The 56,570-nt window shown below is 65.8% G+C and carries 51 protein-coding genes and 1 pseudogene (2 of these 52 only partly in view); 32 read left to right on the forward strand and 20 right to left on the reverse strand.

Annotated features, from left to right (window positions below; all coding sequences use genetic code 11):
- Positions 1 to 952, reverse strand: the 5' portion of a protein-coding gene (locus tag F6X42_RS20355; RefSeq protein ID WP_187635936.1) for a sensor histidine kinase. It extends 587 nt beyond the left edge of the window; the window shows 952 of its 1,539 coding nt (coding positions 1–952); the start codon lies at positions 950 to 952; the stop codon falls past the left edge of the window.
- Positions 953 to 961: 9 nt separating this feature from the next.
- Complete coding sequence (locus F6X42_RS20360) at positions 962 to 1,759, reverse strand: response regulator transcription factor (protein WP_187635937.1); 798 nt, start codon at positions 1,757 to 1,759, stop codon at positions 962 to 964.
- Positions 1,760 to 2,013: 254 nt separating this feature from the next.
- Between F6X42_RS20360 and recA the strand changes: the two genes are divergently transcribed.
- The 8 genes from recA (at position 2,014) to F6X42_RS20400 (ending at position 10,485) form a co-directional block, all read left to right on the forward strand.
- The gene (recA, locus tag F6X42_RS20365) at positions 2,014 to 3,090 is read left to right on the forward strand and encodes a recombinase RecA (protein ID WP_018421721.1); all 1,077 of its coding nucleotides are present in this window, start codon (positions 2,014 to 2,016) and stop codon (positions 3,088 to 3,090) included.
- 7 nt (positions 3,091 to 3,097) lie between these two features.
- The gene (recX, locus tag F6X42_RS20370) at positions 3,098 to 3,868 is read left to right on the forward strand and encodes a recombination regulator RecX (protein ID WP_187635938.1); all 771 of its coding nucleotides are present in this window, start codon (positions 3,098 to 3,100) and stop codon (positions 3,866 to 3,868) included.
- Positions 3,869 to 3,998: 130 nt separating this feature from the next.
- Positions 3,999 to 4,673, forward strand: coding sequence for a DUF2889 domain-containing protein (locus F6X42_RS20375; RefSeq protein ID WP_187635939.1), 675 nt, complete (start codon positions 3,999 to 4,001; stop codon positions 4,671 to 4,673).
- 55 nt (positions 4,674 to 4,728) lie between these two features.
- On the forward strand, positions 4,729 to 5,898 hold the full coding sequence (gene sucC, locus F6X42_RS20380) for an ADP-forming succinate--CoA ligase subunit beta (RefSeq protein ID WP_013090442.1): 1,170 nt from the start codon (positions 4,729 to 4,731) through the stop codon (positions 5,896 to 5,898).
- A 130-nt stretch (positions 5,899 to 6,028) separates the two neighbouring features.
- The gene (gene sucD, locus F6X42_RS20385) at positions 6,029 to 6,910 is read left to right on the forward strand and encodes a succinate--CoA ligase subunit alpha (protein ID WP_187635940.1); all 882 of its coding nucleotides are present in this window, start codon (positions 6,029 to 6,031) and stop codon (positions 6,908 to 6,910) included.
- A gap of 167 nt (positions 6,911 to 7,077) precedes the next feature.
- Positions 7,078 to 7,782, forward strand: coding sequence for a TerC family protein (locus F6X42_RS20390; protein ID WP_187635941.1), 705 nt, complete (start codon positions 7,078 to 7,080; stop codon positions 7,780 to 7,782).
- Positions 7,783 to 7,931: 149 nt separating this feature from the next.
- Positions 7,932 to 8,540, forward strand: coding sequence for a pilin (locus F6X42_RS20395; RefSeq protein WP_187635942.1), 609 nt, complete (start codon positions 7,932 to 7,934; stop codon positions 8,538 to 8,540).
- A gap of 160 nt (positions 8,541 to 8,700) precedes the next feature.
- Positions 8,701 to 10,485, forward strand: a complete 1,785-nt coding sequence (locus F6X42_RS20400) for a PglL family O-oligosaccharyltransferase (RefSeq protein WP_187635943.1) — start codon at positions 8,701 to 8,703, stop codon at positions 10,483 to 10,485.
- 53 nt (positions 10,486 to 10,538) lie between these two features.
- Here the strand turns inward: F6X42_RS20400 and F6X42_RS20405 are convergent, their stop codons facing one another.
- Positions 10,539 to 10,889 (reverse strand): nucleotide pyrophosphohydrolase, encoded by a 351-nt coding sequence (locus F6X42_RS20405; protein WP_187635944.1) that lies wholly within the window; start codon positions 10,887 to 10,889, stop codon positions 10,539 to 10,541.
- Positions 10,890 to 10,920: 31 nt separating this feature from the next.
- Entirely contained in the window at positions 10,921 to 11,400 is a 480-nt protein-coding gene (gene moaC, locus F6X42_RS20410; RefSeq protein WP_187635945.1) for a cyclic pyranopterin monophosphate synthase MoaC, read from the reverse strand.
- A 187-nt stretch (positions 11,401 to 11,587) separates the two neighbouring features.
- On the opposite strand from moaC, the gene F6X42_RS20415 reads away from it, so the two are divergent.
- Positions 11,588 to 13,333, forward strand: coding sequence for a M48 family metalloprotease (locus tag F6X42_RS20415; protein WP_187635946.1), 1,746 nt, complete (start codon positions 11,588 to 11,590; stop codon positions 13,331 to 13,333).
- 19 nt (positions 13,334 to 13,352) lie between these two features.
- Here the strand turns inward: F6X42_RS20415 and F6X42_RS20420 are convergent, their stop codons facing one another.
- From F6X42_RS20420 to F6X42_RS20445, 6 genes are all read right to left on the reverse strand, one after another.
- On the reverse strand, positions 13,353 to 13,928 hold the full coding sequence (locus F6X42_RS20420; RefSeq protein ID WP_187635947.1) for a DUF2946 family protein: 576 nt from the start codon (positions 13,926 to 13,928) through the stop codon (positions 13,353 to 13,355).
- Positions 13,921 to 14,973, reverse strand: a complete 1,053-nt coding sequence (locus tag F6X42_RS20425) for a YheT family hydrolase (RefSeq protein ID WP_187635948.1) — start codon at positions 14,971 to 14,973, stop codon at positions 13,921 to 13,923. Before F6X42_RS20425 ends, F6X42_RS20420 begins: the two co-directional genes overlap by 8 nt.
- Positions 14,974 to 15,033: 60 nt before the next feature.
- A complete protein-coding gene (locus F6X42_RS20430) occupies positions 15,034 to 15,480 on the reverse strand; it encodes a nuclear transport factor 2 family protein (RefSeq protein ID WP_187635949.1) in 447 nt (148 codons plus the stop codon).
- A 167-nt stretch (positions 15,481 to 15,647) separates the two neighbouring features.
- Positions 15,648 to 16,673: a lipopolysaccharide heptosyltransferase II gene (waaF, locus tag F6X42_RS20435; RefSeq protein ID WP_187635950.1), complete on the reverse strand. Its 1,026-nt coding sequence runs from the start codon at positions 16,671 to 16,673 to the stop codon at positions 15,648 to 15,650.
- Between the two features lie 264 nt (positions 16,674 to 16,937).
- Entirely contained in the window at positions 16,938 to 17,132 is a 195-nt protein-coding gene (locus tag F6X42_RS20440; RefSeq protein ID WP_008920434.1) for a zinc-finger domain-containing protein, read from the reverse strand.
- 74 nt (positions 17,133 to 17,206) lie between these two features.
- Positions 17,207 to 18,130, reverse strand: coding sequence for a branched-chain amino acid transaminase (locus tag F6X42_RS20445; RefSeq protein WP_187635951.1), 924 nt, complete (start codon positions 18,128 to 18,130; stop codon positions 17,207 to 17,209).
- A 227-nt stretch (positions 18,131 to 18,357) separates the two neighbouring features.
- Between F6X42_RS20445 and F6X42_RS20450 the strand changes: the two genes are divergently transcribed.
- The 9 genes from F6X42_RS20450 to F6X42_RS20490 all read left to right on the forward strand — a co-directional run bounded on the left by F6X42_RS20450 (position 18,358) and on the right by F6X42_RS20490 (position 28,019).
- The gene (locus F6X42_RS20450) at positions 18,358 to 19,113 is read left to right on the forward strand and encodes an AzlC family ABC transporter permease (RefSeq protein ID WP_187635996.1); all 756 of its coding nucleotides are present in this window, start codon (positions 18,358 to 18,360) and stop codon (positions 19,111 to 19,113) included.
- Positions 19,110 to 19,433, forward strand: a complete 324-nt coding sequence (locus F6X42_RS20455) for a branched-chain amino acid transport AzlD family protein (protein ID WP_187635952.1) — start codon at positions 19,110 to 19,112, stop codon at positions 19,431 to 19,433. Before F6X42_RS20450 ends, F6X42_RS20455 begins: the two co-directional genes overlap by 4 nt.
- Before the next feature lie 278 nt (positions 19,434 to 19,711).
- Positions 19,712 to 20,905, forward strand: coding sequence for a phosphoglycerate kinase (locus tag F6X42_RS20460; protein WP_187635953.1), 1,194 nt, complete (start codon positions 19,712 to 19,714; stop codon positions 20,903 to 20,905).
- 460 nt (positions 20,906 to 21,365) lie between these two features.
- Positions 21,366 to 22,802, forward strand: a complete 1,437-nt coding sequence (gene pyk, locus F6X42_RS20465; RefSeq protein ID WP_187635954.1) for a pyruvate kinase — start codon at positions 21,366 to 21,368, stop codon at positions 22,800 to 22,802.
- A gap of 189 nt (positions 22,803 to 22,991) precedes the next feature.
- Positions 22,992 to 24,056 (forward strand): class II fructose-bisphosphate aldolase, encoded by a 1,065-nt coding sequence (fba, locus tag F6X42_RS20470; RefSeq protein WP_187635955.1) that lies wholly within the window; start codon positions 22,992 to 22,994, stop codon positions 24,054 to 24,056.
- A 135-nt stretch (positions 24,057 to 24,191) separates the two neighbouring features.
- Positions 24,192 to 25,082, forward strand: a complete 891-nt coding sequence (locus tag F6X42_RS20475; RefSeq protein ID WP_187635956.1) for a phosphoribosylaminoimidazolesuccinocarboxamide synthase — start codon at positions 24,192 to 24,194, stop codon at positions 25,080 to 25,082.
- Between the two features lie 57 nt (positions 25,083 to 25,139).
- The gene (purE, locus tag F6X42_RS20480) at positions 25,140 to 25,658 is read left to right on the forward strand and encodes a 5-(carboxyamino)imidazole ribonucleotide mutase (protein ID WP_187635957.1); all 519 of its coding nucleotides are present in this window, start codon (positions 25,140 to 25,142) and stop codon (positions 25,656 to 25,658) included.
- 104 nt (positions 25,659 to 25,762) lie between these two features.
- Positions 25,763 to 26,959 (forward strand): 5-(carboxyamino)imidazole ribonucleotide synthase, encoded by a 1,197-nt coding sequence (locus F6X42_RS20485; protein WP_187635958.1) that lies wholly within the window; start codon positions 25,763 to 25,765, stop codon positions 26,957 to 26,959.
- 10 nt (positions 26,960 to 26,969) lie between these two features.
- Positions 26,970 to 28,019: an L-threonylcarbamoyladenylate synthase gene (locus tag F6X42_RS20490; RefSeq protein ID WP_187635959.1), complete on the forward strand. Its 1,050-nt coding sequence runs from the start codon at positions 26,970 to 26,972 to the stop codon at positions 28,017 to 28,019.
- Between the two features lie 105 nt (positions 28,020 to 28,124).
- On the opposite strand, the gene F6X42_RS20495 is transcribed toward F6X42_RS20490, so the two are convergent.
- From F6X42_RS20495 to dacB, 3 genes and pseudogenes are all read right to left on the reverse strand, one after another.
- On the reverse strand, positions 28,125 to 29,351 hold the full coding sequence (locus F6X42_RS20495) for an SGNH/GDSL hydrolase family protein (protein ID WP_187635960.1): 1,227 nt from the start codon (positions 29,349 to 29,351) through the stop codon (positions 28,125 to 28,127).
- Between the two features lie 175 nt (positions 29,352 to 29,526).
- A pseudogene (locus F6X42_RS20500) lies at positions 29,527 to 29,790 on the reverse strand (sterol desaturase family protein); the annotation flags it as partial.
- 191 nt (positions 29,791 to 29,981) lie between these two features.
- Complete coding sequence (gene dacB, locus F6X42_RS20505; protein ID WP_187635961.1) at positions 29,982 to 31,622, reverse strand: D-alanyl-D-alanine carboxypeptidase/D-alanyl-D-alanine endopeptidase; 1,641 nt, start codon at positions 31,620 to 31,622, stop codon at positions 29,982 to 29,984.
- A gap of 249 nt (positions 31,623 to 31,871) precedes the next feature.
- On the opposite strand from dacB, the gene F6X42_RS20510 reads away from it, so the two are divergent.
- The 6 genes from F6X42_RS20510 (at position 31,872) to F6X42_RS20535 (ending at position 37,595) form a co-directional block, all read left to right on the forward strand.
- Positions 31,872 to 32,534 carry a response regulator gene (locus F6X42_RS20510; protein WP_187635962.1) on the forward strand — a complete coding sequence of 221 codons (663 nt, stop codon included), beginning with the start codon at positions 31,872 to 31,874 and terminating at the stop codon, positions 32,532 to 32,534.
- 4 nt (positions 32,535 to 32,538) lie between these two features.
- Positions 32,539 to 33,837: an ATP-binding protein gene (locus tag F6X42_RS20515; protein WP_187635963.1), complete on the forward strand. Its 1,299-nt coding sequence runs from the start codon at positions 32,539 to 32,541 to the stop codon at positions 33,835 to 33,837.
- A 168-nt stretch (positions 33,838 to 34,005) separates the two neighbouring features.
- Positions 34,006 to 35,523 (forward strand): DegQ family serine endoprotease, encoded by a 1,518-nt coding sequence (locus F6X42_RS20520; protein ID WP_187635964.1) that lies wholly within the window; start codon positions 34,006 to 34,008, stop codon positions 35,521 to 35,523.
- A 280-nt stretch (positions 35,524 to 35,803) separates the two neighbouring features.
- The gene (locus F6X42_RS20525) at positions 35,804 to 36,298 is read left to right on the forward strand and encodes a carboxypeptidase regulatory-like domain-containing protein (protein ID WP_187635965.1); all 495 of its coding nucleotides are present in this window, start codon (positions 35,804 to 35,806) and stop codon (positions 36,296 to 36,298) included.
- A gap of 146 nt (positions 36,299 to 36,444) precedes the next feature.
- Positions 36,445 to 36,825: a DUF427 domain-containing protein gene (locus F6X42_RS20530; RefSeq protein WP_187635966.1), complete on the forward strand. Its 381-nt coding sequence runs from the start codon at positions 36,445 to 36,447 to the stop codon at positions 36,823 to 36,825.
- 35 nt (positions 36,826 to 36,860) lie between these two features.
- Entirely contained in the window at positions 36,861 to 37,595 is a 735-nt protein-coding gene (locus tag F6X42_RS20535; protein ID WP_187635967.1) for an SRPBCC family protein, read from the forward strand.
- Positions 37,596 to 37,703: 108 nt separating this feature from the next.
- Here the strand turns inward: F6X42_RS20535 and F6X42_RS20540 are convergent, their stop codons facing one another.
- Positions 37,704 to 38,699 carry a helix-turn-helix domain-containing protein gene (locus F6X42_RS20540; protein WP_187635968.1) on the reverse strand — a complete coding sequence of 332 codons (996 nt, stop codon included), beginning with the start codon at positions 38,697 to 38,699 and terminating at the stop codon, positions 37,704 to 37,706.
- Between the two features lie 218 nt (positions 38,700 to 38,917).
- Between F6X42_RS20540 and F6X42_RS20545 the strand changes: the two genes are divergently transcribed.
- Positions 38,918 to 39,556, forward strand: coding sequence for a cysteine hydrolase family protein (locus F6X42_RS20545; protein WP_187635969.1), 639 nt, complete (start codon positions 38,918 to 38,920; stop codon positions 39,554 to 39,556).
- Between the two features lie 96 nt (positions 39,557 to 39,652).
- Here the strand turns inward: F6X42_RS20545 and F6X42_RS20550 are convergent, their stop codons facing one another.
- The gene (locus F6X42_RS20550; RefSeq protein ID WP_187635970.1) at positions 39,653 to 40,297 is read right to left on the reverse strand and encodes a TetR family transcriptional regulator; all 645 of its coding nucleotides are present in this window, start codon (positions 40,295 to 40,297) and stop codon (positions 39,653 to 39,655) included.
- 429 nt (positions 40,298 to 40,726) lie between these two features.
- Here F6X42_RS20550 and F6X42_RS20555 point away from each other — a divergent pair, with 429 nt between their 5' ends.
- The 3 genes from F6X42_RS20555 to F6X42_RS20565 are packed head-to-tail and all read left to right on the forward strand — an operon-like array spanning position 40,727 to position 46,715.
- Entirely contained in the window at positions 40,727 to 41,950 is a 1,224-nt protein-coding gene (locus F6X42_RS20555; protein WP_187635971.1) for an efflux RND transporter periplasmic adaptor subunit, read from the forward strand.
- Between the two features lie 18 nt (positions 41,951 to 41,968).
- On the forward strand, positions 41,969 to 45,199 hold the full coding sequence (locus F6X42_RS20560) for an efflux RND transporter permease subunit (protein ID WP_187635972.1): 3,231 nt from the start codon (positions 41,969 to 41,971) through the stop codon (positions 45,197 to 45,199).
- 1 nt (position 45,200) lies between these two features.
- Entirely contained in the window at positions 45,201 to 46,715 is a 1,515-nt protein-coding gene (locus F6X42_RS20565; RefSeq protein ID WP_187635973.1) for an efflux transporter outer membrane subunit, read from the forward strand.
- 115 nt (positions 46,716 to 46,830) lie between these two features.
- Here the strand turns inward: F6X42_RS20565 and F6X42_RS20570 are convergent, their stop codons facing one another.
- A complete protein-coding gene (locus tag F6X42_RS20570; protein WP_187635974.1) occupies positions 46,831 to 48,240 on the reverse strand; it encodes a nucleobase:cation symporter-2 family protein in 1,410 nt (469 codons plus the stop codon).
- A 431-nt stretch (positions 48,241 to 48,671) separates the two neighbouring features.
- Here F6X42_RS20570 and F6X42_RS20575 point away from each other — a divergent pair, with 431 nt between their 5' ends.
- From F6X42_RS20575 to fghA, 3 genes are all read left to right on the forward strand, one after another.
- Positions 48,672 to 50,138, forward strand: a complete 1,467-nt coding sequence (locus tag F6X42_RS20575) for a xylulokinase (RefSeq protein ID WP_187635975.1) — start codon at positions 48,672 to 48,674, stop codon at positions 50,136 to 50,138.
- 159 nt (positions 50,139 to 50,297) lie between these two features.
- Positions 50,298 to 51,404 (forward strand): S-(hydroxymethyl)glutathione dehydrogenase/class III alcohol dehydrogenase, encoded by a 1,107-nt coding sequence (locus F6X42_RS20580; protein WP_187635976.1) that lies wholly within the window; start codon positions 50,298 to 50,300, stop codon positions 51,402 to 51,404.
- 15 nt (positions 51,405 to 51,419) lie between these two features.
- Entirely contained in the window at positions 51,420 to 52,271 is an 852-nt protein-coding gene (gene fghA, locus F6X42_RS20585) for an S-formylglutathione hydrolase (protein WP_187635977.1), read from the forward strand.
- 19 nt (positions 52,272 to 52,290) lie between these two features.
- On the opposite strand, the gene F6X42_RS20590 is transcribed toward fghA, so the two are convergent.
- The 4 genes from F6X42_RS20590 to F6X42_RS20605 form a co-directional block, all read right to left on the reverse strand.
- Complete coding sequence (locus F6X42_RS20590) at positions 52,291 to 53,073, reverse strand: metal ABC transporter permease (protein ID WP_187635978.1); 783 nt, start codon at positions 53,071 to 53,073, stop codon at positions 52,291 to 52,293.
- Positions 53,066 to 54,004: an ABC transporter ATP-binding protein gene (locus tag F6X42_RS20595; protein ID WP_187635979.1), complete on the reverse strand. Its 939-nt coding sequence runs from the start codon at positions 54,002 to 54,004 to the stop codon at positions 53,066 to 53,068. Before F6X42_RS20595 ends, F6X42_RS20590 begins: the two co-directional genes overlap by 8 nt.
- A complete protein-coding gene (locus F6X42_RS20600; RefSeq protein ID WP_187635980.1) occupies positions 54,001 to 54,984 on the reverse strand; it encodes a metal ABC transporter solute-binding protein in 984 nt (327 codons plus the stop codon). Before F6X42_RS20600 ends, F6X42_RS20595 begins: the two co-directional genes overlap by 4 nt.
- A 94-nt stretch (positions 54,985 to 55,078) precedes the next feature.
- The gene (locus F6X42_RS20605) at positions 55,079 to 55,576 is read right to left on the reverse strand and encodes a Fur family transcriptional regulator (RefSeq protein WP_187635981.1); all 498 of its coding nucleotides are present in this window, start codon (positions 55,574 to 55,576) and stop codon (positions 55,079 to 55,081) included.
- A gap of 238 nt (positions 55,577 to 55,814) precedes the next feature.
- Here F6X42_RS20605 and F6X42_RS20610 point away from each other — a divergent pair, with 238 nt between their 5' ends.
- Positions 55,815 to 56,570, forward strand: partial view of an L-iditol 2-dehydrogenase gene (locus F6X42_RS20610; RefSeq protein WP_187635982.1) — the 5' portion only. It continues 75 nt past the right edge of the window; 756 of the gene's 831 nt are visible here — the first part of the coding sequence; it begins with the start codon at positions 55,815 to 55,817; its stop codon lies off the right edge, out of view.

A 56,570-nucleotide genomic window follows, 5' to 3' on the forward strand; every position in this document is an offset into this window, starting at 1 on the left:
CGAGCGAGCGATGCACCTCGGCCGACGCGTTCAGGCGCAGCGCGAGTTCGGCCTGCGTGCGCAGGCCGGCCAGCGGCGTTTTCATCTGATGCGCCGCATCGGCGATGAAGCGCTTCTGCAACTCCATGTTCTGTTCGAGGCGCGTGAGCAGATCGTTGAACGACGTGACGAGCGGCTCGATTTCAGGCGGCGCGCGGCGTGCCTCCAGCGGCGACAGATCGTCCGGTCGGCGCGCGCGGATATGCGCCTGCAGCGCATGCAGCGGCTCGAGCCCGCGCGACAGCCCGAACCACACGAGCAGAATCGCGAGCGGCAGGATCACGAACTGCGGCAGGATCACGCCCTTGATGATGTCGTTGGCGAGCTGGCTGCGCTTGTCGAGCGTTTCGGCGACTTGCACGAGGACGGCCTGCGCGCCCGGCGTCTGCGGAAACTCGACGGTCGTGTAGGCGACGCGGATGTCGTTGCCGCGCAGCACGTCGTCGCGGAATTCGACGAGGCCCGGTGGCGGGCGGTCCTCCTCGTGCGGCAGTGGCATGTCACGCTCGCCGGCCACCAACTCGCCGCGCGTGCCGAGCACCTGAAAGAAAACGCTGTCGACGTTGTCGGCGCGCAGGAAATCGCGCGTCGACTCGGGCAGCGAAAGCTCCGCGACGCCGTTGACCGGATGGATCTGGCGCGCGAGCACGTAGGCGTCGGTTTCGAGCGCGCGGTCGAACGGGCCGTTCGCGATCGATTTTGCGACCAGATACGTGACCGCGAGGCTCATCGGCCACAGCAGCAGCAGCGGCGCGAGCATCCAGTCGAGAATTTCGCCGAACAGCGAGCGCGGACGCGCTTCGGCGGCGGCTTCGGTTTCGTCCGGCGGGGCGAACGGATTGGCATAGCGCGCGTCGCGCGCCTCGTCGAGGTCCGCAGCGTGCGCCGTGGCGCGATCAGCGCGTGCGGACATCGCGGGCCTCTATTTGTAGTGGTGGCTCGCCGGCATCGCGGCGGACGACGGCGCGGTGGACGGTTGTGCCGCTTGTGCCGCTTGCGCCGTTTGCGGCTCGGAACCGGCCGGGGCGGCGGGCCCGCTCGCATTGGCCGGCGGCGCCGCTTTTTCGAGGCAGTAGCCAAGCCCGCGCACGGTGATGATGCGCACGCCGCTCGGTTCGATCTTCTTGCGCAGTCGGTGCACGTAGACTTCGATCGCGTTGTTGCTGACTTCCTCGCCCCATTCGCACAGATGGTCTACGAGCTGCTCTTTCGAGACCAGCCGGCCGATCCGTTGCAGCAGCACTTCGAGCAGACCGAGCTCGCGCGCGGACAGATCGATCACCTGGTCGTTGACATGGGCAATGCGGCCCACCTGATCGAACGACAGCGAGCCATGCCGCACGACGGTCGGGCCGCCGCCCGCGCCGCGCCGTGTCAGCGCGCGCACGCGCGCTTCGAGTTCGTTCAGCGCGAAGGGCTTGGCCATGTAATCGTCGGCGCCGAGGTCCAGGCCTTTGACGCGTTCGTCGACGCTATCGGCGGCGGTCAGGATCAGCACTGGCAGGTTCGAATTGCGCGCGCGCAGGCGGCGCAGCACCTCGAGCCCGGACATGCGCGGCAGGCCCAGATCGAGGATCAATAGGTCGAACGTCTGCATTGACAACGCGGTATCGGCTTCCACGCCGCTTTTCACGTGATCGACCGCATAGGCCGATTGGCGGAGTGATCGAACCAGACCGTCCGCGAGTATGCTGTCATCTTCGGCAATCAGAATTCGCATGATGCGCCAGCCTGGCTTTGCCGGCACCGTGGGGTTGCCCCGGCGCGCAGCGGTCTCCGAACATTATTGTGGGTAGTTGGGGCGACGCGACAGTAAAAGATGCGCGTTCGCATCACAATCGCGCTTGCCAAAACTACTGTTTTTTTATACAGTGTCTGCGTTTCGTGTGATGTCCTGAAGACTCCGCTCAATTTGAGTGGAACCATGGGTGCACACCTGCCTCAGACGCCGTTCATCATAGCAAAGGACGATTCATGGAAGAAAGCAAGAAAGGCTCGGCTGGACTGACTGCTGAAAAGAGCAAGGCACTGGCCGCCGCGCTCGCGCAGATCGAAAAGCAGTTCGGCAAAGGGTCGGTCATGCGGCTCGGCGCAGGTGAGGCAGTCGAAGACATCCAGGTGGTCTCCACCGGATCGCTCGGCCTCGACATCGCGCTGGGCGTCGGCGGTTTGCCGCGTGGCCGGGTGGTCGAAATCTACGGTCCGGAATCGTCCGGTAAAACCACGCTGACGCTGCAGGTCGTCGCCGAAATGCAGAAGCTCGGCGGCACCGCGGCGTTCATCGACGCGGAACACGCGCTAGACATTCAATACGCTGGCAAGCTCGGCGTGAACGTCGCCGACCTGCTGGTCTCGCAGCCGGACACCGGCGAACAGGCACTCGAAATCGCCGACGCGCTGGTGCGCTCGGGCTCGATCGACATGATCGTGATCGACTCGGTCGCGGCGCTAGTGCCGAAGGCGGAAATCGAAGGCGAAATGGGCGACTCGCTGCCGGGTCTGCAGGCGCGTCTGATGTCGCAGGCGCTGCGCAAGCTGACCGGCACGATCAAGCGCACGAACTGTCTCGTGATCTTCATCAACCAGATCCGCATGAAGATCGGCGTGATGTTCGGCAACCCGGAAACCACCACGGGCGGTAATGCGCTGAAGTTCTACGCGTCGGTGCGTCTCGACATTCGCCGCATCGGTTCGATCAAGAAGAACGACGAAGTGATCGGCAACGAAACCCGCGTGAAGGTCGTCAAGAACAAGGTGGCGCCGCCGTTCCGTGAAGCGATTTTCGACATCCTGTACGGCGAGGGCATCTCGCGTCAGGGCGAAATCATCGACCTCGGCGTGCAGGCGAAGATCGTCGACAAGGCTGGCGCATGGTACAGCTACAGCGGCGAGCGGATTGGTCAGGGCAAGGACAACGCGCGTGAATTCCTGCGCGAAAATCCGGATATCGCTCGCGAAATCGAAAATCGTATCCGCGAATCGCTGGGCGTCACCGCGATGGCGAACGCCGTGACCGGCGCGGACGCTGAAGTCGCGGGCGAAGAAGAGTAAGCATCACGTGATACGCAAAGGCCGACCGTTGTCCGACTCCGGACGCTATCCGGACGGCCCGCGCGACGCGGCGGACGGATCGCCTGAGTCCAGCGATCCGTTCGAATCGTTCGAATCGTTCGACGCACACGACCGCGCCGCGGGCCGCGGCCCGCAGCGTACGCGGTCTGCACCCGCTGCAGTGTCGTCCAGCCGGGATTCCTCCGGGCTCGATTCCCCAATCCCCTCCGAAGTCACCTACACCCGCTCACGCCGCCAACCCGGCGAACAGAAGCCGGGCCGGTCCGACGAAGACGCCAGCAGAAAATCCCAACGCCCCGCCCGTTCGCTGAAAGCGCGCGCGCTTGGCTATCTGTCGCGCCGCGAATATAGCCGCGCCGAACTCGCCCGCAAGCTGAAGCCCTACGTCGAGGAAACCGATTCGCTCGACGCGATGCTCGACGCGCTGCAGGCCGAAAACTGGCTATCCGACTCGCGCTTCGCGGAAAGCCTGGTCCATCGGCGCGCATCGCGGCTCGGCACGAGCCGCATTCTCGGCGAACTGAAGCAACACGCGCTCAACCCGGCGCTCGTCGAAGAGGCGAGCGCGCAGTTGCGCGAAACCGAGCTCGCGCGCGCCCAGGCGGTCTGGCGCAAGAAGTTCGGCCAGTTGCCGCAAACGCCGGCCGAGCGCGCGAAGCAGGCGCGCTTTCTCGCGTCGCGCGGCTTCTCCGGCGCGACGATCGGCAAGATCCTGAAGGGTATCGGCGACGTCGACGACATCGGGGACGGCGACTAATACGCCAGTCTCGACGGGTAGGGTAATTGCCGCGCCGTAACCTGGCGCCAGGCCGTGCGCAATCGGGGCTGTCCCAAATACCCGTTATGCTAAAATCCACACGTTTTCCAATCCGGTCTTTCCTTCCCGCATGTCGCTCTCCCTGCCAGTGTCCCGTCAGTTGCGCCATCGTCGCGCAATCAGAGCGGAAGCTTACGAGCGAACCGATGGCCTGTGGGATGTGGAAGCGTGCCTGACCGACGAAAAGCCACGCGATGTGGCGCTTGCGTCGGGTATCCGGCCCAATGGTCAGCCGATCCATGAACTCTGGCTTCGCATCACCATCGATCGCAAGCTCAACGTCGTCGACGCCGAAGCGTCGTCCGACTGGGTGCCCTATCCAGGGTTGTGCCAGGCCAGCAATCCCGCCTACCGTGCCCTCATCGGGCTCAATCTGTTCCACAACTTTCGTCGCGATGCTGCCCGTTTGCTGGCCGGCACGGCCGGTTGCACGCATCTCACCGAGCTGTGCGCGATCCTGCCGACCGCCGCGATCCAGGCGTTCGCCGGCGAGGTGTGGAACACCGATGCCGGCACGCCGGGCGCGAACGCGGGTTCGGGAGACGAATCGTCTAACGGCACAGGCGATCATTCCAACGACAAACCGCCATTCCAGTTGGGGCGCTGCCACGCGCTGCGTTTCGACGGCGAGGCGGTGAAACAGTTTCATCCGCGCTGGTATGGCCACGCTCCGCGTCCAGCGGAACGCGCGGCCTCGTCGGACGACGCGGCCGGCCGCGAACCAGGCGGCGACGCGTCGGCCTGAACGGCGGCAACGGAAACGAAGTTCAATCCAACTCTCAGACTGAAGGGAATCACGCATGAAGATTCACGAGTACCAGGGTAAGGAAATCCTGCGGAAATTCGGCGTCGCGGTACCGCGCGGCAAGCCGGTCTTCTCGGTGGATGATGCGGTCAAGGCCGCGGAAGAGCTGGGCGGCCCGGTGTGGGTCGTCAAGGCTCAGATCCACGCGGGTGGCCGTGGCAAGGGCGGCGGCGTCAAGGTCGCCAAGTCGCTGGAACAGGTTCGCGAGTATTCGAACCAGATCCTCGGCATGCAGCTCGTCACGCACCAGACCGGTCCGGAAGGCCAGAAGGTTAACCGCCTGCTGATCGAAGAAGGCGCTGACATCAAGAAGGAACTGTATGTCGGTCTCGTGATCGATCGCGTTTCGCAGAAGATCGTCGTGATGGCGTCGAGCGAAGGCGGCATGGACGTCGAAGAAGTCGCGGAAAAGACGCCTGAGCTGATCCACAAGGTTGCCGTCGATCCGTCGACCGGCCTGAAGGACTCGGAGGCAGACGACCTCGCGAAGAAGATCGGCGTGCCCGACGCTTCGATCCCGCAAGCTCGCGCGATTCTGCAAGGCCTGTACAAGGCATTCTGGGAAACCGACGCATCGCTCGCCGAAATCAACCCGCTGATCCTGACCGGCGACGGCAAGGTCATCGCGCTTGACGCGAAGTTCAACTTCGACTCGAACGCGCTGTTCCGTCACCCGGAAATCGTCGCGTACCGCGATCTGGACGAAGAAGATCCGGCTGAAATCGAAGCGTCGAAGTTCGACCTCGCGTACATCTCGCTCGACGGCAACATCGGCTGCCTCGTGAACGGCGCTGGCCTCGCAATGGCAACGATGGACACCATCAAGCTGTTCGGCGGCGAACCGGCGAACTTCCTCGACGTCGGCGGAGGAGCTACGACGGAGAAGGTTACCGAAGCGTTCAAGATCATGCTGAAGAACCCGAACCTGACCGCGATTCTGGTCAACATCTTCGGTGGCATCATGCGCTGCGACGTGATCGCGGAAGGCGTGATCGCGGCATCGAAGGCCGTGTCGCTGAAGGTGCCGCTCGTGGTCCGCATGAAGGGCACGAACGAAGACCTGGGCAAGAAGATGCTCGCTGAATCCGGCCTGCCGATCATCTCGGCGGACAGCATGGAAGAAGCGGCCCAGAAGGTCGTCGCGGCTGCTTCGGGCAAGGCGTAAGCCAGCTGTCCACGGCGCATTTACCGGCTCATTTGCCAAATTGACGAGTGGCGGCGCGCGAGCGACACCGGCGTGAAGCATCGCGCCGAGTGACGCTACTGCGCGACGCCAAACGAACAGAGGTCAGTACATGTCGATTCTGATTAACAAAGACACCAAGGTCATCACGCAGGGCATCACCGGCAAGACCGGTCAGTTCCACACGCGTGCTTGCCGTGAATACGCAAACGGCCGCGAAGCGTACGTCGCGGGCGTGAACCCGAAGCGCGCCGGCGAAGATTTCGAAGGCATCCCGATCTACGCGAGCGTCGCTGAAGCCAAGGCTGAAACGGGCGCGACCGTGTCGGTGATTTACGTTCCGCCGGCAGGCGCCGCCGCCGCGATCTGGGAAGCCGTCGAAGCCGATCTGGATCTCGCGATCTGTATCACGGAAGGCATCCCCGTGCGCGACATGATCGAGATCAAGGATCGTATGCGTCGCGAAAACCGCAAGACGCTGCTGCTCGGACCGAACTGTCCGGGCACGATCACGCCGGACGAGCTGAAGATCGGCATCATGCCGGGTCACATCCACCGCAAAGGCCGCATCGGCGTCGTGTCGCGTTCGGGCACGCTGACGTATGAAGCAGTCGGCCAGCTGACCGCGATCGGCCTCGGCCAGTCGTCGGCAGTCGGTATCGGCGGCGACCCGATCAACGGTCTGAAGCACATCGACGTGATGCAGATGTTCAACGACGATCCGGATACGGACGCCGTCATCATGATCGGCGAAATCGGCGGTCCGGACGAGGCGAACGCCGCGCACTGGATCAAGGACAACATGAAGAAGCCGGTGGTTGGCTTCATCGCTGGCGTCACGGCGCCTCCGGGCAAGCGCATGGGCCACGCCGGCGCGCTGATCTCGGGCGGTGCGGACACCGCTGAAGCGAAGCTGGAAATCATGGACGCGTGCGGTATCAAGGTCACGAAGAACCCATCCGAAATGGCGCGTCTTCTGAAGGCGATGCTGTAAATCGAATTCGCGTGCCGTAGGCGCGCGATTTTTGATACGCTTACGAAATCCTTTCGTGAGCGGGCGGTCCCGAAAAGCGGGGGAGTGCAGACTCCCCCGCTTTTTTTTCGTCCGCGCTTGCGTCGGGTTTCTGTCCGCCCGGCCGATTTTTTCTTATTCTTTCTTCCATGCTCGAATTCTTCACGACCCTCCATTGGGGCGCAGTCTTTCAGATTGTCGTCATCGACGTTCTGCTCGGTGGCGATAACGCGGTCGTGATCGCGCTCGCCTGCCGCAACCTGCCGCAGTCGCAGCGCATGCGCGGCATCGTGTGGGGGACCGCCGGCGCGATCCTGTTGCGTGTCGTGCTGATCGCGTTCGCGGTCGCGCTGCTCGACGTGCCGTTCCTGAAGTTCGCGGGCGGCGTGCTGCTGCTGTGGATCGGCGTGCGCCTGCTCGCGCCGGCGCACGACGGGCATGAGAACGTAAAGCCGGCCGACAAGCTGATCTCGGCGGTGAAGACGATCATCGTCGCGGATGCGGTGATGAGCGTCGACAACGTGATCGCGATCGCCGGCGCGGCCGAAGCCGCGGAGCCCGAGCATCGGCTGGCTCTGGTGATCTTTGGCCTCGTCGTGAGCATTCCGCTGATCGTGTGGGGCAGCCAGCTGATTCTGAAGCTGCTCGATCGCTTTCCGGGCATCGTGCTGTTCGGCGCGGGTCTGCTTGGCTGGATTGCGGGTGGCCTGATGGTCAACGACCCGGCCGGCGACCGCTGGCCGATTCTCGACACGCCCGTCGCCGAGTACGGGATGAGTATCGCGGGTGCGCTGTTCGTCGTGATCGTCGGTTATCTGCTGAAGCGCCGTAACGCGAAGCGTGCGGCGGTGTGAGCGTGGCGCTGCCGCTGCCTAAACGGTGATGCCGTCCGAGCGCAAGCCTGGCCATCCGGCTGACTGTGACGCGTGAGCCTCGCTCGCTACGATAAAAACGCCTGTTCCCGATCCACGGGCCAGGCGTTTCTCGTATCAGGAGTCTGCCGATGATCGTTACCCTGCCGTATTCCCCGTACTCCCAATCCCCGTCGCGCTGTGCACGCTGGCGCGCGAGCTGGTTCGCGCGCATCTGCCGCCGCTGCGGCGTCGGCTTCACGCTGATCGAACTGATGATCGTGCTCGCGATCGTCGGTGTGATCGCCGCCTATGCGATTCCCGCGTATCAGGACTATCTGGCGCGCAGCCGGGTCGGCGAGGGCTTGTCGCTCGCGGCGTCGGCGCGGCTCGCGGTGGCCGAAAACGCCGCGAGCGGCAACGCCTTCAGCGGCGGTTATGCGTCGCCGCCCGCCACGCGCAACGTCGAGTCCATCCAGATTGACGACGACACCGGCCAGATCACGATCACGTACTCGACGCGCGTCGCGCAGGCCGCTGCGAACACGCTGACGCTGGTGCCCTCGGTGCCGGACAACGCGGATGCGCCGAGCGCGCGCGTCGCGTTGAGCAAGGACGCGGTGCAGACCGGCGCGCTGACGTGGGAATGCTTTGCGAGTGGCAAGAACGCGTCGTCGTTGCCGGCGCCGGGCTCGGGGCCGATGCCGATCGAAGCGTCGACGCTCGCGGCGAATCTGGCGCCGCCCGAATGCCGTTCGTAAGTGGCAAACAAGTCAGCGACGAGACAGCGACCGAGCGCTGACTGGATGACTCGAACCACAACGTAAAAGGCTGATTTTCAGCCTATTTCGGCCGGGCCGGCGCACAGTGCAACGAATTTTTTGTATAGTGCGCCGGTTGCTGACGCCCACCGTTGATTCGATGCCCACCCCTTTCGCGCGCTACCTGTCTCTCGTACTGCTGGCTCTTGCGTTGATCCTGCCCTATGCGGTTGCCAACCATACGTATCCGATCCCAACCTTCTACGCCGAATTCACCGCACTCGCGCTGTATCTGCTGACTGGAGCGGCCGTCGTGCTGCTGGTCGCGACCACGCGGCCGCGCGTGGCTTTCGCGTCGCCCATCGTTGCGCTCGTGCCTTTGCTGTTCGGCCTCGTGCTGGTCGTGCAGACGCTGGTGCTGCCGGTCGCGGAGCCGTCGATGAACTGGCTCGGCGCGGGCTTCCTGCTTGCCGCGTGGATGGCTGTGCACGTGGGCTACGGCTTCGCGCGCGTGAAGCTCGACGAGACCGCGTTGCGCTGGGCGGCGGGGGCATTGATCGTCGGCGGTCTGTTCGCGGTGTTCAGCCAGATGATCCAGTTGTTTCACCTCGAGACGCGCGTGGCTCCGCTCGTCGTCGCGTATAACGTGACCGTCGAGCGCCGGCCGTTCGGCAACATGGCGCAGGCGAACCACCTCGCGACGTATATCGCGTTCGCGATGGCCGGAGCGCTGTATCTCGTGCAGACGCGCCGCATCGCGGTGCCGATCTGGCTGCTGGTGTCGACAATTTTCTCGGTCGGCCTCGCGTTGACCGTGTCGCGCGGTCCGTGGCTGCAGATGGGTGTGATCGTCGTGGCCGGCTTCTGGATGGCCTTCGCGCAGACGCGCAACGAACCGCAACTGCGCCGCAGCAACCGTGAATGGCTGGTCCCGATCGCGCTCGCGGTGCTGTTCTTCGTGATCAATGCGCTGATCCGCTGGGCCAACGTGCGCTATCACCTCGAACTCGGACAGTCGGCGGCCGAGCGCTTCCAGGACGCTGGCCAGATCGCGCCGCGCCTCGCACTGTGGAAATACGGCTGGACGATGTTCAAGCAGCATCCGCTGCTCGGCGTCGGCTGGGGCGAATTTCCGGGCTATCAGTTCGAGCTCGTCAAGCAACTGGGCGGCGTCGAGATCGCCAACAACTCGCACGACATCTTCGTCGACCTGCTCGCGAAAACCGGTCTGATCGGTCTCGGGATCGTGCTCGTGGGCCTTGTCGCATGGCTCGTGCGCGTCGTGCGTGCGCCGCAAAGCGCGGCGCGCGTATTCGGCATCGCGCTGATCGGCGTGCTGACGATGCATGCGCTCGTCGAGTATCCGCAGCAGTACATGTTCTTCCTGTTGCCCGCGATGTTCGTATTCGGCCTGCTCGACACGCGGCCGTTGCGCGCGGTGCCCGCGAACCTGTCGTTCGGCGCATTCGCGGTCGTGGTGTTTGGCGGACTCGCCGCGCTGTATTCGGTGTATCGCGACTATGCGCGCGCCGAAGTGCTGTACTACGGCGCGCGTCCGGCCGAGCAGTACAGCGCCGATCCGTCGTTGATGTTCGGCGCATGGGGCGAATACGGTCTCGCGACGCTGCAGCCGATGAATCCGCTGAACCTGCAACGCAAGCTCGCGATGCACAAGCAGGCCATCGCTTTGTTGCCGGGCGAGACGGTGCTGCGTCGCTATGCGGTGCTGCAAGCGTTGACCGGCGATACCGCGGCGGCGCTCGATACGGTCGAACGCTTGCGGATCTTCGCCGAGGAACTGAAGGACTGGCCGGCGCAGCTCGGCTATCTGTACGAACTCGTCGACGAACAGAAGTCGCTCGCGGGATTCAAGGAGCAACTGGTTAAGCGCTACGGCACGCCGGCGCCCGATGCAACGCCGGACGACGACAGCGGCGACGATTGATGGTGCCGCGCCAGCTTAGGCGTGCTGCCGCCGCGGCTTCCGTGCTTCAGAGTTCAAAGCTCGGAATACTTCGCGGCGGTGCCTTTTGCCTTGTCGACGGGGTAGCGCGCTTCGTTCAGCTTCAGTTTTTCCGCTGCTGCGTCGACGAGATCGAAGCCCGCAGTGTGGGCGACCAGCAGCAGATACATGAACACGTCGGCGCACTCGTGCCTGAGGTTCGTCGATTGCGCGGAATCGCTGAGCAGTGCGTCGATCTGCGCGTCGGTTTTCCATTGGATCGTCTCCAGAAGCTCGCCGGCTTCGATGCCGGTGGAGACGATCAGATTGCGCAGCGTGTGAAACTGCCGCCAGTCGCGCGCGTCGCGAAACGCCAGTAGCTGCTTGAGCAGGTCGTCGATGGTCATTTCGCTACCCGGATAGTTGCCGAACCGCGCTTCAACTTTGCGCGACCCAATCTCCCGACTTCCCGCCATGCTTTTCCATCACCTTCACGTCGGTGATGGTCATGCCGCGATCGACCGCCTTGCACATGTCGTACACGGTCAACAGCCCAACCTGCACGGCGGTAAGCGCCTCCATTTCGACGCCCGTGCGTCCAAACGTCTCGACCTGAACCGTGCAATGCACGCCCGGCATCTGCTCGTCGAGCTCGAAATCGGCCTTCACGCGTGTCAGCGCGAGCGGGTGGCACAGCGGAATCAGATCGGCGGTGCGCTTCGAGGCCTGGATCGCCGCAATCCGCGCGACGCCGATCACGTCGCCCTTTTTGGCGTTGCCGTCGCGGATCAGCGCGAAAGTGTCGAGTAGCATGCGGATCGAGCCGCGCGCGATCGCGACGCGCCTGGTCTCCTGCTTGCCGCCGACGTCCACCATATGCGCGTCACCGGCCGCATCGAAATGAGTGAGTTCAGGCATGGTTGACTCCTTCAGAAGGCGCCTATCATAGCAGTGCGGCGCGACCCCGAATCGTCGCGGCGACTGATTACACCTGCGCTGTGTCGTGCTCTGCGTTTTGCCTCGTACGCGTCCTGCGACGCCCTTGCCCGTTATCTTAGTCCGGGCCGTGGGCGGCGTTTTTCGACTTCGTCAGACCGGCTTCGCGATGCATTCAAAACGGTTCCTTGCTGCATGGCTATCCGTCGCGCTCGCTATGCCACCGGGCGCATTCGCGCAATCGACCGGCGAGGCGGCCATCGCGCCGCGAACGACACCGTCCGAGGCGCCGCTCGTCAGCGGCCCGAGCGACGCGCGTGTCGATCCGATCCTGCCGCCCGACATCGCGCGCGGCGTGTTCGGCACCTACGGCGGTGCCCAAAGCCGCTTTTCCAATGGCGGTGGGAACGGCGGCAACGGCGGCGACAATGGCGGCGGCGGCGACTGGCGCGCACCGATCGTCGCACAGCAATTACCTGATCTCGGCAGCGGCGGCGCCGGCTCGCTGACCCCGCAGGCCGAGCGCAAGCTCGGCGAGCGCGTGATGCGCGAGATACGCCGCGACCCCGACTATCTCGACGACTGGCTCGTGCGCGACTACCTGAATTCGGTCTCGGCCAAGCTCGCGGCGGCGGCCGGCGCGCTTTACATCGGCGGCTATCGACCGGACTTCGAACTGTTCGCGGTGCGCGACGCGCAGATCAACGCGTTTTCGTTGCCGGGCGGTTTCATCGGCGTGAACGCGGGGCTGATCGTCGCGACGCAGACCGAATCCGAGCTCGCGTCGGTGCTGGGTCACGAGATGGGGCACGTGCTGCAGCGGCACATCTCGCGGATGATCTCGAATGGCGAGCGCGGCGGCTACGCGGCGCTCGTCGGTGTGCTGTTCGGCGTGCTGGCTGGCGTTCTCGCGCATAGCGGCGACCTCGGCAGCGCGATCGCGCTCGGCAGCGAGGCGTATGCGGTCGATAGCCAGCTGCGCTTCTCGCGATCGGCCGAACAGGAAGCGGACCGCGTCGGCTTTTTGCTGCTCGCCGGCGCCGGCTACGATCCTTACGCGATGCCGACGTTCTTCCACCGGCTCGACCGCGCGGCGATGAACGAAAACGGCATTCCGGCCTATGCGCGAACGCATCCGCTGACCGGCGAGCGGATCGCCGATATGGAGGACCGCGCACGCCGCTCGCCGTACCGGCAACCGCATCAGGACGCCGAATACGGCTTCGTGCGGGCGCGCTCGCGCCTGTTGCAGGACCATTCGCGCAACGAATACGCGGACGAGATTTCGCGGCTGCGCTCGGAAATCGACGACCGCACCGCGCTGAACGTCGCGGCGAACTGGTACGGCATCGCGTACGGGCAGATGCTGCTCGAGCGCTACGACGACGCGGTGGCCTCGCTCGCGAACGCGCGCGCGACGTTCGTCGCGGGCGCGCGTGCGCAAGGCGAGCCCGAGCGCACTTCGACAAGCCTCGACGTGCTCGCGGCCGACATCGCGCGGTGCGCCGGTCACGCCGACGAAGCCGCGCGTCTCGCCGAGTTCGCGCAGCAGCGCTGGCCGCAATCGAACGCCGCGATCGACATGCACATCCGCACGCTGCTGACGCTGCACCGCTTCACCGACGCGCAGGCGCTCGCGACGCAGGAAACCCGGGCGCATCCCGATCAACCCGCGTGGTGGCTGTATCTCGCGCAGGCGAGCGCGGGCAGCGGCGATGCGTTGACGCAGCATCGCGCGATGGCGGAGAAGTTCGCGCTGGACGGGGCGTGGCCATCGGCGATCCGGCAGCTGAAGGACGCCCGCGACCTGAAGACGATCGGCTATTACGACCTCGCGACCGTCGACGCTCGCCTGCACGAGATGGAGAACCGCTACAAGGAGGAGCGGCTCGACGAGAAGGGGGAGGGCGCGTGAGCGCGCGCCGGTATGCGCGTCAGACCTGCGCCGCCGGACTCGCGACGAAGCCAAAGCGCGCGGCCACCTGATCGCGTCGCACGCTTTGTAGCGGCAGTGTGAGCTGAGCGCTCCAGTGGAATGCGCCGCTCAATGAGTCATCGTCGGCGAGCGTCGCGTGATCGGAGAAGATCTCCAGGTCATGATCGTGCAGCACCGCGATGCGTGCCGGCTGCGAGCGATCGATGAACAGAATGCCGCCGTCTTCGTCGACGAACACCGCCGCCGGTTCGAACGCGCCGCCGCCCTGATCGTGCAGCGCGAGCGTTCCATCCGCGTGCGCGGACAACCTGACCACCCACGGCGTATAAGCCAGCTCGACGTATACGCGCTGCGGCCCGTTCTGGAAAAACCACTGCCCGCGCTCATCGACCTCGTAGTTCCGGTTGATGAAGCCAAGCAACGCCTCGTGCCGGATCGGTGCGCCGGGCGCGCCGCTCGCCTGGGCCGCTTCGTCGCGCATGCGCCAGTTACCGCGCCGGTCGAGCATCAGCCAGCCGGTGCAACTCGGCACGTTCGGCCATTTGGCCAGCGCCTGTCTAACGATGTCATCCATGATCGACGTGTCGCTCCAGATAGCCGAACACGCGCCGCGACAGCCAGTCGATGCGGCCCGGGAACGGCCCGGTCATGAAACCCGCGTGGCCGCCGTGCACAGGCTGATCAAGCTCGACCGCGGCCGACACGTCGTGCCGCGACGGCAGCGCTTCGGCCGGCAGGAAAGGATCGTTGCGCGCGTTGAGCACGAGCGTCGGCACCTGAATGTGCGGCAGCAGCGGACGGGTGGTTGCGGTGCTCCAGTAGTCGTCGGTATTGCGAAAGCCGTGCAGCGGCGCGGTCACGACGTTGTCGAACTCGTACATCGTGCGGCTCGCGAGCATCGCGTCGCGGTCGAACAGGCCGGGGAACTGCTCGAGCTTCTGGTTGGCCTTCTGCTTCAGCGTCTTCAGGAAGCTGCGCGTGTAGACGAGGCCGAAGCCTTGCGACAGCGCGCGGCCGCCCGCATGGACGTCGATCGGTGTCGAAATCGCGGCGGCCGCCGCTACCACCCGCGTCGCATCGTCTTGCCGCTCGCCGAGCCAGCGCAGCAGCATGTTGCCGCCGAGCGACACGCCCGCCGCGACCACCGGTCCGCGATGCGCGGCGCGCAGGCGGCGCAGGATCCAGTCGACCTCGTCGCTGTCGGCGAGATGATAGAAGCGCGGCAGCCGGTTCAGCGGACCGCTGCAGCTGCGAAAGTGCGGCACCACGCCATGCCAGCCGTATTCGCGCGCGGCTGCCATCAGCGCGGCCGAGTAATGCGACGACGAATTGCCTTCGAGGCCGTGGAACAGCACGAAGAGCGGCGCGGTATCGGTGGGCGGACTCTGATGCGCGACCCAGTCGAGATCGATGAAATCGCCGTCGGGCGTGTCCCAGCGTTCGCGTCGAAACGACACCGCGGGGCGGCGCGCGAACAGCGACGGGACGATGGTCTGCGCATGCCGGGTCGGCAGCCACAGCGGCGCGCGGTACAGCAGCTCGACAGTCGCCTCGACGGCGGCCGCCACCTGGGTGGGCGCTGTACCTGGGGAAGCGGGTTGATCGGGCGTCGAACTCATACCGGCGGAAAAGCGAAAGAACGAAAAAGCATGAACCTGACTCGGCAGCGGCGCCGCGCGTCAGTGCAGCGGGCCCTGGCCATGCCGCATCTTCGTCGCGAACTGGCTGGCGGTCTCGTTCGGCATCGCGCTCGCATGAATATGCGCGATGCGCCATTCGCCGCGTTCGTGGACCATCACGTAGGTGGTGAAGACCATTGCGGGCGTGGCGGTCGGGTCGGCCGGACGATGCGCTTCGGCAATCGCATAGACGACGGTGCCGAGGCTGTCGTAGACACGGATGTCGAGCGGTTCGATCGACACCGGCATCGCTTCGAGCTGACTCAGCAAGCCATGGCGGATGCTGTCGAGCCCGTGCAAATGCGAGCCGTCCGCGCAGATGCAGCTGACGAATTCCTCGTCGATCCACAAGCCCATCAAGCTGTCGATATTGACCTCGGCGACGGCCTGATAGTAGGCGTTCAGGGTATCGGCGGCGGCTTCGAAGATATGGGCAAAACGTGGCATGGCTCGTCAGTCTCTTGTGCGCGGCGCGCGGTTGCGGGTCAGCGGTAGCGGGACGGTCCAGAGCGCCGGACCATCGCTCCCCGGCGTCAGCTTGCCCGCGCCGCAAGGCGCGAACATGACGCGACGCGCTCGGGGGCGTGCGGTGTTGCGTGCAAGTATGAGTCGGCTCAGCGCTGCGCGAGCAGCATGCCGCGCAAATCGCCGAAAACCTGCTCGGCGCTCAGTTGCTTCAGGCAGTTCAGATGGCCGAGCGGGCACTCGCGCTGAAAACAGGGGCTGCATTCGAGATGAAGCCATTGTACCTTCGCGAGCTCGGACAAGGGCGGGGTGTGGCGCGGATCGGTCGAACCGTAGACGGCCACGAGCGGGCGGCGCAGCGCGGCGGCGACGTGCATCAGGCCGGAGTCGTTGGTGACGACCGCATTGGACCGCGAGATCAGCGCGCAGGCCTCGCCGAGCGCGGTCTGGCCGCACAGGTTGCGCACGTTCGGCGCTTTCTCGGCGATCGCCTGCGCGAGCGGCGCGTCTTTCGGCGAACCGAGCGCGACGATCTGCGTGTACGGGAACGACTGGCCGACCATCTGCGCGAGCGATGCGAAATGCTCGGGCGGCCAGCGCTTCGCGGGACCATATTCGGCGCCGGGGCAGAACACCAGCAGCGGCACGCGCGTATCGAGATTGAAGCGTGCCGACACGCGCGACGCCTCGTTCAGGTCGGTGTCGAGGCGCGGCATCGGCAGATCTTCGGGGACTTTGGCGCCGGGTGCGTAGGCGAGGGCGGCGTAGTGGCCGACCATCGGCGGGCGCGCGTCCTTGCGCGGATTCGCGTGACGCACGTTCAGCACGCCATAGCGACTCTCGCCGGTGTAGCCGATGCGCAGCGCAATGCCCGCCAGCCACGGAATCAGCGCCGACTTGAACGAGTTCGGCAGCACATAGGCCGCGTCGTAGCCGACGTCGCGCAGATCGCTCGACAGCTGCCAGCGGCGCAGCATTTGCAGCTTGCCGTGGGCGAGATCGGTCGCGTAGACGTCGCGGATTTCCGGCATGCGCTCGAGCACGGGCGCGACCCAGCTGGGCGCGACCGCATCGATGACGATGCGCGGATGCAATTTCACGAGGCGCGCAAACAGCGGCTGCGCCATCAATGCGTCACCGATCCAGTTCGGTGCGATAACCAACGCGCGACGCATCAAAGTGAGTGTCCGGTGTCGATAACAAGCGCCGCGCGCGCCATGCGCGTAGCACTCGGATGGGTAAAAGGGGAAAGCGGAAAGCCGCGCGGCGCGATGCCGTTTGCCCACACGCGCCGCGATGGCGGCGCGGCGGCGGCCCGGCTGCGCCGTTCGTGCGGGTCGTGCGGGTCGTGCGATCGAGCCTGCGGCGCGGCGAGCGCGTGATCCGAGCCCCGCGCCTCGTGCCGCCCAAGCCGGCTCAGAACCGCCCGTTGCGCCGGATCAATGGCCTTTGATCACTTCGCCGTCGCGCAGCTTGTAGCGCGTGCTGCAATACGGGCAACGCGCTTCGCCGTGCGACACGTCGATGAAGACGCGCGGATGCGCGCTCCAGCGCGGCATGGCCGGATTCGGACAATACGCCGGCAAATCTTTTGCCGACAGTTCGACCAGCGGCATTTCCTTGATTTCGCTCATGAGACTTTCTCGTTGTATGCGGAGGGCTTGCAGTGCGCCGCCGTTGGGCGGCGCGGCGCATCTCGAAACGTCGCTCAGATCTTCGCGAGCCAGTGCGCGTATTTCGCGCTCTTGCCGTTCACGACGTCGAAGAAGGCCGATTGCAGCTTTTCGGTGATCGGGCCACGCGCGCCGGCGCCGATTGCGCGGTTGTCGAGCTCGCGGATCGGCGTGACTTCGGCTGCCGTGCCGGTGAAGAACGCTTCGTCGCAGGTATAGACCTCGTCGCGCGTGATGCGCTTTTCGATCACTTGCAGGCCCATGTCGCGCGCGAGCGTGATGACGGTATCGCGCGTGATGCCGTCGAGGCACGAGGACAGGTCCGGCGTGTAAAGCTTGCCGTTGTTGACGAGGAAGAAGTTCTCGCCCGAGCCTTCCGACACGTAGCCGTCGACGTCGAGCAGCAGGGCTTCGTCGTAGCCGTCCGCTGTCGCTTCCTGGTTCGCGAGGATCGAGTTCACGTACCAGCCCGACGCCTTCGCGCGCACCATCGACACGTTCACGTGATGGCGCGTGAACGACGACGTCTTCACACGGATACCCCTGGTGATGCCCTCTTCGCCGAGGTACGCGCCCCACGGCCACGCGGCGATCGCGACGTGAATGGTGTTGCCTTTGGCCGACACGCCGAGCTTTTCCGAGCCGACCCAGATGATCGGGCGCAGATAGCAGGTCTCGAGCTTGTTCTCGCGGACCACTTCGCGCTGCGCGGCGGCGAGCGTTTCATGGTCGAACGGCACGTCCATCTGGAAGATCTTTGCCGAGTTCAGCAGGCGCTTGGTGTGCTCCTGCAGGCGGAAAATCGCGGTCGCGCCGTCGGCGGTCTTGTAAGCGCGCACGCCCTCGAACACGCCCATGCCGTAGTGCAGCGTGTGGGTGAGCACGTGGATTTTGGCATCGCGCCAGTCGATGAGCTTGCCATCCATCCAGATCTTGCCGTCGCGGTCGGCCATTGACATACGGTTCTCCAGCAGGTGCGTTATGAGGTGCGGCCATGAGCGCAGGACATAGCCGGGAGCGCTATTTTAGCGTCTTTTGCACACGCAACGGGCATTTGGGCGCACCCCGGGCGCTATAATCCGGCGCACGCATAAATCAACTCCGGATGCGCCAGCGGGTGGCCCTGCGACCTGGCGCGCCGACCTGGCCTTCTTGACGGCGTTCCTTGCGCCCGCTCCCTTCGCCGATGCTCGCTCGACTGTCCGATACCGATCGCCGCGCTTTTCGTGAAGGCGCGCGCGCCTACGCCCCCACGCTGATGGCGATTTTTTCCTGGGGCCTCGTGACCGGCATCGCGATGAGCAAGTCCGTGCTCACGCTGCCGCAGGCACTGACGATGTCGCTGCTGTGCTACGCCGGTTCGTCGCAGCTGGCGGTGCTGCCGCTCCTCGCCGCGAAGCTGCCGGTGTGGACCGTGTTGCTGACCGCGGCGATGGTCAACACCCGCTTCGTGATCTTCAGCGCCGGCCTCGCGCCGCACTTCTCGTATCTGTCGATGTGGCGGCGCATCGTGCTCGGCTATTTCAACGGCGACGTGATCTATCTGCTGTTCGTGAAGAAGAGCTTTCCGACCGGCTACGTGCCGGGCAAGGAGGCGTACTTCTGGGGCATGGCGGTGTCGAGCTGGCTGTCGTGGCAGGTGTCGTCGATCATCGGCATCCTGCTCGCGAGCCTGATTCCCGACAACTGGGGGCTCGCGCTCGCCGGCACGCTCGCGCTGTTGCCGGTGATGGTGTCGGCGATCGCCACTCGCTCGACGATGGTCGCGGTCAGCGTGGCCGGCATCGTGTCGCTGCTCGCACTCGATCTGCCGTATCGGCTCGCGCTGCCGCTCGCGGTGATCGCGGCGATCGCCGCCGGCAGCGCGGCCGACTTGATCATCGAGCGCGCCGACCTGCGCCGCATCCGCGGCATGAACGATCGCGCCGGAGACTCCCAATGACCTCCACGCAAATCTGGCTCGCCATCTTCGGCATGACCTTCGTCACCGCGTTGACGCGCGCGATGTTTCTGATCGGGGGCGAGCGCACGGTGCTGCCGGCGCGCGTCCAGAAGATGCTGCGCTACGCGCCGGCCGCCGCGCTCGCCGCCGTGGTGGTGCCCGACGTGCTGACGACGCCCGAAGGGATGTCGTTCGCGACGTCCAACCATGAGCTTTATGCGACGCTCGCCGGCCTGAGCTGGTTTTTGTGGCGACGCACCATGCTGGGCACGATCGTGACCGGAATGGTCGTGTTTACACTGATGCGCGTGTTCCTGTGACGCTCCGGCCCGCGGTGCGGCGATGAATGCTGCGCGGCTGCATGGTCGGCCTCGCGATCAAATACGCGACATTCGCTCGGCCGCGGGTCAGAAGGCCGTTTGGATCAGTTAAAATGCCTTTTCCGGGTTCAGCGCGCCACAGCAAGGCGCCTGGTGTCGCGGCCGGCCGCCGGCGCCCGATCCCGCGGAGCCGTTGGGCCGAAGCGCTGGAGTTCGACGCGCATCGTCCCCGCGCGCTGTCCGCCACCGCCTTCTCATCAACTCGCATACTCAAGCCCATGAACAAGGTATTGCGTCTCTCCGACCTGATCGCCGAAGGCAAGCTGTCCGGCAAACGCGTATTCATCCGCGCCGATCTGAACGTGCCGCAGGACGATCAAGGCAACATCACCGAGGACACCCGCATCCGCGCTTCCGTGCCGGCCATCAAGGCCGCGCTCGACGCCGGCGCCGCCGTGATGGTTACCTCGCACCTTGGCCGTCCGACCGAAGGCGACTTCAAGCCGGAAGATTCGCTCGCGCCGGTGGCGAAGCGTCTGGCCGAGCTGCTCGGCCGCGAGGTTCCGCTCGTCGCGAACTGGGTCGAAAACGGCGTGAACGTCGCGCCGGGCTCGGTCGTGCTGCTCGAAAACTGCCGCGTCAACAAGGGCGAAAAGAAAGATTCCGACGAGCTCGCGCAGAAAATGGCCAAGCTCTGCGACATCTACGTGAACGACGCGTTCGGCACCGCGCATCGCGCCGAAGCGACCACCCACGGTATCGCGAAGTACGCGCCGGTTGCGTGCGCGGGCCCGCTGCTCGCAGCTGAGCTCGAAGCGCTCGGCAAGGCGCTCGGCGCGCCGAAGCGTCCGCTCGTGGCGATCGTCGCGGGCTCGAAGGTGTCGACCAAGCTGACCATCCTGAAGTCGCTCGCGGAGAAGGTCGACCAGCTGATCGTCGGCGGCGGCATCGCCAACACGTTCATGCTCGCGGCCGGCCTGAAGATCGGCAAGTCGCTCGCCGAAGCCGATCTCGTCGACGATGCGAAGGCGATCATCGACGCGGCAAAGGCCCGCGGCGCCTCGGTGCCGATCCCGACCGACGTGGTCACGGCCAAGGAGTTCTCGCCGACCGCGAAGGCCGAAGTGAAGGCCGTCGCCGAGGTGCAGGACGACGACATGATCCTCGACATCGGCCCGGAAACGGCCAAGGTGCTGGCCGCGCAGCTCGAGAAGGCCGGTACGATCGTGTGGAATGGCCCGGTCGGCGTGTTCGAGTTCGACCAGTTCGGCAACGGCACGAAGACGCTCGCGGACGCGATCGCACGCTCGGCGGCGTTCTCGATCGCAGGCGGCGGCGACACGCTCGCGGCGATCGCCAAGTACGGCATCCACGACCAGGTTAGCTACATTTCGACGGGCGGCGGCGCATTCCTCGAGTTCCTCGAAGGCAAGAAGCTGCCGGCGGTCGAAGTTCTGGAATCGCGGGCTTAACGTGGCGACGCGCTCCCCATCGGCGAAGTCGACCAAGGCGCGTGGCGCGAAAGCGCCGCGCGGTAACGCGGCAGCACCGGCAGGGGAGAGCGAGACACGCGCAGCCGGTGCGCCGGCGACGGTCGACCCGGCGCTGGCCGCCGGCGCGGCCGCGCCGGCGGTTGTGGAGCAGCCTCCCGCCGGCGACGCGGCGCAGCCGCCAACGGCCGCTACCGAATCCGCCCAGGACGATTCGGCCCAGCCGGAAGGGCCTTCCGGCAAGCAGGACGACGACCCGCCGGCGCGCGATGCGCCGGTCTCGAATACCGCATCACCCTCATTACCCCCATCACCCGCATTACTCCACAAAGCGACATCGGCCACAGCCGGCGCGCGACCCCAGGCAGCATCGTTCGATGCGCAGACTCCGCAGCAGCCCCGCAGCGCTCTTTCCAGCGATCCTATCCAGACGAGGAGACTCATGCATCGCGCCACCAAGATTGTCGCTACTATCGGTCCGGCTTCCAGCACGCCGGAAATCCTGCTGCAAATGATTCAGGCGGGACTGGATGTGGTGCGGCTCAATTTCTCACACGGCACCGCGGACGATCATCGCCAGCGCGCCGAATTCGTTCGCGAAGCGGCCCGTCAGGCCGGCCGCGAAGTCGCCATCATGGCCGATCTGCAAGGACCGAAGATCCGCGTCGGCAAGTTCGAGAACGGCCGCACGACGCTCGTCACCGGCAATCCGTTCATCCTCGATGCGGAATGCGAGCTCGGCAACGACGAGCGCGTCGGCCTCGACTACAAGGATCTGCCGCGCGACCTGAAGCCGGGCGACGTGCTGCTGCTCAACGACGGCCTGATCGTGCTGAGCGTGCAGCGCGTGATCGGCCACGAGATCCACACGGTCGTGAAGATCGGCGGCGAGCTGTCGAACAACAAGGGCATCAACCGCCAGGGCGGCGGTCTGTCGGCGCCCGCGCTGACCGCGAAAGACATGGAGGACATCCGCACGGCGATGTCGCTCGGCGTCGATTTCATCGCGGTATCGTTCCCGAAGAACGCGACCGACATGGAAATGGCCCGCCAGCTCGCGAACATCGCCGGCGCGCCGTACGGCATGAAGCCGAAGATGATCGCGAAGATCGAGCGCGCGGAAGCGATTCCGGCGCTGCAAGGCATCCTCGACGCGTCGGACGGCATCATGGTCGCGCGTGGCGATCTGGCCGTGGAAGTGGGCAATGCCGCGGTGCCCGCGCTGCAAAAGCGCATGATCCGGATGGCGCGCGAATCGAACAAGTTCGTGATCACCGCGACGCAGATGATGGAGTCGATGATCCACGCGCCGGTGCCGACCCGCGCGGAAGTGTCGGATGTCGCGAACGCGGTGCTGGACGGCACGGACGCGGTGATGCTGTCGGCGGAATCGGCGGCGGGCAAATACCCGGTGCAGACCATCGAGACGATGGCCGCGATCTGCGTCGAAGCGGAAAAGTCCGAGCAGTCGGAGCTCGACAAGGATTTCCTCAACCGCACGTTCACGCGGATCGACCAGTCGATCGCGATGGGTGCGCTGTTCACCGCCTATCACCTCGGCGCGAAGGCGATCGTCGCGCTGACCGAATCGGGCTCGACGGCGCTGTGGATGTCACGACACTGGACCCACGTGCCGATCTTCGCGCTGACGCCGCGCGTCGGCAGCGAACGCGCGATGGCGCTGTACCGCAATGTGACGTCGCTGCATCTGGACACCAACACCGACCGCGACACCGCGCTGCAGCAGGCGCTCGAAACGGTAGTCGGCAAGGGCTACGCGTCGCACGGCGACATGGTCGTGCTGACGGTCGGCGAGCCGATGGGGCAGGCGGGCGGCACCAACACGTTGAAGATCGTGCGGGTCGGTGAACCGTACTGATCCGGCAGGACTGCTCGATTGGCACAGGCTTGATTGAGCGAAGCAGGCCGGCACAGCCCGCATGGTCCATGTGCGACGGCGCACCAAAGCGCTGGCGTCACCGCGGGAACGCGGTCTGCTTCGCGATAAAATCGCCACAAAAGATGCCGACGGCAAAAGAATTCGTTTCCAATCCAAGGAGTTTTCAGCATGCCTCTCGTATCAATGCGTCAACTGCTGGACCATGCCGCGGAAAACGGCTATGGCCTTCCGGCATTCAACGTGAACAACCTGGAGCAGGTGCAGGCGATCATGGCCGCGGCCGACAAGATCAACGCCCCGGTCATCATGCAGGCTTCGGCTGGTGCGCGTAAGTACGCGGGCGAGCCGTTCCTGCGTCATCTGATCGAAGCGGCGGTCGAGTCGTATCCGCACATTCCGGTCGTGATGCACCAGGATCACGGCCAGTCGCCGGCGGTGTGCATGGCGGCGATCCGCAGCGGCTTCACGAGCGTGATGATGGACGGTTCGCTCGAAGCCGATGGCAAGACGGTCGCATCGTACGGGTACAACGTCGAAGTGTCGCGCAAGGTCGTCGAAGCGGCGCACTCGATCGGCGTCACCGTGGAAGCGGAGCTGGGCGTGCTCGGTTCGCTCGAAACGATGAAGGGCGACAAGGAAGACGGTCACGGCGCCGAAGGCACGATGACGCGCGAGCAGCTGCTGACCGATCCGGAACAGGCCGCCGACTTCGTCAAGCTGACCCAGTGCGACGCGCTGGCCATCGCGATCGGCACCTCGCACGGGGCCTACAAGTTCAGCAAGAAGCCGACGGGCGATATTCTGTCGATCCAGCGCATCAAGGAAATCCATCAACGCATTCCGAACACGCACCTCGTGATGCACGGCTCGTCGTCGGTGCCGCAGGAGCTGCTCGCGGAAATCCGCGAATTCGGCGGCGACATGAAGGAAACCTACGGCGTGCCGGTCGAGGAAATCCAGGAAGGTATCCGTCACGGCGTGCGCAAGGTCAACATCGACACCGACCTGCGTCTGGCGATCACGGGCGCGATCCGCCGCTACATGGCGACCAACCCGGGCAAGTTCGATCCGCGCGATTACCTGAAGCCGGCGCGCGAAGCGGCGATGAAGATCTGTATCGACCGTTACACGCAATTCGGCTGCGAAGGCCAGGCTGGCAAGATCAAGCCGGTTTCGCTTGATAAAATTGCGGAGAAGTACAAGTCGGGCGAACTCGCACAAGTCGTCCGCTAAGCAGTTGTTTTTGGCTCCGCGCCTGGCCGTTTGGCCAGGTTGTCGTCCGATCGCCGTTCCCGCATCATCGGGGGGAACGGCGTTTCCCTTTTGTTCCGGTCACATTTTTTGCCTCACTTTTAGCGAACCACGACGATGTCTACCCTCTACGAATCCACGCTCCGCTCGCTGCCGCTGCTCGGCCGCGGTAAAGTCCGCGACAACTATGCGGTGGGCAACGACCAGTTGCTGATCGTCACGACCGACCGCCTGTCGGCGTTCGACGTGATCATGGGCGAGCCGATTCCGAACAAGGGGCGCGTGCTCAACGCGATGGCGAACTTCTGGTTCGAAAAGCTTAAGCACGTGGTGCCGAACCACCTGACGGGCGTCGCGCCCGAGTCGGTGGTCGCGCCGGACGAAGTCGAGCAGGTCAAGGGGCGCGCGGTAGTCGTCAAGCGTCTGGAGCCGATCCTCGTCGAAGCGGTGGTGCGCGGCTATCTGGCCGGCAGCGGCTGGAAGGACTACCAGGCCACCGGCTCGGTGTGCGGCGTGCAACTCCCGCCGGGTCTGCAGAACGCACAGAAGCTGCCCGAGCCGATCTTCACGCCGGCCGCCAAGGCCGAGATGGGCCACCACGACGAAAACATCACCTACGACGAGATGGAGCGCCGCATCGGCACCGAGCTGTCGGCCACGATCCGCGACATCTCGATCCGTCTGTACAAGGAAGCCGCTGAGTACGCGGCGACGCGCGGCATCATCATCGCGGACACGAAGTTCGAATTCGGTCTCGACAACCACGGCAAGCTGTATCTGATGGACGAGGCGCTCACGGCCGACTCGTCGCGCTTCTGGCCCGCGGACCAGTACCAGGCCGGCACCAACCCGCCGTCGTTCGACAAGCAGTTCGTGCGCGACTGGCTCGAAACCCAGCCGTGGAAGAAAGAGCCGCCGGCGCCGAAGCTGCCGGACGACGTGGTCGTCAAGACGGGCGAGAAATACCAGGAAGCGCTCGAGCGCCTGACCGGGCACAAGCTCGACTGATCTGATTGCGCGCGCCGTGTCAGGCGCGCATCGCCCGGAAACAAGGAAGCCGTAAAGATGAGTGAAGCACAAACCGCCCATACGCATGTTGCGCCGATTGTCGGCGTATTGATGGGCTCCAGTTCCGACTGGGAAGTCATGAAAAACGCCGTCGCGATCCTGCAGGAATTCGGCGTGCCGTACGAAGCGAAGGTCGTGTCCGCGCACCGGATGCCCGACGAAATGTTCGCCTATGCTGAAAGCGCGCGTGAGCGCGGCATTCGCGCGATCATCGCGGGCGCGGGCGGCGCGGCGCATCTGCCGGGCATGCTGGCCGCGAAGACCACGGTGCCGGTGCTCGGCGTGCCGGTCGCGGGCAGGTACCTGAAGGGCGTCGATTCGCTGCATTCGATCGTGCAGATGCCCAAGGGCGTGCCGGTCGCGACGTTTGCGATCGGCGAGGCGGGTGCCGCGAACGCGGCGCTGTTCGCGGTGTCGCTGCTGTCCGGCACGAGCGCCGAATACGCGGACAAGCTCGCTGCATTCCGCGTGCGCCAGAACGAAGCGGCTCACGCGATGGTGTTGCCGGCGCTGTGAGCGCGCCGGTCGTTTTTTAAGACGTCTCCTGTCCGACCCCCGGCCGGATATCCGCCGCTCGCCCTGCGAGCACGACGCGTATCCGGCCGCGACCGACCACCAAGATGAACCCTGACAACACACCGGTTTCACCGATTCTGCCCGGCGCATGGCTTGGCATGGTCGGTGGCGGCCAGCTCGGCCGCATGTTCTGCTTTGCCGCCCAGGCGATGGGCTATCGCGTCGCCGTGCTCGATCCGGACGAGACCAGCCCGGCTGGCGCGGTCGCCGATCGCCACCTGCGCGCGGCCTACGACGACGAAGCGGCGTTGACCGAACTCGCGCGGCTGTGCGCGGCGGTGTCGACCGAATTCGAGAATGTGCCGGCCGCGAGCCTCGACTTTCTCGGCAAGACCACGTTCGTGAGCCCGGCGGGGCGTTGCGTCGCCGTCGCACAAGACCGCATCGCCGAGAAGCGCTTTATCGCGTCGTCGGGCGTGACGGTTGCGCCGCACCTCGTGATCGAGTCGTCGGATGCGCTTGCGGCGCTCGGCGATGGCGAGCTCGGGGCGGTGCTGCCGGGCATCCTTAAGACGGCGCGCATGGGTTACGACGGCAAAGGCCAGGTTCGCGTGCGCAACGCCGAAGAAGTGCGCGAGGCGCATGCGTCGCTCGGCGGCGTGCCGTGCGTGCTGGAAAAGCGCCTGCCGCTGAAGTTCGAGGTGTCGGCGCTGATCGTGCGTGCGGCGAGCGGGGCGTCGGTCGTCTATCCGCTCGCGCAGAATACACACCGAGACGGCGTGCTGTCGCTCACCATCGTCCCCGCGCCGGACGCGTCGCCCGCGCTTGTGCAGCAGGCCCAACAGGCCGCGCTGCAGATCGCCGACAAGCTCGGCTATGTCGGCGTGCTGTGCGTCGAGTTCTTCATTCTCGACGACGGCTCGCTCGTCGCCAACGAAATGGCGCCGCGCCCCCACAACTCCGGCCACTACACGGTCGACGCCTGCGCGACGAGCCAGTTCGAGCAGCAGGTGCGGGCAATGACCAGCATGCCGCTCGGCGACACGCGCCAGCATTCGCCCGCGGTGATGCTGAACATCCTCGGCGACGTGTGGTTCCCGGACGGTCCGAAGCGTGCGGCGGTCACGCCGCCGTGGCAGGAGGTCGCCGCGATGCCGGCCGCTCGCCTGCATCTGTACGGCAAGGAAGACGCGCGTTGCGGCCGCAAGATGGGCCACGTGAACTTCACCGCGCCGAGGCTCGAAGAAGCCCGCACCGCGGCGCGCGATTGCGCGCGGTTGCTGCACATCACTACCAGCTGACGCGCGCACCATGCCGGATCAACAGAAACCCGCCGAGGACGCTGTCAACGCGTTGCCCGTCAGTGCCGCGCAGATCGGGCACGCGGCGGCCTTGCTCGATGCCGGTGGGCTGGTCGCGTTTCCGACGGAGACCGTGTACGGCCTCGGCGGCGATGCCGAGAACCCCGACGCGGTCGCGCGCATTTACGCGGCGAAAGGCCGGCCGGCCAATCATCCGGTGATCGTGCATCTCGCGCCGCACGGCGATCCGAACTACTGGGTCGAGCATTTGCCGGCGGATGCGCAGCGCCTGATCGACGCGTTCTGGCCGGGACCGCTCACGTTGATCCTCAAGCGCGGTGCGCGCATTCCCGCGGCGGTCAGCGGCGGCCAGGATTCGGTGGGGCTGCGCTGCCCGTCGCATCCGGTCGCACAGGCTTTGCTCGAAGCGTTCAGCGCGTTGCGCGGCGGGCATGGCGGCGTCGCCGCGCCGTCGGCGAACCGCTTCGGGCATGTGAGCCCGACCACCGCGCAGCATGTGCGCGACGAGTTCGGCCGCGCGATTCATGTGCTCGATGGCGGCGCATCGGATGTCGGCATCGAATCGACGATTGTGGATCTGTCGCGCGGTTTTCCGGCACTGCTGAGGCCGGGTCGCGTGACGCCGCAGGATATCGCCGACGTGCTCGGCGAAGTGCCGCGTCTGCCCGACGGGTCGGATGCGACCGCGCCGCGCGCGTCCGGCACGTTGAAAGCGCATTACGCGCCGCGCACGCCGCTCGCGCTGCTGCCGTTCGGCGAGCTCGAGCCGTTGCTCGCGGTGCGCGAGGCGGGCGAGCGCGTTGCGCTGGTCGCGCGCGCATCGCGTGCGGGACAGTGGGCCGATGCCGACGGCGTGCATTTCGTCGCCGCACCCGAAGATCCGCACGTCTATGCACGCGAGCTCTACGGCTTACTGCGCGCGCTCGATCGCGCGAATGTCACGCGGATTCTGATCGAAAAGCTGCCGGACACGATCGAATGGATCGCGGTCAACGATCGGCTCGGTCGCGCGGCAGCGGCATTCGAAGCGCAGCATTGACGCGATTGGCTCGCTGCGCTCCATAGCGTGGCCAGCGGAAAAGATAAAGGCCCGGCTCGTTCAACGAGCCGGGCCTTTTACGATCCGGGCAACCTTAACGCCGCGTTACTTCCCGAGCCCGCTAGCAGCGATCTGCGTCTCGACCTGCTGCGCGAACAGCGCTTGCAGATGCGTGGTCGCATGCACGAGGTCCGCGAACATATAGGTCTGGTCCGCGCCGGCCACCGTGTAGGTTTGCGGCGAGCAGAACAGCGACGACGCGAGCGAGTTGCCAAACGATGCCGCCGTCTGGCCGGTTGCGAGCACGCTCGGGTTCTTTGTCGCGTATGCGGTCGCGCTCGCGGCCATCGACGTCAGGTTACATGCGGTGCCCGTATTGGACACGGTGAAACCGAGCGACTGATAGTTCTGCAACGTCTGGTCGATCCACGCGAATGCGCTCACGTAGATGACCTGTTTGGTCGACGTGAGCGACGCGAGTCCTTGCTGCAGCACGCCGTTGTAGGTCTTGACGAGCGCGTTGATGAGCGCCTGGCCTTGCGCGCCCGCGGCGAGACCTTGCGGCGTCTGCGCGATGTCCGGCACGTCCGACACCACCACGTGCGTCGCGCCCGACGCGACGACCTTCTGCACCGTGCCGACGAACGTGGCCGCGGCGGTCTTGATCGCCTGCAATTCGGTCAGCGTGGCCGTCTGCGACGCGGCGGCTGCCGCCGTCTGCGCGTCTGCCGGGGTACCGCCGTTCAGGAGCGCCTGCGTCGCGGCTGCCGTACCGGCAGCCGAGACCGCTTGTACCGCGATGAAGATGTCGTTCGCGCCACCGTTCATCAGCACGAGCTGGTTCGAATTGAAGCTGTTGTGCGCGCTCAGGTACTCGGTGACCTGCGTCGTGACCGGCACCGTCGTCGCGGCCATGTTGTTCGGCGCGAAGCCTTCGCCTGGCTGCAGATCGACACGCGAGCCGCCCTGCGCGTAACCGAGGCCGCCCGCCGCGGTGAGCGGCTGGCCGAAACCGCCGACATACGCGGCGGTGAGCGTGCCGCCGTAGTACTCGGCGACCTTCTGCGTCCAGATTTCACCCGGATTCGTCGTGAAGCGGCCGCCGCCCGTGCCCACGTTCGCCTGGACCGTCGGCATGTACGTGCCGACGTCCGACAGGCTGTCGCCGAACGACACGACCTGCAGCGTGACGCCACCCGACGGCGTGCTGCTGCTCGAACTATTGTTGTCGCCGCCACCGCCGCACGCCGCGAGCGCGGCGAACGCTGCGCTAGCCACGGCGATCTGCGTGGCGCGCATCCATTGCTGTTTCTTCGAAGCGGTTTGATTCATGTTGACTGCATCTCCTCTTATGTGTGGCCCTTGATGCCATGTGTTGCAGGCGGCGTCCACCGCGTCGGCGGCGTGACGACAGCTTACAGAATCTTCTTCGGCCTGCGTCATGTCCGAAGCGAGACCGTATGGTTTGAGTTCAAGCCGATCGCGTGCTGCGCATGATAAGCGGCGGTACGACGAACGATAGCCACGTCGCCGGCCATGTATGAATGCGGTATTGCTCGTAGAAAGACGCGTAGACAGGGATGATCGCGAGCCACGCGAGCTTGTCGGCGGCCTGCTGCATCAGCGCGAGCGATGCGTTGCACAGCGTGTCGCGCCAGCTGTAGAGCCGCCCGGCCGGGCGCGTGCGGCTCACGTGCCACGCCTCCCAGCCGATGCAGGCAAGAAAGACGGGCGCCATGGCGAGCAGCAGCAATTCGGCATCGAATTGCATCGTGTCTCCCTTCCTGGTCCCTGACCGCCGCGCGGTGCGCAGCGGGTGGTGTCGTTATCGTTCGTGCGGGTCGCGCGGTCCGAACGACCGGGCGCGCCTGCGTGGCAAGCGCTTGATGTCGCGCACCGCATGCTGCCCGACAGCGTACACGGTTAGCCGCTTGCCGCGCGTGGCATCGCTAGAAGGAATACTCAGTGGCCGGCGCGCTTGCGCGGGTTTTTCCTGGGCTTCTCGCGCGCTTCCCCGATGGGCGCGGAGACCTTCGTGAAGGCCTGTGACGGGCCTTCGTACACCCATTCGAGCAGCGCGTCGTGCGCGGCGCGCGCCGCTTCCGAATGCGGATCGTTGATCAGGCTGACAACGATGTAGCTGTTGCCGTCGGCCGACGCGACGTAACCGGCGATCGCGCGCACGTCGCGCAGCGTGCCGGTCTTGATGTGCGCGTTGCCGCCCGCGCCCCGGGTGGTCAGGCGGTTGCGCATCGTGCCGTCGACACCGGCGATCGGCAGCGAGTCGACGAACACCTGCGCGACCGGACTCGCGTTCGCGCGTTGCAGGACATCGGCGAGCGCGAGCGCGGTGATGTGTTCGCCGCGCGACAGTCCCGAGCCGTTTTCGAGCGACAGGTACTCGGTATTCAGGCTGTCGCGCTCCAGGAAAGCTTCGATTGCGCGAGCGGCTTTCGCGGGCGTGGCGGGCGCCCTTTCCTCGGCGGCGCCGATCGTCAGGAACAGGTTGCGCGCCATCGTGTTGTTGCTGAACTTGTTGATGTCGCGAACGATGTCCGACAGCATCGGCCCGTCGTGCGTCGCGACGAGCTTGGCGCCGACCGGCACCGCGCCTTCGCGGGTCGCGCCCGTGAACGTGCCGCCAGTTTGCTGCCACAGCGCGAGGAAGCCGCGCGCGAAGAACGTCGAGTGATCGAGTACGGCGACGTTGATCGCGCGCGCGTCGCAGCGCACCGGGAAGTCGCCGATGAACGACGCGACGAGCGTGCCGTCAGGCTCCGGCGTGACGGTCGGCGTCGGCAGCTCGCCGCGGCATGGGCCGCTCGTCGCACGCAGCTGGTTGTCGATGCGCAGTTGCGCGAGCGCGGGCAGCACGTCGATCGCCACCGAGCCGTCCGCAGATGGCGTCAGCGTGAACGACAACGATTTGAACGCGTACAACAGCGGATCAGGGCCGACGTTGTACGGCGCGCTCACGTCGTCGTCGAACGCGGGCAGGTCGCGCGTCGACGGATCGAAGTAGCGCTTGTCGAGCACCAGCGCGCCGTCGATGCCGTTGATGCCCGCCTTGTGGATCTTCTGCACGAGGTCGATCAGTTCTTCCGGCACGAGCTTCGGGTCGCCCGTGCCCTGGATGTACAGATTGCCGTGCAGCACGCCGCTCGCGTCGAGCGTGCCGTCCGCGTACGCGCTGGTGCGCCAGCGGTAGCTGGGGCCGAGGATCGACAGGCCCGAGTACGTGGTGACGAGCTTCATCGTCGAGGCGGGCATCATCGGCTTGCCGGCGTTCAGCGCAAGGATCGGCGTGCGATCGCCGACCTTTTCGACGACCACGCTGATCGACGACAACGGCACGTGAGCGCGCTGCAGACCGACCATCACCGGCTGCGGCAGCACCGTCGTGACGTTGACGCTGGGATGCGTGGCCTTGATGCGTGCTTCTGCCGCCAGCGGCAGCGCCGCGCTCGCACCGAGCGCGGCGGCGCAGAGCCAGACGGCCGTGCGCGGCGCGAGGCGGTAAGGCATGATGGCTGCGCGATTGAACATACGGCGCGAGCGCGACGCCAGACGGCGTGCGACGGAAGACAGAAAAGCGTGCGTCATGAACGGGTGAACAGGCAAACGGACGAGCAGGATTTCAGGGCGTGCCGCGTGCGCGGGACAATGGAGCGACTAACCGGAGGATTGACGGCGCGGTAGCGCGCCGCGTGCTGCCCGACGGCCGTCGCGCGACGCAAAGCGCCCATTGTAGTGACATGCCGCGGCGCTGCGGTGAAAAAAGCGCCACACGCCGCGCAGGCCGGAAGCGGGCGCTAGAATGCGGCATCATCGAATGTTTTGGAACGGACAACCATGCGCATCCTGCTAGTCGAAGATGACCGGATGATCGCCGAAGGCGTGCGCAAGGCGCTGCGCGGCGAAGGCTTCGCCGTCGATTGGGTCGAGGACGGTGAGGCGGCGCTGCGCGCGGCGGCCACCCAGCCTTACGACCTCGCGTTGCTCGATCTCGGTCTGCCCAAGCGCGACGGTCTCGAGGTGCTGCGTGCGCTGCGCGCGCGCGGCCATGCGTTGCCGGTGCTGATTGTCACCGCGCGCGACGCGGTTGCCGATCGCGTCAAGGGACTCGACGCCGGCGCTGACGATTACCTTGTCAAACCTTTCGATCTCGACGAACTCGGCGCGCGCATGCGCGCGCTGATCCGGCGCCAGTCCGGCCGCAGCGATTCGACGATTCGACACGGCAATTTGACCCTCGATCCCGCGTCGCACCAGGTCACGCTTGATGGCGCGCCGGTCGCGCTATCCGCGCGCGAATTCGCATTGCTCGAGGCGCTGCTCGCGCGGCCCGGCGCGGTGCTGTCCAAGAGCCAGCTCGAGGAAAAGATGTATGGCTGGGGCGAGGAGATCGGCAGCAATACGGTCGAGGTTTATATCCACGCGCTGCGCAAGAAGCTCGGCGCCGATCTGATCCGCAACGTGCGCGGGCTCGGCTACATGATCGCGAAGGACGCCTGAGCCGATGCGCTCGATTCGCCGTCAACTGTTGTTCTGGCTGCTCGCGCTCGTACTGCTCGGCGTCGGCATCGCGGGCTGGCTGATCTATCGGCAGGCGCTCGCCGAAGCGAACGAGCTGTTCGACTACCAGCTCGAGCAGATTGCCGCCGCGCTGCCGGCGGAACCGTTTTCGCAGGTGCTCGGCCGCGATACCGGCGACGAAGGCATCGTGCTGCAGATCTGGAACCGCAACGGCATGCTGATGTACTACTCGCGGCCGCGCGCGCCGCTCGCGCCGCGCGCCGAGCTGGGGTTTTCGACGGAGCGTACGGACCGCGGCGAATGGCGCGTGTATGGCGCGATCGTCGGCGATAACGTCGTGCAGCTCGCGCAGCCGCTGTCGGTGCGCAACCGGCTCGCCGCCAACGTCGCGCTGCGCACGCTGTGGCCGCTGATCGTGCTGCTGCCGCTGCTCGGACTCGCGGTGTGGGTGATCGTCGGCCGCGGGCTGCGGCCGCTGCGACGCGTGACGAGCGCGCTCGACATGCGTCATCCGGAGGCGCTCGATCCGTTGCCCGATCAGCGCTTGCCGCTCGAAGTGCGGCCGCTCGTGCGCGCGCTGAACGGGCTGCTGCAGCGGCTCGCGACCGCGCTCGATATCCAGAAGGCGTTCGTCGCCGATGCCGCGCACGAATTGCGCACGCCGCTTGCCGCGGTGCAGATCCAGGCCCAGCTGGTTGCGAGGGCCAAGGACGACACAGCCCGCAGCGAAGCGCTCACTGATCTACAGGCGGGCGTCACGCGCGCGACGCGCCTTGCCGAGCAACTGCTCGCGCTCGCGCGCGCCGAGCCGGACGGCGCTGCGGTGGCTGGGGCGCTCGATCTGCGCGAGCTATTGCGGGAGTGCGTCGCGAGCTACGCGCCGCTCGCGATGAATCGCGGCGTCGACCTCGGCATCGAGGCGAGCGAGGCCGCCAGCGTGACCGGCGACGCCGAAGCGCTGCGCGTGATGTTCACCAACCTCGTCGACAACGCGACCAAGTACACGCCGCAACGCGGCCGCGTCGACGTGAGCTTGCGCGTCGAAGACGGCCATCCGGTCGTGCGGATCGCTGATAGCGGCCCGGGTATCGATCCCGCCGATCGCGAGCGGGTGTTCGACCGCTTTTATCGCGCGGGCGCGGGCGCGAATCGCGCGCGCACCGACGTGGCCGGCAGCGGTCTGGGCCTCGCGATCGTGCGCCGGATTGCCACGCAACATCATGCGCAAGTGTCGCTCAGCGAATCGCCGGCCGGTGGTTTGCAGGTCACTGTACGCTTCTGAGCATGCTGGTTTACCCTTCAGCCAAACCCGGCGTTCATGCTGTCGCGATGACCCATAGCGGCCGGCCCGATAAGGTTCTCACGACCTGGCGCTACTTAAGACTCTTTTAAGTGACGCCCCTTACGCTCCTCGGCATCCAAAGTCACTTTCTCCTGTCAGGAACCCATGATGAACGCGAAAACCTTGTCCCGCGGCGCCGTTGCGGTAGCTGTCGCCGCTGCGCTTTCAGCTGGCTATGTGGCGGGCCATCGCGATGTGCCCGCACCGCAGATCATCTCGCCGGCGGAAGCTGCCGCGATGATGCCCGCGGAAGCCGCCGCCAAAACCGGTATCCCCGATTTCTCCGGTCTCGTGGAGACCTATGGTCCGGCCGTCGTCAACATCAGCGCGAAGCACGTGGTCAAGCAGACCGCGATGCGCGGTAACGGCGGCAACCTCAACGGCAACCAGTTGCCGATCGATCCGAACGATCCGTTCTATCAGTTCTACAAACGTTTCTTCGGCGGCGTGCCCGGCATGCAGGGCGGCGATGGCGGCGACGCGCCCGACCAGCCGAGCGCGAGCCTTGGCTCGGGCTTCATCATCAGCAATGACGGCTACATTCTCACGAACGCGCACGTGGTCGATGGCGCGAACGTCGTCACCGTGAAGCTCACCGACAAGCGCGAGTTCAAGGCGAAGGTGGTCGGCGCCGACAAGCAGTCCGACGTCGCCGTGCTGAAGATCGACGCGAGCGATCTGCCGACCGTGAAGATTGGCGATCCGCGCCAGAGCAAGGTGGGTCAGTGGGTCGTCGCGATCGGCTCGCCATACGGCTTCGACAACACCGTGACTTCGGGCATCATCAGCGCCAAGTCGCGCTCCCTGCCTAACGAGAACTACACGCCGTTCATCCAGACCGACGTGCCGGTGAACCCGGGAAACTCGGGCGGTCCGCTCTTCAACCTGCAAGGCGAAGTGATCGGCATCAACTCGATGATCTACTCGCAGACGGGCGGCTTCCAGGGCCTGTCGTTCGCGATTCCGATTACCGAGGCGATCAAGGTCAAGGACGATCTCGTCAAGACCGGACACGTGAGCCGCGGCCGCCTCGGCGTCGCGGTGCAGGGCTTGAACCAGACGCTCGCCGAATCGTTCGGCATGAAGAAGCCGCAAGGTGCGCTGGTCAGCTCGGTCGACGCCAGTGGTCCGGCGGCCAAGGCCGGCTTGCAGCCGGGCGACGTGATCCTGTCGGTGAATGGCGACGAAGTCAGCGATTCGACGGATCTGCCGGCGAAGATCGCCGGTCTCGCGCCGGGCAGCACGGCGACGCTGAAAGTATGGCGCGATAAGGCCAGCAAGGATGTGAAGGTGACGATCGGCTCGTTCTCGGACGCGAAGGTCGCGTCGGCGACCAAGGCCGATCAGCAGACCCAGCTGCAAGGCCGTCTCGGCGTCGCGGTGCGGCCGCTGACGCCAGAAGAGAAGAGCGGCGCATCGGTGTCGCACGGTCTGCTCGTGCAGCAGGCGGGCGGCGCGGCGGCGAGCGCCGGCATCCAGCCGGGCGACGTGATTCTCGCGGTCAACGGCCGTCCGGTCACTAACATTGATCAGTTGAAGCAGATGATTTCGGGCGCAGGCAACAGCATTGCGCTGCTGATCCAGCGGGACAACGCGCAGATTTTTGTGCCCGTCGATCTCGGCTGATCCGGTAACCGGGCGGTCCGGACGGATCGCCCAACCCAGTTGGAGCTGTAGTAGCGATTGCCGGTCCTTTGCATTTACTGCAAGGACCGGCTTTTTTTCGCCTGTCCGGACCGTGCTGCCGCGAGCAGCGCAGACAGGCCGAAGCGCGCCACGCGGATCGGTGCCACGATGGTCGCGCGTGTTCCGTCGACGCAACGGACGCTTGGCACAAAGGTTGCAGGATGCTTGCTTTGGACCTGTTCAGGGACTGGGCAAGGACTTTAACAAGGAGAGCGGACCGATGAAAACCCAATGCAATCAGCAACGGATCGTAGCCGTCGCGCTGTGCGCGGCGCTCACGCTCGGACTGGCGGGCGGCGCGCACGCGCAGCAGGCGGGCGTGACCGGCGGCTCGACCACCGACAACACCAGCGCCGGCAACACCAACGGCGGCGGTCTGCCGCAAGTCCAGCAGCAGGGCGACGTGTCGTACGTGTCGGGCGGCGTCGGCCTCGACGAATCGCGGGCGCTGCGACAAGCGCAAAGCCAGTGGCCGCTGACGCTGCGCTTCACCGGACCCAACGCCGAGTTTCTCGCCGATGTGCACGTGCGTATCGTCGATGCGCATAACGGCGAATTGCTCAACACGACGTCGCGCGGACCGTTCATGCTGGTGCGCCTGAGCCCCGGCCGCTACACGGTGCACGCGAAATACAACGACAGCGAGCAAACCCGCTCGGTTAGCGTGCCGGCGCACGGCAACGTCAAATCCGCGTTCATCTGGAACGTGAAGTAACGGACCGATCCGTCCGCCGCCGCGCAGGAAGCTCGCGCAATCGGCCAAAGTTTGGCCGATAATGAAGCCACGGGCGTGTCCCGTGGCTTTGCCGCTCCGGCGGCAACAGCCGGCAGTGCAGCGCCCACCCACCACGGAGCCTGGACATGAGCGATGCGTCGACATCTGCGGGACGGCCGGACGGCCATACCATCGTGATCCGCGATAACGCCCACCGCGTGCGCGTGATTCACGGGGGTGTGACGATGGCCGACACCCAGGCCGCGCTGACGTTGTCGGAGACCGGTTTGGCCGACGTGTTCTATTTCCCGCGCGAGCACGTGAACATGGCCCGGCTCGAACGCTCGGCGCACACGTCGCATTGCCCGTTCAAGGGTGACGCGTCCTACTTCCATCTGCGCACTGAAGATGGCGTGGTCGAGAACGCGGTGTGGAGCTACGAAGCGCCGTTCGAGCAGGTCAGTCGCATCAAGGGCTATCTCGCTTTTTACGCATCGCGCGTCGACCGCATCGATCAGACGTCCTGATCCCGCAGTCGGCGCGTTCATCGGGGGAGGTTGTCATGGAACTGAACGACGCGTTACGGATTCCGCTTGCGCCGTCCGAAGTATGGGACGCGTTGCAGGACCTCGCGCTGTTGCGTGCCAGCCTCGACAACTGTGAGTCGTTCGTGCGTGTCGCTCACGGCGAATACGCGCTGACGATGACCGTGCCGCTCGGCCCGTTGCGCGCGCACTACGAAGCGCGCGCGCATGTCGCCGGCCAGGATTCCGGCCCGGCGGACGCGCAGCGCCGCACCATCAACTTCAAGGCCAGGGCCGAGGGCATCGGCGCGTTGCGCGGTCAGATCGAAGTGCGTGTGCGCGCGGACGATGGCCGGGAGCGCGGCACGCGCATCGATTACACGTTGTGGGCGACGTCGTCGGGACCGCTCGCCGAGCTGCCGACGCGCCAGCTCGAGAACGCGCTTCGTCAGCTCGCCGACGATTTTTTCGCCGAATTCGACGCCGTCGTGCGCGCCAAGCACGGCCAGGGGCCGAATCGCGCGCGTGGCACCGCGCCGCGTCGCCAGTACGTGTTTTTGCGGCCGATCACGCTCGGCGGCATCGCGCGACGCGCGCGCATCGAGCACAGCCATGCGCTCCCGGGACGCGCGGCAAGCGCGTCGCATAGCTGGTCGCATGGCGTGCCGCATCACGAACCGGGTCAGCACGTCGTGCCGTACTGGGCGTGGGCCGGGATGATTTTTCTGGTCGCGCTGTTGTTGTACGTCGCGCGCTGGTTCAGCGAGCATTGAGGCGTCGGGTCGCGTGCAGCGCCTGACGGAACGCGCGACCGACATGCTCGCGCGACTACGAAATCCCGGTGGCGCACTACGAAATAACGGTGCTCCCGCGGCCTTCATCTAATCCCCGCAAAACTCCCGCCGCCACGCGCTCGGCGACGTGCGAAACGTGTCCGCGAAGTGCTGGCGCAGCGATGCGGCCGAGCCGAATCCGGCGTTCGCCGCGATCGCTTCGACAGACTCGTCGGTGCTTTCCAGCAGCTGCTGCGCTCGCGCGAGCCGCTGCGCGAGCAGCCACGCGCCGACGGTGGTGCCGGTGGCGAGGCGGAAGCGTCGCGTGAACGTGCGGCGGCTCATCAGCGCGCGCGCGGCGAGCGTGTCGAGCGTATGCGGCGCGGCCAGGTTGCCGCTCACCCAGTCGAGCAGGTCAGACAGACGATCGCCGCGCGGGTTGGGCGGCATCGGCTGTTGCACGTATTGCGCCTGGCCGCCCTGGCGATGCGGCGACACGACGAGCCGGCGTGCGACCTGATTGGTCACCCGCGCGCCGCAGATCTTGCGCAGCACGTGCAGGCAGCAGTCGAGGCCGGCGGCGGTGCCGGCCGAGGTCAGCACATTGCCGTCGTCGACGTACAGCACGTCGGGGTCGAGCCGCACGCGTGGGTAACGACGCGCGAAGTCGTCGGCCCAGGCCCAGTGCGTCGAAGCGGGCCGTCCATCGAGGATGCCCGTCGCGGCCAGCACGAAAGCGCCGAGGCACAGGCCGACGAGCAGCGCGCCGCGCGCATGCGCGGCCCTCAGCGCGTCGAGAAGCGCTGAGGGCGGCGTTTCGTCGGGATCGCGCCAGCTCGGCACGATGATCGTCTGCGCGTCGGCGAGGGCTTCGAGTCCGTGCGTGACCGCGATCGAGAAGCCCGCGGTAGTCGCGAGCGCGCCCGTCTCCGCGGCGCAGACGCGGAAGTCGAAGGCGGGAACACCGCCGCCGCGCCGGTCCTCACCGAACACGACGCATGGTACCGACAGGTGGAACGGGCTGATGCGATCGAACGCGACGACGGCGACGACGTGGTGCGATCCGTGGTCCGAGACGTTGTCGGAAGAGGCGAAGGTGGCCATGCTGGGCGTCTGATGAATTCATGAATGGCAGAAGTATGGCCCGATTCTAGCGAAGCTTGTCATTCGGGCCGCTGTCGGCGGGTGGGCAGCGGAGCGACAATGCCGTCATTGCCGTCATTGCCGTCATTGCCGTCATTGCCGTCATTGCCGTCGCGCCGCGGCCATCGCGCTGGGCGCGCGCCCTCGATTGACCGTTTTTTCTGACAAGGAGCCTTGCCATGACCACACCCGCGCCGCGCCGTGCGCTGATCGTCATCGACGTGCAGAACGAATACGTGAGCGGCGAGCTGCCGATCGAATTTCCGGACGTGCGCACGTCGCTTGCCAACATCGGTCGCGCGATCGATGCGGCGCGCGCCGCCGGCGTGCCGGTCGTGGTCGTACAGAACGTCGCGTCCGCCACCTCGCCGCTGTTCGCGCGCGGCAGCGCCGGCGCGGAACTGCACACAGTCGTCAGCTCGCGCGCTTATGACCATTTCGTCGAGAAGTCGCTGCCGAGCGCCTTCGCAGGCACCGATCTGGCCGACTGGCTCGCCGCCCGGCGGATCGACACGCTGAGCGTCACCGGCTATATGACCCACAACTGCGACGCGTCGACGATCAACCACGCGGTGCATGCAGGGCTCGCGGTCGAATTCCTGCACGATGCGACCGGCTCGGTGCCGTATGAAAACAGCGCGGGCTTCGCGAGCGCGCAGGAGATTCATCGCGTATTCAGCGTCGTGCTGCAGTCGCGCTTCGCGGCGGTCGCGAGCACCGATCAGTGGATGGCGGCGCTAAAGAGCGGCGCGCCGCTCGAGCGCGGCAACATCTATGCGTCGAATCAGGCGGCGCGAGCGCGGCGGGCGGTTGCCTGAACCCGACGCAGCGGGCGGACGATCCGGCCGGCCAATAGGAACGGGCAGTTCAACCGAACCGCCCGCTTTCCCAAAGCCGCAACGCTTGCGCACCTTCTACGCCGCCGCCTTCCTGCGCAATGCCGGACTCAGGCGCAAGGCGTCGAACATCGCTTCCACCATCTGCTGCGCGTGTGCGCCGAAGTCGGTCGCATCGGGCAAAAACAGCATGTCGCGCAACGAGCCGCCGACGAACGCGTGCACCATCGCGGCGGCAAGCTTCGTGTCGAGATCGGCGGGCATCTGGCCTTTGGAGATCGCGTTGCGCAGACCGCCCTCGATCTTCGCGAGCCCCTCGCGCATGTTGGTCTGATACCGTTCCATCACCGGCCCCATGTCTTCGACCAACTCGCACTTCAGGAACAGGATGTCGAACACGCGGCGGCGGCGCGGATCATTGGCGGTGTCGCGCACGCAGACAATGCAGACTTCCATCAGGCGCCCGAGCGGATCGGCTTCGTTGGGATCGAGCGACGCCGCCTTCAGTTCGTCGAGCGGCAGCAGCACGCGTTCGAACATTTCGGTGAAGAGTTCGCTCTTGTGCTCGAAATGCCAATAAATGGCGCCGCGCGTGACACCCGCGGCCTGGGCGATATCGGCCAGCGACGAGCGCGATACACCCTTCTCGAAGAAGACCTGTTCGGCCGCGTCGAGAATCCGGTTGCGCGTCTCCAGCGCCTCTACTTTGGTTCTTCTGACCATATTGGTGTGACCTGCGCTGATCCTGGGGTTTGTGCGGGCGGTTTTAAGTCCGCATGATGACAATTCGACTATTTCTGACGCGAATTGCGACGCGGACTTTCGGACCCCCATCCCTGCAAGATATGAATGCACTTTTACATGCATTCGTGAATGTATATATAATAGCACCCCACGAGCGCGTAGCCCAAGCCGTGACGACCGGTTAATATCCGTCACTGTTGCCTTTCGAAAGCGCTATCGCAGCCGCCAAACGGCGGCGCTGTGCGGCATTCCCCGGTATGGCGCATTCGTAGCAAGGTGCCCTGCAAGCGCAAGTTTGCATTCATGGGCTGCCGGTCGAGCGTCGCGAGACGCCTGCGTGCGCTGTCGTCACCCGGGGTAGGGACGCGCGCACTTTTTCATTACTCAGTCTTTGACAGAGGTCGCTCCATGCGCGTCGAACGGGTTCCATTCCGCTTAATCAGTGCCGCGACGGCTGCCATCTTGCTGGCGGCGTGCGGACCAAAACAATCTGCCCCGCCGCCCCAGACGCCCGAAGTCGGCGTCGTCACCCTCCAGCCGACGACCGTGCCCGTCGTCACCGAACTGCCCGGCCGTACCAGTGCTTTCCTCGTCGCGCAGGTGCGTGCGCGGGTCGACGGCATCGTGCTGCGCCGCGAGTTCACCGAGGGTAGTGAGGTCAAGGCCGGTCAGCGTCTGTACAAGATCGATCCGGCGCCGTACATCGCGTCGTTGAACAATGCGAAGGCATCGCTCGCGAAGGCGCAGGCGAACCTGGTGACGACCACCGCGCAGGCCAATCGCTACAAGGTGCTGGTCGCGGCGAACGCGGTCAGCAAGCAGGACTACGACAACGCGGTCGCCGCCGAAGGCCAGGCCGCCGCCGACGTCGCCGCGGGCAAGGCCGCGGTCGATACCGCGCAGATCAACCTCGGCTATACCGACGTGACCTCGCCCGTGACCGGCCAGATCGGCGTGTCGCAGGTCACGCCGGGCGCCTTCGTGCAGCAGAGCGCGGCCACGCTGATGGCCACGGTCCAGCAGCTCGACCCGGTCTACGTCGACCTCACGCAATCGAGCCTCGATGGTCTGAAGCTGCGCCGCGACATGCAGGAAGGGCGTCTGAAGACGACCGGCCCGGGCGCCGCGCAGGTCACGCTGGTGCTGGAGGACGGTCGCGTCTATTCCGAGAAGGGCAAGCTGCAGTTCACCGACGTGACCGTCGACCAGAGCACTGGCTCGGTCACTGTGCGCGCGATCTTCAAGAACCCGAACCACGTGCTGCTGCCGGGCATGTTCGTGCGCGCGAAGATCGACGAGGGCGTGAACCAGAACGCGCTGATCGTGCCGCAAGTCGGCGTCACGCACGACCAGAAAGGTCAACCTACCGCGCTCGTCGTCGACAACGACAACAAGGTCGAGCTGCGTCCGCTGGTTACCACGGGCACCCATGGTTCGTACTGGGTGGTGTCGGACGGCCTGAAGCCGGGTGACCGGGTGATCGTCCAGGGCACCGACAAGGCGCGTCCCGGCCAGCAGGTCAAGCCCGTGCCGGCGCAGCTGCCCGGCAACCCGGCTTCCAACGTGGCCGCGGGCGGCGCCCAGACAGCTCAACCCGCGGCTCAGCCTGCCTCCGCCGCCTCGGGCGCGTAATAACAGGGAGCCCGCCTCATGGCAAAGTTCTTTATTGATCGCCCGATTTTTGCATGGGTGATCGCCATCATCTTGATGCTCGCGGGTCTCGCGTCGGTGTTCACGCTGCCGATCGCGCAATACCCGACCATCGCGCCGCCGTCGATCCAGATCAGCGCAACCTACCCGGGTGCTTCGGCGAAGACGGTGGAAAACACCGTCACGCAGGTGATCGAGCAGCAGATGAGTGGTCTGGACCACCTGCTGTACCTCGCGTCGACCTCGGACGACTCGGGCACGGCCACCATCACGCTGACGTTTGCGGCCGGCACCAACCCTGACATCGCGCAGGTGCAGGTGCAGAACAAGCTGCAGCTCGCCACGCCGCTGCTTCCGCAAGCGGTGCAGCAGCTCGGCACCAAGGTTACGAAGTCGAGCAGCAGCTTCCTGCTGGTGATGGCGTTCGTGTCGACCGACGGCAGCATGAACAAGTACGACCTCGCGAACTACGTCGCGTCGAACATTCAGGATCCGATCAGCCGTATCGACGGCGTGGGTACGGTGACGCTGTTCGGCTCGCAGTACGCGATGCGGATCTGGCTCGACGCGAACAAGCTGAACAACTTCAGCCTGACACCGCTCGACGTCTCAACCGCGCTGCAGGCGCAGAACGTGCAGGTCGCGGGCGGCGCTCTTGGCGGCACGCCGTCGGTGCAGGGCCAGGTGCTGCAGGCCACGATCACGCAGGCCACGCTGCTCAATACGCCCGAGCAGTTCGGCAACATCCTGCTGAAGGTGAACCAGGACGGCTCGCAGGTACGTCTGCGCGACGTGTCGCACATCGAACTCGGCGGCGAAAACTACAACTTCGACACCAAGTACAACGGTCAGCCGACGGCGGGCTTCGGTATCCAGCTCGCCACGGGCGCGAACGCGCTCGCCACCGCGAAGGCGGTGCGCACGAAGGTCGCCGAACTGTCGAAGTACTTCCCGCACGGTCTCGTGGTGCAGTACCCGTACGACACGACGCCGTTCGTGCGCCTGTCAATCGAGGAAGTGGTCAAGACGCTGCTCGAAGGTATCGTGCTCGTGTTCCTCGTCATGTACCTGTTCCTGCAGAACCTGCGCGCCACGCTGATCCCGACGATCGCGGTGCCGGTGGTGCTGCTCGGTACGTTCGCGATCATGAGTGTGGTCGGTTTCTCGATCAACACGCTGTCGATGTTCGGTCTCGTGCTCGCGATCGGTCTGCTGGTGGACGACGCGATCGTGGTGGTGGAAAACGTCGAGCGGGTGATGCAGGAGGAGGGTTTAGCGCCTCGCGACGCGACCCGCAAGGCGATGGACCAGATCACCGGCGCGCTGGTCGGCGTCGCGCTCGTGCTGTCGGCGGTGTTCGTGCCGGTGGCGTTCTCGGGCGGCTCGGTCGGTGCGATTTACCGGCAGTTCTCGCTGACGATCGTCGCGGCGATGGTGCTGTCCGTGCTCGTCGCGTTGATTCTGACGCCGGCGTTGTGCGCGACGATCCTGAAGCCGATTCCGAAGGGTCATCACGAAAAAGCCACCGGCTTCTTCGGCTGGTTCAACCGTACCTTCAACACGAGCCGCGACAAATATCACTCGGGCGTGCACCACGTGATCAAGCGCTCGGGCCGCTGGCTCATCATCTACATGGTGGTGATCTTCGCGGTGGGGCTGCTGTTCGTGCGTCTGCCGAAGTCGTTCCTGCCTGACGAAGACCAGGGCACGATGTTCGTGCTCGTGCAAACGCCGTCGGGCTCGACGCAGGAAACCACCGCGCACGCGCTGAAAGACGTGTCGGACTACTTGCTGAACGACGAGAAGGCGATCGTCGAATCGACCTTCACGGTGAACGGCTTCAGCTTCGCGGGTCGCGGCCAGAACGCGGGTCTCGTGTTCGTGCGGATGAGGGACTACGCGCAGCGTCAGCACGCGGATCAGAAAGTGCAGGCACTCGTTGGACGTCTGTTCATGCACTTCAGCAGCTACAAGAACGCGCTCGTGTATCCGGTCAATCCGCCGTCGATTCCTGAACTCGGCACCGCGGCAGGCTTCGACTTCCAGCTGCAGGACCGCGGGGGTATCGGTCATGCGAAGCTGATGGAAGCGCGCAACATGCTGCTCGGTCTGGCGGCGAAAGATCCGACGCTCGCACAGGTGCGTCCGAACGGCCTGAACGATACGCCGCAGTTCAAGGTGAGCATCGACCACGAGAAGGCGTCGGCGCTCGGCGTGTCGCTCTCCACGATCGACCAGACGTTCTCGATCGCGTGGGCTTCGGCGTACGTGAACAACTTCCTCGACATCGACGGCCGGATCAAGAAGGTGTACCTGCAGGGCGACGCGCCGTTCCGGATGAAACCGGAAGACGTGAGTGCCTGGTTCGTGCGCAACAGCGCGGGCGCGATGGTGCCGTTCTCGGCCTTCGCGAGCACCGAGTGGACGTACGGTTCGCCGAAGCTCGAGCGCTACAACGGTATCTCGTCGGTGGAAATCCAGGGTGCGGCCGCGCCGGGCAAGTCGACCGGTCAGGCGATGGTTGCGATGGAATCGATCGTCAAGAAGCTGCCGGCGGGCGTCGGCTACGAGTGGACGGGTCTGTCGCTGCAGGAGCGTCAGTCGGGTTCGCAGGCGCCGATCCTGTACGGCATCTCGATCCTCGTTGTGTTCCTGTGTCTCGCGGCGCTGTATGAAAGCTGGTCGATCCCGTTCTCGGTGATCATGGTGGTGCCGCTCGGCGTGATCGGCGCGCTGCTGGCCGCGACGCTGCGCGGGCTCGAGAACGACGTGTTCTTCCAGGTGGGTCTGCTGACCACGGTCGGTCTGTCGGCGAAGAACGCGATTCTGATCGTGGAATTCGCGCGAGAACTGCAGCAGGGTGAAGGCATGGGGCCGATCGAGGCCGCGCTCGAAGCGGCGCGTCTGCGGTTGCGTCCGATCCTGATGACCTCGCTCGCGTTCATTCTCGGCGTGTTGCCGCTCGCGATCAGTAACGGCGCGGGCTCGGCAAGCCAGCACGCGATCGGTACCGGCGTGATCGGCGGGATGTTGACGGCGACCTTCCTCGCGATCTTCATGATCCCGATGTTCTTCGTCGTGATTCGCGCGAAGTTCGGCGGCGAGAAGGAAGACCCGGATGAAGCGCTGCGCCACTACCAACAGCACCATCCGCACGATCCGCAAGGCGGCGCGACGGGTGGCACGGCCGACGGCTCGGATGGCAATGGCTCGGGCAAGGATGGGCATTGAGATGCAAAAACACTCTTTGATTGCAGTGGCCGTCGCGCTGCTCGCCACGGGTTGCACGCTGGCGCCGCACTACGAGCGGCCCGCCGCGCCCGTGACGGCGACTTTCCCGACGGGCGGCGTGTACGATCAGCAGCCGGGCACGCACGGCGCGCGCAGCGCGAACGGCCAGGCCGCCGCCGACATCGGCTGGCGCGACTTCTTCGTCGATCCCCGTCTGCAGCAGCTGATCGAAATCGCGCTGAAGAACAACCGCGATCTGCGTGTGTCGGTGCTGAACATGCAGGCGTCGGCGGCGCAGTACCGCATCGTGCGTGCGGGTCTGTTCCCGACGCTCGATGCCGCGGCCTCGCAAAGCAAGTCGCGCACGCCGAAGGACCTGACTTTCACCGGCGTGACGATCTCCAACACGTATTCGGTGGGCTTGAACGCGTCGTGGGAAATCGACTTCTTCGGGCGCGTGCAGAGCCTGAAGGATCAGGCGTTGGCCACGTACCTCGGCACCGCGCAGGCGCGCAAGGCGGCGGAAATCTCGCTGGTGACGCAGGTGGCGAATCAGTACATGACGGTGCTCGAACTGGATGATCTGCTGAAGGTCACGCAGAACACGCTGAAGACGGCGCAGGAGTCGTACCGCATCACCAAACTGCAGTTCGACAACGGTACGGGTTCCGAACTCGATCTGCGGCAGTCGCAAACAGTCGTCGAGACCGCCAGCGCGAACCTGCAGTCGCAGACGCGGTTGCGGACCCAGGCTGACAACGCGCTGGTGCTGCTGATCGGCGAGCCGTTGCCCGCTAGTCTGGCGAGCGGCCTGCCGCTGGACGACCAGGACCTGCTCACGGACATTCCGGCGGGCCTGCCATCCGATCTGCTGACGCGTCGTCCCGACATCATCGAGGCCGAGGAGAATCTGCTCGCGGCCAACGCGAACATCGGCGCGGCGCGCGCGGCGTTCTTCCCGAAGGTCACGCTGACCGGCAGCGCCGGCACGCTGAGCCCGACGCTCGGCGGGCTGTTCAAGCCGGGTTCGGCGGCGTGGAGCTTCGCGCCGTCGATCACGCTGCCGATCTTCGAGGGCGGTCAGAACATGGCCAACCTCGATCTCGCCAACATCCAGAAGAACGTGCAGATCGCCACGTATGAAAAGGCGATCCAGACGGCCTTCCGTGAAGTGGCGGATGGACTGGCCGCGCGCGGCACATACGACGAGCAGATCGCGGCGCTCGAGCGCGATGTCGCGGCCGAGCAGCGCCGGCTGGACCTGTCGACCCTCCGTTATACGAATGGTGTCGACAGCTATCTGTCGGTGCTGACCGCGCAGACCTCGCTGTACGTGGCTCAGCAGGCGCTGGTTACCGCGCGCATGGAGCGCCTGCAGAACCTGGTCACGCTGTACCAGGCGCTCGGCGGCGGCTGGGTCGAGCATACCGGCGACCAGCCGCGTCCCGCCGACACGCCGGTCGACTACGGTGCGGCGAGCGCGCCGGTCGCGGCTTCGGCGGCGACGGCAGGGTAAGCGGTTCGGCTCGACGAACCGCTGAAGTAAAGCAAAAACGCCACGGCATGCCGTGGCGTTTTCGTTGATGCGCGGCGTTCGGTGCCGCTCGCCGCATCGGCGCTGCATCAAAAGCTCAATGCAGGTCCGCCGCCCGCAGCATCTCGTTGTGCTGCGGTTCGCCGAGCGCGCCGGCGTCGAGATCGTGCCCGGCGCGGCGAAACTCGCTCGTCGCCTTGTTCTCGCTCTTCACGCCGTTGAAAATCAGGTTCTGCACGACCGCCGACACCGACGCGAGCAGAATCCCGCTATGCAGCAGCGGCGACAACGCCGGCGGTAGTTGCGAGAAGAAGTGCGGCGATACGACCGGCACGAGGCCGAGCCCGATGCTGACCGCGACGATGAACAGATTGTGTTGATTCCTGACGAAGTCGACGCGCGACAGCACCTTGATGCCGTTCGCCGCGACCATGCCGAACATCACGATGCCCGCGCCGCCGAGCACGAACGCCGGCACCGACGCGACCACCTGCGCCATCTTCGGAAAGAGACCGAGCAGCACGAGGATCACGCCGCCCATCGCGCAGACGAAGCGGCTCTTCACGCCGGTTACGCCGATCAGCCCGACGTTCTGCGAAAAAGACGTGTGCGGAAACGAATTGAAGATGCCGCCGATCAGTGTGCCGAGCCCGTCGACGCGCAAGCCGCGCACCAGCGTCTTCTGATCGACCGGACGATCGACCATGTCGCCGACCGCGAGGAACATGCCGGTCGATTCGATGAAAGTGACGAACATCACGGTGATCATCGTCGCGATCGACAGCGGATCGAAGTGCGGCAGACCGAAGTGGAACGGCATCACGAAGCCGACCCACGGCGCGTGCGTGACGCCGTCCATGTTGACGCGGCCGAGCATCAGCGCGATCACGAAGCCCGCGACGATGCCGAGCAGCACCGAGATATTGGCGACGAAACCGCTGGCAAACCTGTTGACGAGCAGGATCAGCGTCAGCACGAGGAGCGCCAGGCCGAGGTAGACCGGATTGCCGTAGTCGGGATTGCCGACGCCGCCGGCCGCCCAGTTGATGCCGACTTCCATCAGCGACAGGCCGATCACCGAAATCACGACGCCGATCACGACCGGCGGGAAGAAGCGCAACAGTTTGCCGACCGCGGGCGCGAGCAGAATGCCGATCACGCCGGCCGCGATCGTCGAGCCGAAGATGTCGAGGATGCCCAGCGAAGGATTGGTGCCGATCGCGACCATCGGGCCGACGGCCGCGAACGTGCAGCCCATGATGACGGGCAGACGGATGCCGAAGATCCACAGCCCGAGCGTCTGGATCAGCGTGGCGATGCCGCAGGAAAACAGATCGGCGCTGATCAGGAAGGCGAGCTGGTCTTTCGGCAGCTTCAACGCCGCGCCGATGATCAGCGGCACCGCGACCGCGCCGGCGTACATGACCAGCACGTGCTGAATGCCAAGAGTGAGCAACTGGCCCGCGGGTAGGCGCTCGTCGCACGGGTGAACCGTGTTCGCTTGCATATCGTCTGTCTCCACCATCTCGTTTTGGGATGACTCCAAGGTATCGGGGACGAAAAGTCGCAACAAGACCATACGTGGCTATTCCGGCATTCCCGGCGACGATATGCACAGGCGTCGTTTGAAAGGCAAATTAAAGCCACGCGTGGGGCGGATCGGCTGCGGACCGACGGCGAGCCCTATGCGGCGGCGATTGCGGGCGGTACGTCGTGTGCGCGGCGGGGCTTCGTCGCCGGCGGGGATATGTGTGAGAATCGATGACGTGTATCACGCTTCGCGCATAGTCCTGTTTTGACGACGCTCGCCGCATGAGGGGGTTAACCCGCGAAGGGGCTTTTCCTCGCGTGTTGTCCGATCCGTTCGCCGAACCTTCGCGGTGTCGCCGCCAGCTTTGCTGGTTCATTTCTCATCCTCATTTCAACGTCCTTGCGCTCATGAGTTTTCTTGGCATCGACCTCGGCACCGGCTCCCTGAAAGCCGCAATCGTCGACGAACATGGACGCGAACAGGCGGTGTCGAGCGTCGCTTACGCGCTCGTTACGCCGCACGCGGGTTGGGCAGAAATCGACGTCGAGACCTGGTGGAACGCGCTCGTCCATGCGATGGCGAGCCTGCCGCGCGAACTGCGTGACGGCGTGCGCGCGATCGGCTTGTCCGGCCAGATGCACGGCGTCGTATTGCTCGATGCAAACCGCGCGGCGGTGCGGCGCGCGATGCTGTGGCCCGACTCGCGCGCGCTCGCCGTGCTCGATCAATGGCCCGAGCCGCAACCGAATCCGGTCGCGCCCGGCATGGCCGGTCCGCTGCTGCGCTGGCTGGTGTTGCATGAGCCGGAAGCCGCGCGCCGCACGCGCTGGGCGCTGCAGCCGAAGGACTGGCTGCGCGTCGCGCTCGGCGGCGCGTGCGTGACCGATGCGTCCGATGCGTGCGCGACCGCGCTCGCCGATCCCGCCGGCGCGTGGGACGCGGCGCTGCTGGAACGCCTCGAGATTCCGCGCGAGTGGTTCGCGCCTCTGGCGCCGTCGTCTGCGGCGTCGGGCGCGCTGTCGCCACAGGCCGCGCAGGCACTCGGCCTACGGCCGGGTATCGCGCTCGCGACCGGCGCCGCGGACACGCCGTGCGCGGCGCTCGGCAGCGGACTCGCGCGTGACGGCGACGCGCTGCTGACGACCGGCACCGGCGGACAGATCGTCGTGCTCGCGAACGACGAGCCCGCGCCGCTGAAGGGCTTGCATCGCTATCGCGCGGCGAGCCATCACTGGTATCGGATGGCGGCGATGCAGAACGTCGGCATCGCGCTCGAGCGGGTGCGCGGGTGGCTGTCGTACGAGTGGGCGCAGGCTTACCGCGAGGCATTCGGCGATACGGCCGATGTCAGCGCTGATGCCGCTGCTGATGCCACATCAACGCTTAGCTTCCTGCCATACCTGACCGGCGAGCGCACGCCGTGGCTGAACCCGCAGGCGCGCGGCGGCTGGCTCGGCCTGTCGCTCGAGCATACGCGCGGCGCGATGATGCGTGCGGCGTTCGAGGGCGTCGCGTTCTCGCTGCGCGCGGGGCTCGACGCGATTCGCGCGAGCGGCGCGCCGGTGACGGCGCTCAAGCTCGCGGGTGGTGGCTCCGTCGATGCGCGCTGGCGACAACTGCTCGCCGATGCGCTGGACGTCGAGCTGCACGCGGTCGATTGTCCGAACGCGGCGCCGCGCGGCGCGGCGATCCTCGGCGGTCTCGCGTGCGGCCACTGGCACGCGCGCGATCTCGGCGCGCTCGCGCCGGGCGCGACGCGCGTCGCCGGTCCGCGAGGCGATGCGGCGCTTGCGGAACGCTATGCGCGCTTCGTCGATCTGTATCAGCGGGTCGAGCCGTGGTTCGGTGCTAGCGCGCCGCGCGAAGCGAAGTAGCAGCGGCGGACGCGGCGCTGCGCGCAGCCATCGGCAACGCTGCCGTCCCGCACTTTGCAATACCATGTCGCTTTTCGCGCGCCACGCCATCTTCGGGCACGCGACGCCTTTTTCGCATTCACGCATTCACGCATTCACGGACTCATAGGAGCATTGACGATGAAGACCAAAGCAGCAATCGCATGGAAAGCCGGCGCGCCGTTGACGATCGAGGAAGTCGATCTCGAAGGTCCGCGCGCCGGTGAAGTCCTGATCGAAGTGAAGGCGACGGGCATCTGCCACACCGACTACTACACGCTGTCGGGCGCCGACCCCGAAGGCATCTTCCCGGCGATTCTCGGCCACGAAGGCGCGGGCGTGATCGTCGATGTCGGGCCGGGCGTCGGCACGCTGAAGAAGGGCGATCACGTGATTCCGCTTTACACGCCCGAATGCCGCCAGTGCAAGTTCTGCCTGTCGCGCAAGACCAACCTGTGTCAGGCGATTCGCTCGACGCAAGGCAAGGGGCTGATGCCCGACGCGACCTCGCGTTTCTCGCTGGCCGGCAAGCCGCTGTTTCACTACATGGGCACGTCTACGTTCTCGAACTACATCGTCGTGCCGGAAATCGCGGTCGCAAAGGTGCGTGAAGACGCGCCGTTCGACAAGATCTGCTACATCGGCTGTGGTGTGACGACGGGCGTCGGCGCTGTCGTTTATTCGGCGAAGGTCGAGGCGGGGGCGAACGTGGTGGTGTTCGGTCTCGGCGGCATCGGGCTGAACGTGATCCAGGGCGCGAAGATGGTTGGCGCGGACAAGATCATCGGCGTCGATCTCAACCCGGGCCGTGTCGAACTCGCGAAGAAGTTCGGCATGACGCACTTCATCAACCCGAATGACGTGGAGAACGTCGTCGATCACATCGTGCAACTCACCGACGGCGGCGCGGACTATTCGTTCGAATGCATCGGCAACACCAAGGTGATGCGCCAGGCGCTCGAATGCACGCACAAGGGCTGGGGCCAGTCGTTCATCATCGGCGTCGCGGCGGCGGGCGAAGAGATCAGCACGCGGCCGTTCCAGCTCGTGACGGGCCGCGAGTGGAAGGGCTCGGCGTTCGGCGGCGCGCGCGGCCGCACCGATGTGCCGAAGATCGTCGACTGGTACATGGAAGGCAAGATCAATATCGACGATCTGATCACGCACCGTCTGCCGCTCGAGCGCATCAACGAGGGCTTCGAGCTGATGAAGAAGGGCGAGTCGATCCGCTCGGTCGTGCTGTACTAACAGAGGAGCGTCGCGATGCTCGAACTACTATCGTCGCACGCCTGTCACGGCGGCGAGCAGCGCTTTTACCGGCACGCGTCGCGCACGATCGGTCTGCCGATGCGCTTCTCGATCTATCTGCCGCCGCAGGCGTTGCAGCGTAATGCGAAGGTGCCCGCGCTGTTCTATCTCGCGGGGTTGACTTGCACCGAAGAGACCTTCGCGATCAAGGCCGGCGCGCAGCGCTTCGCGGCCCAGCACGGCATCGCGTTGATCGCGCCGGATACGAGCCCGCGCGGCGCGGGCGTATCGGGCGAAAGCGATGCATGGTACTTCGGCGTCGGCGCGAGTTTTTATGTCGACGCGACCGAGGAGCCTTGGGCGCGGAACTACCGCATGGACTCGTACGTGCGCGACGAGCTACGCGAAACGGCGCTTGCGAACCTGCCGCTCGATGGCGAGCGCCTCGGCATCTTCGGTCATTCGATGGGCGGCCACGGCGCGCTGATGCTCGCGCTGCGCAATCCGGACATCTATCGGTCGGTGTCGGCGTTCGCGCCGATTGCGGCGCCGATGCGTTGTCCGTGGGGCGAGAAGGCGTTCAGCGGTTATCTCGGCGACAACCGTGAAGCGTGGAAGCAGTACGACGCGAGCGAGCTGGTCGCGCACGCAACGCGGAAATTCGCGGAAGGGATTCTCGTCGATCAGGGGCTCGCGGATCAGTTTCTGCCCACGCAGCTCAATCCTGACGTGTTCGAAGCGGCGTGCAAGGCCGCGGGTCAGCCGCTGACGTTGCGCCGGCACGCGGGCTACGACCACGGCTACTACTTCATCTCGACGTTCATCGACGATCATCTCGCGCATCACGCGAAGGTATTGCTCGGCTGAAGACGTCGTGTAGCGCCGCTCAGTGCCGCTTCAGCAGACTCCCGCCATATACCACTGCCGACAGCACGGTGATCCAGAAACTCGTCGGCCAATCGGTGTGGAACGCGAGCGTCAGCCCGAGCCACGCCTGCGCGAGCGCGAACACGGCCGCGAGCACGAGACCGGTGGACAGCCGCGTGCTCAGGTTCTGCGCGGCCGCGGCCGGGCCGACCATCAGCGTGAACACGAGCAGCACGCCGACGATCTGCGTGCAAGCGGCGACAGCCAGCGCGGCGATCGCGAGAAACAGCACCGACACGCGGCGCAGCGACACGCCCTTCGCTTCGGCCAGCTCCGGTTGCAGCGACGCGAACAGCAGCGGCCGCATGATCGCCGCGAGCGCCACCAGACTGACGACGCCCAACGCCGCAAGCACGCCGAGCGTCGATGCATTCACGCCGAGCACGTTGCCGAACAGCAGCGCCGTGACCTGCGTCGCGTACGCGGTGAAGAAGTGCAGAAACAGCAGCCCGAAGCCGAGCGACAACGACAGGATCACGCCGATCGCGACGTCGCGCCCGGCGAGCCGCTCGCCGAGCGCGCCCATGCCGACACCGGCCGCGAGCGTGAAGCCGATCATCCCCCAAATCGGCGAGATGCCGACCAGCACCGCGCCGGTCGCGCCCGTGAAGCCGACATGCGACAGCGCGTGACCGGCGAACGTCTGTCCGCGCATCACCAGAAAATAGCCAACCACGCCAGCCAGCACCGCGACGATCCCCGACGCCGCGAATGCGTTCACCATGAAATCGTATTCAAACATCGTGCGTGTGTCCGTCGCGTAAGTCGTGCGGGTTTGGGTGACTGTGTGAGTGGCTGTGCGAATGCGTATGTCCGCCGTCCTCGTCGTGTTCGTGCTCGTGATCGTGCTTCTCTACTTCGACGCCGCCCGACATCACGAAGATGCGGCCGTTCACGCGCATTACGTCGATCGGCGAGCCATACAGACGCGATAGCACTGGCCGCGTGATCACTTCGTCGACCGTGCCTAGCGCCGCGACGCCGCTGCCGAGATACAGCACGCGGTCGATCGAGTTCAGCAGCGGATTCAGTTCGTGCGCGGAGAACAGCACCGCGATGCCGAGCTCCTGTTGCACGCGCCGCACGAGTTCGACGACGCTCTTCTGATGATGCGGATCGAGGCTGATCAACGGTTCATCGAGCAGCAGCAGCCGCGGATTACCGAGCAGGCACTGCGCGAGCAGCAGCCGCTGCCGTTCGCCGCCCGAAAGCTCCGACAGCGGCCGCTTCGCGAGATTCGTACCGCCGACGAGCTCCAGCACGCGGTCGACGTCCGCGCGTGTTTTCGCATCCGCGTGCGGCAGACCCCAGCGATGACCATCGGCGGCCATCGCGACGAAATCACGTCCGCGCACGCGGCGGCCGGCGAGCGCGCTGCGCGTCTGCGGCATATAGCCAATCGATGCGTTGCCGCGCTCGATCGTCTGCCCGAGCACGCGCATCACGCCGCCCGCGGCCGGCAGGAGACCGAGCACCGCGCGCATCAGCGTCGTCTTGCCCGCGCCGTTCGGTCCCAGCACGCCGATGAACTCGCCCTGGTTCACGACGAAGCTGGTGTCGCGCAGGATCGTGCGGCCGCCGAGATCGAGCGTCACGTTGTCGAGCTCGAGCACGGGCGTGTCGCCGCGCGCGCTGGGTGAGCCTGCCGGCGCAGAACGGCCAGTCGGAATCATGGAGTCTTTCCTTTCGCGTTCGTCGCGCTATTCGAGCCGCTCGTGTCACCCGCCGCCAGCGCTTTTTGCAGCGCATCGAGTTGCGTCAGCATCCAGGTCTGATAAGTCTTGCCGGGCGGCAGGGTTTCGGTGACGCTCATCGTCGGTACTTTCGATTGTTGCGCGAGCGTCAGCATGCGTCGGGTCAGCGCCTCGGTGGCCTGGCTGTTGTAAATCAGCACGCGCACGCGCCGCTCGCGCAGATCGCGTTCGAACGCGGCGATATCGGCCGCGCTCGCTTCGGTGTCGTTCATCGTGGCGAGCTGGAAGCGCTGGTTGCGCATGGCGAGGCCAATCGCGTCCGACATATAGCCGAACACCGGCTCGGTCGCCGTGACCGGCAGGCCCGCATAGCGGCCGTGCAGCTCGGCGAGCTTCGCGTCGATCGGCTTCAGCGAATCGAGAAACTTCGCGAGGTTCGCATCGTACGCCGACTTGTGCGCCGGGTCAGCAGCGCTGAGCGCGTCGCACACCGCACGCGCGACTTTCGGCATCGTCGTCGGGTCGTACCACAGGTGCGGATTGTCGCCGCCTTTCCTGCCGACGAGGTCGGCCGCGACGATCACGGTGCGCTGCGCGCCTGTCGACGCGGCCAGCAGCTTCGCCATCCACGGATCGTAGTCGGCGCCGTTGTAGACGACGAGGCTCGCGTGCTGCAACGCGCGCGCGGTGGCCGGGCTCGCTTCGAACAGATGCGGGTCCTGGTTCGGGTTGCTGAGGATGCTGGTCACGTCGACGCGATCGCCGCCGAGCTGCCGGACCGCGTCGCCATAGAAGTTCTCCGCGGCGACGACCGGAATCTTCGCGTCGGCGGCGAACGCGCCGTGGCCGAAGCCGAGCGCCGCGACCGCGAGCAGACAGGTGCACAGATGCGTGCGCACAAACGTCGATAGCTTCAGCGAACGTCGAGCTGCGGAGAACAGCGAGCCGATTGTTTTCATCGTGATTCCTGGTGCGTGAGTGTTTGAATGAGCCAGTTGCGGTGGCGATTGCGGATCGGGCGTTGCGCTCGGCGCGGCGCCGCGCATCTGATGATCACGACGACGTGCCTGCTGCGCCGCTGGCGCCGCCAGGCTTCGCCGCGCGCGCACATGGCGCGCACAGGCCGCTCAGCTCGATCACCTGACGATGCACCTCGAAGCCATGCGCGGGCGCGCTGTGCGACAGCCGGTCGGCGAGTTCGTCGCCGGGAATCTCGACGGTCGCGCCGCAGCCGTCGCACATCAGGAACTGGCTACGATGCGGCACGCCGATTTCGCAGCAGGCGACGAACGCGTTTTTCGATTCGATCCGGTGCACGAAGCCGTGCGCGACCAGGAAGTCGAGCGCGCGATAGACGGTGGTCGGCGGCATGCGGCCGCGCTCGGGCGCGAGCGCATCGAGCAACTCATACGCGCCGACCGGCCGCTCGCTCGCGACGACAGCCGCATACACCTGGCGGCGCAACGGCGTCAGCGCGAGCCCCTGCGACGCGGCGTGCGCGTCCGCGTGCGCGAGCCGCATGGCGTGCTGTTCGGCGAGCGAGGTAGTCATCGGCGTGAATCTCCTGACGGGGTGGTCCGAGCGGGGCAGCGAGGTCGAAATGATATAACGTATCGCGATTTTTTGTCAGTGGCGCATATTTGGCGACAGGCATCGAACGCGTCGTGGCGACCCTTGTCGCCATGCGATTGCTCCTGCCGCGCTGCACCATCGAAATTCGTCCGGGTGCCTTGACATGACCCTGTCCGTATCCGATCATTCGATCACCAGCCGAGCAATTGTTCGCGCAATGAGCGTTCGCTCACTGCGCCAGAAAGCAAAAACGAACCGGAGACAGGCAGTGGCACGATTGCAGGACAAGGTCGCCATTCTGACGGGCGCGGCCAGCGGTATCGGTGAAGCAGTGGCACGGCGCTATCTCGACGAAGGCGCGCGCTGCGTGCTGGTCGACGTGAAGCCGACCGACGACATCGGCGGCGCGCTGCGCGGCGTCTACGGCGAGCGCGTGTCGAGCATCAGCGCCGACGTCCGGCGCCGCGACGACATCGAGCGCATCGTCACGAGCACGCTCGACTGCTTCGGCCAGATCGACATCCTCTTCAACAACGCGGCGCTGTTCGACATGCGCCCGCTCCTCGACGAATCCTGGGACGTGTTCGACCGCCTGTTCGCGGTCAACGTAAAAGGCATGTTCTTCCTGATGCAGGCGGTCGCGCGGCAGATGGTCGAGCAAGGCCGCGGCGGCAAGATCATCAACATGTCGTCGCAGGCCGGGCGGCGCGGCGAGGCGCTCGTTTCGCATTACTGTGCGACCAAAGCGGCGGTGTTGAGCTATACGCAGTCCGCAGCGCTCGCGCTCGCGCCGCATAAGATCAACGTGAACGGCATCGCGCCGGGCGTCGTCGACACGCCGATGTGGAACGAGGTCGACGCGCTGTTCGCGCGCTACGAGAACCGCCCGCTCGGCGAGAAGAAGCGCCTCGTCGGCGAGGCGGTGCCGCTGGGCCGCATGGGTGTGCCCGACGACCTGACCGGCGCCGCGTTG

Origin of the sequence: Paraburkholderia podalyriae (assembly GCF_014397785.1) — a bacterium.
GTDB lineage: Bacteria > Pseudomonadota > Gammaproteobacteria > Burkholderiales > Burkholderiaceae > Paraburkholderia > Paraburkholderia podalyriae.

Bases quoted from the DNA above. Each gene is read 5' to 3' on its own strand.
- F6X42_RS20490 (WP_187635959.1), top strand. From the start codon at position 26,970: ATGCCGGATCAACAGAAACCCGCCGAGGACGCTGTCAACGCGTTGCCC.
- F6X42_RS20550 (WP_187635970.1), bottom strand. From the start codon at position 40,297: ATGGTCAGAAGAACCAAAGTAGAGGCGCTGGAGACGCGCAACCGGATT.
- pyk (WP_187635954.1), top strand. From the start codon at position 21,366: ATGCATCGCGCCACCAAGATTGTCGCTACTATCGGTCCGGCTTCCAGC.
- F6X42_RS20530 (WP_187635966.1), top strand. From the start codon at position 36,445: ATGAGCGATGCGTCGACATCTGCGGGACGGCCGGACGGCCATACCATC.
- recA (WP_018421721.1), top strand. From the start codon at position 2,014: ATGGAAGAAAGCAAGAAAGGCTCGGCTGGACTGACTGCTGAAAAGAGC.
- F6X42_RS20475 (WP_187635956.1), top strand. From the start codon at position 24,192: ATGTCTACCCTCTACGAATCCACGCTCCGCTCGCTGCCGCTGCTCGGC.
- F6X42_RS20535 (WP_187635967.1), top strand. From the start codon at position 36,861: ATGGAACTGAACGACGCGTTACGGATTCCGCTTGCGCCGTCCGAAGTA.
- F6X42_RS20415 (WP_187635946.1), top strand. From the start codon at position 11,588: ATGCATTCAAAACGGTTCCTTGCTGCATGGCTATCCGTCGCGCTCGCT.
- F6X42_RS20460 (WP_187635953.1), top strand. From the start codon at position 19,712: ATGAACAAGGTATTGCGTCTCTCCGACCTGATCGCCGAAGGCAAGCTG.
- F6X42_RS20375 (WP_187635939.1), top strand. From the start codon at position 3,999: ATGTCGCTCTCCCTGCCAGTGTCCCGTCAGTTGCGCCATCGTCGCGCA.
- F6X42_RS20555 (WP_187635971.1), top strand. From the start codon at position 40,727: ATGCGCGTCGAACGGGTTCCATTCCGCTTAATCAGTGCCGCGACGGCT.
- F6X42_RS20405 (WP_187635944.1), bottom strand. From the start codon at position 10,889: ATGACCATCGACGACCTGCTCAAGCAGCTACTGGCGTTTCGCGACGCG.
- F6X42_RS20390 (WP_187635941.1), top strand. From the start codon at position 7,078: ATGCTCGAATTCTTCACGACCCTCCATTGGGGCGCAGTCTTTCAGATT.
- sucC (WP_013090442.1), top strand. From the start codon at position 4,729: ATGAAGATTCACGAGTACCAGGGTAAGGAAATCCTGCGGAAATTCGGC.
- F6X42_RS20455 (WP_187635952.1), top strand. From the start codon at position 19,110: ATGACCTCCACGCAAATCTGGCTCGCCATCTTCGGCATGACCTTCGTC.
- dacB (WP_187635961.1), bottom strand. From the start codon at position 31,622: ATGACGCACGCTTTTCTGTCTTCCGTCGCACGCCGTCTGGCGTCGCGC.
- F6X42_RS20540 (WP_187635968.1), bottom strand. From the start codon at position 38,699: ATGGCCACCTTCGCCTCTTCCGACAACGTCTCGGACCACGGATCGCAC.
- F6X42_RS20565 (WP_187635973.1), top strand. From the start codon at position 45,201: ATGCAAAAACACTCTTTGATTGCAGTGGCCGTCGCGCTGCTCGCCACG.
- F6X42_RS20580 (WP_187635976.1), top strand. From the start codon at position 50,298: ATGAAGACCAAAGCAGCAATCGCATGGAAAGCCGGCGCGCCGTTGACG.
- F6X42_RS20510 (WP_187635962.1), top strand. From the start codon at position 31,872: ATGCGCATCCTGCTAGTCGAAGATGACCGGATGATCGCCGAAGGCGTG.
- F6X42_RS20495 (WP_187635960.1), bottom strand. From the start codon at position 29,351: ATGAATCAAACCGCTTCGAAGAAACAGCAATGGATGCGCGCCACGCAG.
- F6X42_RS20595 (WP_187635979.1), bottom strand. From the start codon at position 54,004: ATGATTCCGACTGGCCGTTCTGCGCCGGCAGGCTCACCCAGCGCGCGC.
- F6X42_RS20605 (WP_187635981.1), bottom strand. From the start codon at position 55,576: ATGACTACCTCGCTCGCCGAACAGCACGCCATGCGGCTCGCGCACGCG.
- F6X42_RS20590 (WP_187635978.1), bottom strand. From the start codon at position 53,073: ATGTTTGAATACGATTTCATGGTGAACGCATTCGCGGCGTCGGGGATC.
- F6X42_RS20445 (WP_187635951.1), bottom strand. From the start codon at position 18,130: ATGTCAATGGCCGACCGCGACGGCAAGATCTGGATGGATGGCAAGCTC.
- F6X42_RS20545 (WP_187635969.1), top strand. From the start codon at position 38,918: ATGACCACACCCGCGCCGCGCCGTGCGCTGATCGTCATCGACGTGCAG.
- F6X42_RS20485 (WP_187635958.1), top strand. From the start codon at position 25,763: ATGAACCCTGACAACACACCGGTTTCACCGATTCTGCCCGGCGCATGG.
- fba (WP_187635955.1), top strand. From the start codon at position 22,992: ATGCCTCTCGTATCAATGCGTCAACTGCTGGACCATGCCGCGGAAAAC.
- F6X42_RS20360 (WP_187635937.1), bottom strand. From the start codon at position 1,759: ATGCGAATTCTGATTGCCGAAGATGACAGCATACTCGCGGACGGTCTG.
- purE (WP_187635957.1), top strand. From the start codon at position 25,140: ATGAGTGAAGCACAAACCGCCCATACGCATGTTGCGCCGATTGTCGGC.
- waaF (WP_187635950.1), bottom strand. From the start codon at position 16,673: ATGCGTCGCGCGTTGGTTATCGCACCGAACTGGATCGGTGACGCATTG.
- F6X42_RS20425 (WP_187635948.1), bottom strand. From the start codon at position 14,973: ATGAGTTCGACGCCCGATCAACCCGCTTCCCCAGGTACAGCGCCCACC.
- F6X42_RS20395 (WP_187635942.1), top strand. From the start codon at position 7,932: ATGATCGTTACCCTGCCGTATTCCCCGTACTCCCAATCCCCGTCGCGC.
- F6X42_RS20520 (WP_187635964.1), top strand. From the start codon at position 34,006: ATGAACGCGAAAACCTTGTCCCGCGGCGCCGTTGCGGTAGCTGTCGCC.
- F6X42_RS20575 (WP_187635975.1), top strand. From the start codon at position 48,672: ATGAGTTTTCTTGGCATCGACCTCGGCACCGGCTCCCTGAAAGCCGCA.
- F6X42_RS20560 (WP_187635972.1), top strand. From the start codon at position 41,969: ATGGCAAAGTTCTTTATTGATCGCCCGATTTTTGCATGGGTGATCGCC.
- F6X42_RS20430 (WP_187635949.1), bottom strand. From the start codon at position 15,480: ATGCCACGTTTTGCCCATATCTTCGAAGCCGCCGCCGATACCCTGAAC.
- F6X42_RS20525 (WP_187635965.1), top strand. From the start codon at position 35,804: ATGAAAACCCAATGCAATCAGCAACGGATCGTAGCCGTCGCGCTGTGC.
- sucD (WP_187635940.1), top strand. From the start codon at position 6,029: ATGTCGATTCTGATTAACAAAGACACCAAGGTCATCACGCAGGGCATC.
- moaC (WP_187635945.1), bottom strand. From the start codon at position 11,400: ATGCCTGAACTCACTCATTTCGATGCGGCCGGTGACGCGCATATGGTG.
- F6X42_RS20420 (WP_187635947.1), bottom strand. From the start codon at position 13,928: ATGGATGACATCGTTAGACAGGCGCTGGCCAAATGGCCGAACGTGCCG.
- F6X42_RS20450 (WP_187635996.1), top strand. From the start codon at position 18,358: ATGCTCGCTCGACTGTCCGATACCGATCGCCGCGCTTTTCGTGAAGGC.
- fghA (WP_187635977.1), top strand. From the start codon at position 51,420: ATGCTCGAACTACTATCGTCGCACGCCTGTCACGGCGGCGAGCAGCGC.
- F6X42_RS20600 (WP_187635980.1), bottom strand. From the start codon at position 54,984: ATGAAAACAATCGGCTCGCTGTTCTCCGCAGCTCGACGTTCGCTGAAG.
- F6X42_RS20400 (WP_187635943.1), top strand. From the start codon at position 8,701: ATGCCCACCCCTTTCGCGCGCTACCTGTCTCTCGTACTGCTGGCTCTT.
- F6X42_RS20515 (WP_187635963.1), top strand. From the start codon at position 32,539: ATGCGCTCGATTCGCCGTCAACTGTTGTTCTGGCTGCTCGCGCTCGTA.
- F6X42_RS20570 (WP_187635974.1), bottom strand. From the start codon at position 48,240: ATGCAAGCGAACACGGTTCACCCGTGCGACGAGCGCCTACCCGCGGGC.
- F6X42_RS20440 (WP_008920434.1), bottom strand. From the start codon at position 17,132: ATGAGCGAAATCAAGGAAATGCCGCTGGTCGAACTGTCGGCAAAAGAT.